The sequence below is a fragment of the Lentzea sp. NPDC055074 genome, assembly GCF_053608005.1.
On sequence record NZ_JBSGUQ010000011.1, the window covers coordinates 54,963 to 112,419 of the forward strand.

Genomic DNA, 57,457 nt, shown 5'->3' on the forward strand with positions numbered 1-57,457 from the left:
CTGCGCGGTGCTGGTGACGAGCAGGCGCGCGCTCGGTGAACTGGAAGGCGCCAGGCTGGTCCGGCTCGGGCTGCTCGACGCCGGCGACTCGGTCGAGCTGATCACCAGGATCGTCGGTGAGCCGCCGGGAGACGCGTTGGTCGCGCGCTGCGGCGGTCTGCCGCTGGCGTTGCGCATCGCGGGCGCCCTCCTCCTGAGCCGTCCACATTGGACCAGCGACGACCTGGCCGAGCGGCTGGCCGACCACCGCACCCGGCTCGACTGGCTCGAAGCAGGCGACTTGGACGTGAGGGCGTGCTTCGCCCTGTGCTACGACCGGCTGCCGCCCGAGCACCAGACGTTGTTCCGCCGCATCGGTCTGCTGCCCGCGACCTCGGTACCCGCGCAGGTGGCCGCCGCGCTCCTCGACACCCGGCGAGACCACGCGGAGCGGGTGCTGGAGGACCTCGTCAGCTGGCACCTGGTGGACGTGGTCGGGCGCAGCGCCGCCACCCACTACGGCATGCACGCCCTGTTGCGGTGTTTCGCCGCTGAACAACCGGAACCCGAACGGGACGCGGTCGTCACCCGCGCGCTGGACGCCTGGTGAGCGTGGAGGCGGGGCCGCCGCGCGCAGCGGCCCCGCCGTCAGCGATCAGCGTCGCCGTTCACCGCCGTGTCAGGGACACACGCGCAACGAGGTGACCTTGTTGCGCTTGGTGGGGTGCCAGTTGTACCGCTCGCCGGGCGCCATCGTGCCCAGCAGCGAGCTGTAGCTGGTCCCGTCGTAGAAGCACCACGTCTGGCTGGTGCGGTTCCAGCCGCTCTCCGTGGCGTTGTTGAGGCCACGAGGACCGGACGAGTCGCCGAGGTCGCCGTCACCCACCTGGAAGATGCCGATGCCGCCGTTGCCGTCGAGCCCGGTCCAGATGCACATCCGTGCCGCCGGACAGGCGCTCCACGCGGCGGTGCCGACCTCCGCCTGCTCCCCCATCGGCGCGGCGGGCGCGGCGGCATTCGCCGGCGACGTCACCAACGCCGCGGCGAACGCGGCACCCGCCAGAACCGTCATCGTTTTGCGGATCAAGAGAATTCCCCCTTCTCAGCGAGGCGATCTCACCTCGGCTCCCAGACTGGGGAGTCCCGCTACGCGAGCGCTAACCGGCGCTAACCGGCCGGGTGGCGAACGCGTGCCCGAAAGCCAGTGCGGCCACCGCGAACAGCACGATCGGCGGCGACGGCAACAACACCACCGACACCCCGAGCAGCACCAGGGACGTGGCGAACCCGAGCCCGGTGAGCGCTCGGGGCACCGGCCCCTCCTTCGCCGCGACCAGGCAGACCAGGCCTCCGAAGACGAGGGCGACCGACATCACGAGGTTGATCCCCAGGTCGACCTCGTGCAGCGTGCGGGACACCCCGCCCAGCGCGAACTCCACCTCCTCGGCCGCCGCGGCCGCGCGGGCGGCGGCCGGATCCGGGTCACCGAGCGCCATCACCCCCATGATCGCCAGATGACCCACCCCGGTCGCGATCCACGCCCACGCGCCGATCCTGAACGTACGCGGCATTGCACCTACCCCCTCGGTCAGCAGAACATACGCAGCCGTATGGTTTGCCCGCCGACAGGCCGTGTCAACTTCCGCTGAGGGAACAACGTCCTCTCCTCAGCCTCGCGTCCACTGGATTGGACCACCGGATCATCAGCCCAGATACTGGGAGCGTTCCCAGACAAACGAGCGTCCGCGACGCCACTGCCACGGTCGAAGGCGCTTGACACCTCGCTCGGACGCGATGACACTCCCTCGAAAACCTGGGAACGCTCCCAGCTCTACCGTCGCCGCTAGAGGGAGTTCCACGTGCGCCGCCGCCACTGGGTCAGAGTGGTGGTCTGTGTCGTCGTGTCCGTCACCGTCGCTTCGTGCGGCGGGGGTGGAGCGGCGAACCGGACCGCCGACGGCAGGACCGAACTGACCGTTGCCACGTTCAACGAGTTCGGTTACGAGGAGTTGTTCGCCGCCTACGAGGCCGAACACCCGAACATCAAGATCACGCAGCGCAAGACGGGGCAGGGCGCCCCGCACCACCAGAACCTCTTCACCAAGCTGGGCGCGGGGTCGGGACTCGCCGACGTCGAGGCCGTCGAGGAGGGCTACCTCAGCCAGGTCATGGCCAAGTCGGGCCAGTTCAACAACCTCCTGGAGATCGGCCCGAAGGACGTCACGGCGGACCGCTGGCTGAAGTGGAAGGCCGACGCCGCGACCACCAGGGACGGCAGGCTGATCGGCTACGGCACGGACATCGGCCCGCTCGCCCTGTGCTACCGCAAGGACCTCTTCGCCGAGGCGGGACTGCCCTCGGAGCCCGAGCAGGTCCGGCAGCTCTTCGCCACGTGGGACAGCTACTTCGCGGCGGGCGACAGGTTCGTCGCGAAGGTGTCCGGTGTCGCCTGGTTCGACAGCGCGGCGCAGATCTTCAACGCCATGCACAACCAGCACGAGGTCGGGTACTTCGACACGTCCGACAACCTGGTCGTCGAGTCCAACCCGGCCGTTCGCAACGACTGGAACGCCGTCACCGCCGCCGTCGCGAAAGGACAGTCGGCGAAGCTGGCCGCGTTCAGCAACGAGTGGAACACCGGTTTCAAGCTAGGCAGGTTCGCCACCAAGACGTGCCCGTCGTGGATGCTCGGCGTCATCGAGACCCAGGCGGGGCCGGAGAACGCCGGCAAGTGGGCCGTCGCCGACGCGTTCCCCAACGGCGGTGGCAACTGGGGCGGCTCCTACCTGACCGTGCCGAAGCAGAGCAAGAGTCCGGCCGAGGCCGCGGCGCTGGCGGCGTGGCTCACCGCCCCGGAGCAGCAGATCAAGGCGTTCCAGGCCAGGGGCACGTTCCCCAGCCAGGTCGAGGCCCTCGAGAACAGAGCGCTGGTGGAGCACGTCAACACCTACTTCGGCAACGTGAAGGCGGGTGCCCTGTTCGCCGCGCAGGTCCAGAAGGTCAGGGCCGCGCAGTACAAGGGCCCTGCCGACGGACAGATCCAGGAGAACGTGTTCGGCCCGGCGCTGCAGTCGGTCGAACAGGGCAAGCGCCCGGACGACGCGTGGCGCACGGCGGTGCAGGAAGCCAAGAAGGCCGCCGGATGACAGACCGCCGGGACGCGGAGGCACCCGCGTCCCGGCGGCACTCGGATCAGGCGGTCAGGAGCGTCAACCCGTACGTGCGAAGGATCTCGTTGACGGGCTGGAACCACGTGCGGCCACCGCTTCCGCAGTTGCCGTAGCCGCCGGACGTGACGCCCTGCGCCTGGTCACCGGTGATGAACGACCCGCCGGAGTCGCCACCCTCGGCGCACACCGACGTGCCGACCATCTCGTAGACCGCGCCCTGCTGGTAGTTCACGGTCTCGTTGCGGCCCTGGATCACGCCGCAGTGCCAGTGCGTGGTCGAGCCCGAACGGCACACCGAGGTGCCGGGCGGGGCCTCCCACGAACCGCGCACCAGGGCGTCGCTCGTCTGGCCCCAGCCGAGCACGACGGGCACGTTCCACCAGCCGCCGCCGGTGCGGACCCAGCCGTAGTCGTTGGTGGGGAACGAAGAGCCGACGAACTCGCCCTGCCACGACCGGTCCCAGCCGTAGACGTTCCAGGCACCGACGTTGCAGTGGCCCGCGGTGACGTAACCGCCGTGCACCGAGAAGCCGATCGAGCAGCGGACGTTGCCCGTGTAGAACGGGTCGCCGCCCACGGTGCCGGCCGCGAACGTCTGCGGCTTCTGGACGCCGGCGGTGTTCACGACGACGTCCTCGGGCAGAGCCGAGAGGTCGGCCCCCGGCAGGGCGTCGACCACCACGGCGCCGCGCTGGACGTCGACCCGCCACCCGGCGACGTCCTTCGACACCGATCCGGCCTTCGACAGTCTGTCGATGCCGGCCTTCACCGCGTTCAGGGACGCGAGGGACTTCGTGCGCAGCACCGGCTGGGCGCCGGCGGCCTTGACCGCGTCGACTCGGGCGGGGTCGGTGACGGCCACCTGGAGCTCGCCGTCGGCGTACCAGCTTCCGCCGTACGCCTCGGCGGCGGCCTGTTCGGCGGCCGGTGCGATCTTCAGAGCGGCCTTCTCGGCGCGGATGCGGGTCAGCGCCTGGGCCTGGGTGATCCCGAAGTCGCGGCTCATCGCGTCGACGACGTCGGCCGACGCCGTCACAGCAGGGACGGTGATCGCGCTCAGCACGATCGCGGACACGGAAACCATTCGTAGCAGCACGTTCTCTCCTACGGGGTCCAAGGTGAGCTGACGGCCCAGCTCACGTCCTGGTTGTACGAGGCAGGGTTGTCGTACGTGTGCGCGCCGCCGTTCGAGGCGACCCAGACCTCCTCCTGGTAGTGCCGGATGTTCGTGCCGAGCTCGTTGACCGACTCGAGCCGGACGCCTCCAGTGCCCTGTTGCGCGCAGAACGTCGCGTCCCGCCGGAACAGGTCGGTGTTGTCGTTGGTGCCGAGGCGGACGCGGAAGTCCGCGTGCCGCAGGAACTGGCCGGAGATGTTGCGGGACTCGAACGAGTAGCAGGTCGGGTCGGCGAGCCCGCGCCGCACGACGAACGTCGCGTCGGCCTTGGTCAGGGCGTCACTCGTGCTCGTCACGACGTCCGTGCGCGCCAACGACTCCCGGTGCCGCAGGTAGCGGTCCGTGAAGCCGGGCGTGGTGACGCGGAACGAGCGCGCCTGGTCCAGCGGCAGGTCCGCGCCGCTGCGCCACAGGCCGGTGCCGACGGCCCACGTGGTGTCCGCGGCGAACGAACTCGCGGTGTCCCAGGGGTTCGAGCCACCGGAGCGCGCCAGGTACACGCCCTCGTTGTAGTGACGGATGAACGACCCGCGCACGTTGTAGGACTCCAGCGCGGTGCCGCCGGACCCCTCACGGGCGCAGAACGTGGCGTCCGCCGCGATCGTGCCGTTGTTCGCGTCGATGCGGACGCGTCCGCTGCTGTGCCTGAGGAACTGACCGGGGAAGTTCCTCGACTCGAACGACAGGCAGGCCGCGTCGGCGAGTCCGGGACGGAGGGCGAACGTCGCGTCCAGCTTCGCCGGGTCCGTGCTGATCACGTCGGTCCGGGCCAGCGAGGACTGGTGGCGCAGGTACCGGTCCGTGTAGCCGGCCGTGGTGACGCGCAACGACACCACGTCGTCCGGACTCACGGCCGTGCCGCGGGCGACCGCGAGCACCCCGAGGTTGACGGCCCGCACCCGCGACTCGGTCATCTTCAGGATGCGCCGGTCGTAGGTGTAGAAGCCGTTGACCTCGTTCTCCACGTCGTACGGCTCGGTGTAGACCATCGCGGACAGCCCGCGGGTGTGCACGAGCCGCTGGACCTGCTTGATGACCTCCTCGTACCGCTTGGTCAGCGACGCCTCGTCCGGGTAGAGGGCCCCGTAGGCGAAACCGGCGCCCGGCTGGTACTCGTGACCGACGACCCGGCGGCCCAGACCGCCGAACTCACCGAGCATCGCGACCCGGTTGGCGTCGGGCTGACGGGTGGTGGCCGAGATCTGGTAGTGGTGGTCGTCGATGACGTCGCCGTTGCCCGGGTCGGGATCCGAGACGCAGCAGTTGGACCCCGAGTTGTGGTTGATCAGGCGGGTGTTGTCGATCGACCGGACGAGGTTCACGATGCGGCCGGCGTCGTACTCGCCCCAGCCCTCGTTGAACGGCACCCACTGCACGATCGACGTGATGCCCTTGAGCTGGTCGATCATCCGGCGCAGCTCGGACTCGTAGTTGGCGTGCGAGTTCGGCGCCTCGTCGATCGAGTCGACGGACGGCATGTCCTGCCAGACCATCAGCCCGAGCCGGTCCGCGTGGTAGAACCAGCGGGCCGGTTCGACCTTGATGTGCTTGCGGACCATGTTGAACCCCAGTGCTTTCTGGCGTTCGAGGTCGAAGCGCAGCGCCTCGTCGGTCGGCGCGGTGTAGACGCCGTCCGGCCAGTAGCCCTGGTCCAGGGTGCCGCTCTGGAAGACGAACTTCCCGTTCAGCAACGGCCGCATGACCCCGCCGACCATCGCCTTGCCGAGCGAGCGCATGCCGAAGTAGCCGGTGACGGAGTCGCCGCTGCCCAGCGTCACGCGCAGGTCGTAGAGGAACGGGTCGTCCGGCGACCACAGCCGGGCGTTCGGCACGGGCACCCGCAACGAGGTTCCGGTCGTGCCGGTCTGCCGGCCGACGACCTGCCCGCCGCTCAGCACCTCGGCCGTGACCGGCTGGCCCGCGGTGCCCTGCACGACCAGGTCGAGCGCGCCCGCGCCGAGGTTCGGCGTGGTGTCGAGACGCGTGATGTTCGCGGCCCGCACCGGTTCCAGCCACACGGTCTGCCAGATGCCGGACGCGGCGGTGTAGAAGATGCCGCTGGGGTTGCGGCGCTGCTTGCCGATCGGGTAGCGGCTGCCGTCCACCGTCGAGGTGACGCCGACGACGATCTCGTTCGTACCGGCCGTCAGGGCCGAGGTGATGTCGAACGAGAACGCGTCGAACCCGCCGGTGTGCGTACCGACCTGCCGGCCGTTGACCCAGACTCGTGTCTCCCAGGTCACCGCGCCGAAGTTGAGCCTGACCTGGCGACCGTTCCACGACGACGGAACGGTGAAGGTGCGGCGGTAGAACATGTTGTCCTCGTGCCGCTTGATCCCCGACAGCGCGGACTCGATCGGGTACGGCACGAGGACGCCCTCGGCCAGCGGACGGCCGATGGGCGGGTTGGTGAGGTTCGCCGCCCCCGCGAACTCCCAGACGCCGTTGAGGTTCTGCCATTCAGGGCGCTGGAGCTGCGGGCGCGGGTACTCGGGCAGGGCGTTCGTCGGCGACACCTGCGAGGTCCACGGCGTCGACAGCGGAGGGGTCTTGGGCACCCACTCCGCCGCCTGCGCCGCTGTCGGTGTCAGAAACGTCGCTGTGATGAGGATTCCGACCAATACGCCCAGGACGCGTCTGGTCATGGCTCTCCTATCTTCGCAATATCCTTTGGAGGACAACGACGACGAGCAGGAAGGCGCCGCTGACCACTGACTGGTAGTTGCTGTCGAGCGTGCCGATCTGGTTGATGACGTTCTGGATGACCTTGATCAGGCCCACGCCGATCACGGTCCCGAGGATCGTGCCCATGCCACCGGTCAGCAGGGTTCCGCCGATGACGACGACCGCGATGGCGTCCAGTTCGAGCCCGACGCCGATGACCGTGACGCCCGACTGCAGATAAGCGGCGGTCAGGGCGCCGGCGAGACCCGCCAGCGTGCCGCTCATCGTGTAGACGAGGACCTTGGTCTTCGCGACGGGGACGCCCAGGAGGATCGCCGACTGCTCGGCGCCTCCGGTGGCGAACACGTTCTGGCCGAAGTTCGTGCGGTTCAGGACCATGCCGCCGAGCACGGCGAGCACGGCCGCGATGAAGATCGGGTAGCCGAAGCCGAACACCGTGCCGCGGCCCAGTTCGACGAACGCGCTGTCCGACGCGATCTTGTAGGTGTTCGCGCCCTCGTCGGTGATCGCCAGCAGGAGCCCTCGGGCGAACAACAGCGACGCCAGCGTGACGATGAACGGCGCCATGTTCGTCTTCGCGATCAGCAGGCCGTTGATCAGGCCGATCAGCCCGCACACCACCAGCGGCAGTGCCAGCGCCGCCAGGAACCCGTACTGCGAGCCCCAGGCCGCGAGCACACCGCCGAGGGCGTAGAGCGAGCCGACGGACAGGTCGATGCCGCCCGTGATGATCACGAACGTCATGCCGATCGCGATCACCGCGAGGAACGAGCCCTGCAGGGCCAGGTCGCGCAGGTTGTCGAGGCTGCCGAAGCGCGGGAACACCAGCCACGACACCGCGACCATCAGCACGAGCGCGACGGCGGCGCCCTGGCGTTGCAGGACCTTCGTCCTCGCGGCGGCCTTCGGCACGGACGGGGTTGTCGTCGTGATCATCGGCGCTCCCGTGCCACGTACACGGCGGCGACGATGATCGCGGCCTGGATCATCTGCGCGATCGAGTCCGGCAGGTTGTGCTTGATCAGGGTGGCCCGGACGAGCTGCATGAGGATCACGCCGAACACCGTGCCGAGCACGCGGACCTTGCCGCCGGTGAGCGGGGTTCCGCCGACGACCACCGCGGTGATCGCGGACAGCTCCATGAGCAGGCCCATGTCGGCGGGGTCGCTGGCGGCGAGCCGGGAGGTCGCGAGGACCCCGGCGACGGCCGCCAGCACGCCGCAGATCGCGTAGACGCCGATCAACACCCGGTTGACCGGGAGCCCCGCGAGCGAGGCCGCCTTGCGGTTGCCGCCGATCGCGACGAGCTGGCGCCCGAACGTGGTGCGGTTCGTGAGTCCGGCGACGACGAGCGCGAGCAGCCCCGCGATCAGCACGCTGATCGGGACACCGAGCACGTCCCCGGTGCCGAGCTCGAGGAACGTGGGGTCGTGCAGCTGCACGAGCTGGCCGTTCGCGATCACCAGCGCCAGGCCGCGGCCGCCCACCAGCAACGCGAGGGTGGCGACGATCGGCTGGATGCCGATCTTGGCGACGAGGAACCCGTTGAACGCTCCCGCGAGCACGCCGACGACCAGCGACATAGTGATCGCCATCAGCGGACCGGCGCCGAGGTAGAGCGGGATGATCGCGGCGGCCAGCGCCATGACCGCGCCGACGCTCAGGTCGACGCCCTCGGTGCCGATCACCAGCGCCATGCCGAGCGCGACGATCAGCACGGGCGCGGCCTGCACGAGCTGGGTGGTGAAGTTGCCCACCGTCAGGAAGTTGGCCGTGAACAGGGCGTTGAACAGCAGCAGTGCGGCGACGGCGACGTAGACACCGTTGTCCTGCAACCACCGCGTCCTCGCGGCCGCGGCGCTAGCCCTGGTGGCTGGCCGCGTGGTCGTCTGAGTCATCCGTCACCTCCGCCGCGATCGCTTCGAGCACGTGCTCACGGGTGAGCCTGTCTCCTTCGAGTTCGCCCGCGACGGAACCGTCGCGCAGCACCACGAGCCGGTCGGCTCCGTCGAGCAGTTCGTCCAGCTCGGAGCTGATCAGCAGCACCGCCAGGCCTTCCCGGGCGAGCTCGTCGATCAGCGCCTGGACCTCCGCCTTGGCACCGACGTCGATGCCGCGCGTCGGTTCGTCGAGCAGCAGGATCCTCGGTTCGGTGCACAGCCACCGGGCCAGCAACACCTTCTGCTGGTTGCCACCGGACAGCTCCGCGACCTTCTGCTCCGGGCTGGACACCTTGATGCGCAGCCGTTTCACGAAGGTGTCGACGATCCGGTCCTGTCTGGACCTGCTGACGAGACCGAACCGGCCGAGCCTCGGCAGCGCGGCCAGCACGATGTTCTCGCGCACCGACAGGTTCGGGATGATCCCCTCGGTCTTGCGGTCCTCGGCGAGCATGCTGATGCCCGCCCTCATCGCCGCCTTCACGTTGTGCGCCACGGGCTTGCCCCCGACGAGGACCGTGCCGCCGCCGAGCGGGAACGCGCCGATGATCGCCTTCGCGGTCTCGGTGCGGCCCGAGCCGAGCAGGCCGGCGAGGCCGACGACCTCGCCGGGCCGGATCGCCAGGCTGACGCCGTTGATGCGCGGTCTGCTCGTCAGGTCGACCGCTTCCAGCACCGGTTGCGCGTCGGCCTGGTGTCCCTCGCCGAACGCCGTGGTGCCGTGCTTCTCGATCTCCTTGACCGACCTGCCGAGCATCAGCGAGACGAGCTCGATGCGCGGCAGCTCCTTCAGCGGACCGCTGTGCACGTTCTTCCCGTCCCGCAGCACCGTGACGGTGTCGCAGATCCGGTAGAGCTCGTCCATGCGGTGGCTGACGTAGATGATCGCGATGCCGGCCTCGTGCAGCTTCCGCACGACGCCGAGCAGCGTCTCGACCTCGCGCGGTTCGAGCGACGACGTGGGTTCGTCCATGATCACGACGTCCGCGTCGGCCGCGACCGCCCTGGCGAGGGCGACCATCTGCTGCTCCCCGACCGCGAGCGTCCCGAGCGGGCTGCTCACGTCCGCCGTGATGCCGTAGCCGCGCAACAGTTCCGCGGCGTCGGCGTCCCGGCGGGCCCGGTCGATCAGGCCGAACCTGTTCCGCGGCTCGCGGCCGAGGAACAGGTTCGCGGACACGCTCATCAACGGGACGAGGTTCACCTCCTGGTAGATCGTGGAGATGTGCCCGCCCCGGGTGATGGAACCGGCATCCGGGGTGTGGATGCCGGTCAGCACCTTGATCAGCGTCGACTTCCCGGCGCCGTTCTCCCCGACCAGCGCGTGGATCTCGCCGCGCTGGAGCGTGAAGTCCACGTCGCTGAGGGCGTGGACGCCGGCGAACGTCTTCGTCACGCCGGCGACCTCGATGACCGGATCAGTAGGCATTGCCGAGCTTCTGCGCCGCGTTCGTCGTGTCGTACTCGTCGTCGGAGATCACGATGGTGTTCGGGATCTCGTCGCCCTTGCCGAACTTCTCCAGCGTGTCGAACGCGAGCGGGCCGAAGCGCGGGTTGGACTCGACGACGGCGGTGTAGCTGCCGTCCGCGATGAGCTGCACGGCGTTGCGCGTGCCGTCGATGGAGACGACCTTGACGTCCTTGCCCGGCTGCTTGTTCGCGGCCTTGAGGGCGGTGACGGCGCCGACGCCCATCTCGTCGTTCTCGGCGTAGACGGCGGTGATGTCCGGGTTGCTCTGGATGAGCTGCTCCATCACGGCCTGGCCCTTGGACCGGTCGAACTCGCCGGTCTGCTCGGCGACGACGGTGAGGCCCGGGGTGCCCTTGATGCCGTCCTTGAAGCCCTTGGTGCGGTCGACCGTCACGTTGTTGCCCGACGCGCCGAGCAGGATCGCGACCTTGCCGGTGCCACCGGTAGCCTTGATCATCTGCTGGGCGGCGCGTTCGCCCTGCTTGACGAAGTCGGACCCGATGAAGGTCAGGTAGTCGGTGCAGGGCTGCGAGGTGACCTTGCGGTCGATCGTCACGACCGGCACCTGCTTGGCCTTGGCCGCGTCGAACGCGGGCTGCAGGCCGTCGGAGTTCAGCGGCGCCACGATCAGCAGCTTCGCGCCGCGGTCGATCAGCGACTTGATGTCGCTGATCTGCTTGTTCAGGTCGCTCTGCGCGTTCGTGTACAGCAGTTCGGCGCCGCGCTTCGCCGCCTCGTCCCTGATCGACTGGGTCTCGGCGGTGCGGAACGGGTTGGCCTCCTTCTCCGACTGGGAGAAGCCGACCAGCGCACCCTTCAGGTCGATCTGCGGGTACCCGGTCTTGCTCCGCGCACAGCCCGGACCTGCACTCTGGTTCTGCGCGGCGGACGCGGCGGGGCCTTCGCTGCTGGCTGTCGTGGGGGTTTCTCTGCTGGTGCACCCCGTCACGAGCAAGGCTGCGACGGCGATGAGCAACATGCGAGACATCGTTGGCTCCTACACGGCGGGCTATGCGTGGACGCGCTCTCAGGCGCTAGATTTGCATCGTTGTTCCAACGATGTAAAGACCCGGGTACTTCCCGGTTTTTTTCCCGGTACTTTTTCTGGAGGCTGTGTTGGCCACGCTGAAGGACGTCGCCCGCCTGGCGGGTGTCTCGGTGAAGACCGTGTCGAACGTGGTCAACGGCTACTCGTTCGTGAAACCGGACAACCGCCGCCGCGTCGAGGAGGCGCTGGAGGCGACCGGCTACCGCCCGAACCTGGGCGCCCGGAACCTGCGCCGCGGGCGCACCGGCTTCATCGCCCTGGTGCTGCCCGAACTCTCGATCCCCTACTTCGCGGAGCTCGCCGGCCTCGTCATCGCCGCCGCCCAGGAGCACGAGTGGAACGTGCTCATCGAGCAGACGTTCGGCACCCTCGCCGGTGAGCGCTCGGCGCTGGCCGCCCTCGGCCCGCACCTGGTCGACGCCGCGATCCTGAGCCCGGAGGCCCTCCAGGTCGACGACTTCCAGCTGCCCGTGCCCGCCGTCCTGCTGGGCGAGCACGCCGTCGACGTCCCGATCTCCCGGGTCGGCATCGACAACGTGGCCGCCGCCCAGGCCGCCGTCCGCCACCTGATCTCACTGGGCCACCAGCGCATCGCCGCCATCGGTGCCCACCCCCACCGAGGCACGGCCGCGCTGCGCCTCGAGGGCTACCGCCGGGCACTGGCCGAGGCGGGCCTGCCGTTCGTCGACGAGCTCGTCGTCCCGGCGCTGAACTACCACCGCGCGGACGGCGCCGCCGCGATGAGGTCGTTGCTGGACCTGCGAAACCCGCCGGACGCCGTGTTCTGCTTCAACGACCTGCTGGCCATCGGCGCCATGAGGGCGGCGGCCGAACGTTTCGTGCGCGTGCCGTCCGACCTCGCCGTGGTGGGCTTCGACAACAACGAGGAAAGCGTTTACAGCTCGCCGTCCCTGACGTCCATCGCCCCCGACAAGGCCGCCATCGCCCAGGCCGCCGTCGACCTGCTGCACCGCCGCGTCGAGTCCAGCGAGTCCCTCGAGAACGTCGAGACGCCGTTCTCCTTGCAGGTCAGGGAAAGCACCGTGGCACGGTGACGGTGCGGGACGTCTCGACGGCCCTGCGGCACGAGATCCGCACGGTGTCCGGTGAGACGTTGTTCCTGTCCTGGGAGGACGAGCCCGGGCTCGTCGAGTTCCGCGGGTGTCACGGGTTTCCGGACGTGGTGCGGTTCGACGTGTGGGGCAACCTGTTCGAGCCGTTCCTCGACACGTCGTTCACCGACTCGCAGCAGGCCGGTGCCCGCGTCGCTGCCCTCGACGCTGGGTGATCTCGCCGAGGTCTACCGGTGGGCGATGGAGATCGCGGACTACGGGCGCGCGAAGACGTCGTAGGTCCGCTGGTCGAACAGGACGAACCTGACCAGGTCGAGTTGCGCGTCCTCCACCGCGGCTCGGGCGAGGCGGGCGGCGTCCTCGACCGGCCAGCGGTAGATGCCGGTGGAGATCGCGGGGAACGCGATGGTGCGTGCTTCGAGGTCTGCGGCTGCCTGCAGCGCGTTGTGGTGGCAGGCGGTCAGGAGGTGGGAGCGGTCCTCGGTGGCCGACCAGACCGGGCCGACCGTGTGCACGACCCAGCGCGCCTTCAGCCTGCCGGCGGTGGTGGCAACGGCCTGGCCGGTCTTGAGACCGCCGCCTAGGTGACCCGCGCGGAGCCTGCGGCAGTCGGCGAGGATGTCCGGACCGCCCTTGCGGTGGATCGCGCCGTCCACTCCCCCGCCGCCCAGCAGGGAGGAGTTGGCGGCGTTGACGATCACGTCGACTTCCTGTTCGGTGATGTCGCCGAGGACGTACTCGATGGTGGCCACGTCCCCGATTGGATCACGCGAGCGGACAGGTGGCCACGTCATTTGGCCTGGGCAACGTCTTGGAGGCCGGCGGCTGCGCCCCGTCCAGCCACCGCTCCAACGCCACGAACGCCGCCCGGTGACAAGGCGCGAGAGGCCGCAACCGATCCGGATGGGCGTCCACGAGCCCGTCCACGTGCGTCCCCTGCTCCACCCGGTAGTACCGGTGCAACCGGTCAGGTGTCATGCCCGCGTACACGTCCGAGTCCTGCGAGATCGGCAGCAACACGTCGTACGTCCCGTGCACGGTCAGCAGAGGCCGCTTGATCTTCCCGGTCAACGCGACCCGCGACACCGACGGCCCGGCCACCTTCCGCCGCGCCGCGTACGAGTAGTCCGCGTCGCACGAGGGCGTTCCCGAGGCGCAGAACGGCACCCCGGCCTCCAGCTCACCGTCGAAGCCCGGGTCGAACTCCTCGCGGTAGATGCGTTGGGTCAGGTCCCAGTAGTAGCGGTAGTGGTAGTCCCACAGGAACTCCGTGCCCGCCGGGAAGCCCGCCGCGACCATCGCCTCGTGCGCGCCCGGCTTGCCGGCCAGGTGGTCGGGGTAGGCGCGCAGGACGGGTGGCAGGAACGTCAGCGGGTTCGGTCCGCCGACCGTCCACAACGTCCCCTCCCAGTCGACGCCGCCGTCGTAGAGGTGCGGGCGGTTCTCCAGCTGCCAGCGAACGAGGTAGCCGCCGTTGGAGATGCCGGTGGCGATGGTGCGGTGTGGTTTTCGGCCGTAGCGTTGGGAGACGACGGACTTCGCCGCGACGGTGAGCTGGGTGAAGCGGTGGTTCCACTCCTCCATCGCGCGGCCGTCGCGGTAGAACTGGGCTCCTGTGTTGCCCTTGTCGGTGGCGGCGAAGGCGTAGCCGCGGGAGAGGACCCAGTCGGAGATCGCCCTGTCGTTGGCGTACTGCTCGCGGACTCCCGGCGAGCCGGTGACGACGAGGCCGCCGTTCCAGCGGTCGGGCAGTCTGACCACGAACTGGGAGTCGTGCCCGCCGTGGTTGGTGTTGGTGCGTGAGGTGTCCGGGAAGTAGCCGTCGATCTGGATGCCGGAGACCGCGCCGGGGACGGGCAGGGCGGCGCTCGTGAGCCCCGCCCAGTCGGCCGGGTCGGTGTGGCCGGTGGCGACGAGGCCGGTCGTGGTGAGGTCGGTGAGGCGGGCGAGTCGCTGGTGTTCGGCGCCGGGGACCGTCATCGCGGACATCGGCGGGGTGAGCGCGAGTACCAGGACCAACGGGAGCAACATAGCTGGTCAAGCTATGTTGTGACGGCCTCCCGGCGACATGGTTGCCTCCCACACAAGGCCCGCTTTGAAGGTGGTGAAGCCGAACAGGTCCAGCACCCGGCGGACCTGAGGCTGGGTGTCGTGCAGCGAGAACGACTTGCCGTTGTGGTGCGCCGCGCACAGCAGGAGCAGCAGTGTGCGCAGACCACCCGCGGACAGGAACGTCACCTCCGCCAGGTCGATCGAGACGCGGTCGGTGGTGGTGTCGGTGATGCCGGGTATCACGGCGGCGAAGAAGACGTCGCAGGTCGTCATGTCCATCTCGCCCTGGCAGATGGCCACGAAGCGACTACCGGAGCGTTGCGTCCGCACGGCGAACGGGCTGGACTCACAGGCGGTCATGAACCACTTCACCGCACCTCGCGCCACCGGCGATAGCAGCGGAAACGAAGCGGTGACCGTGAAAACGAAGCGTCAGCCCGACCGCAGGGTCTTCGACGGCGAGACGCCGTAGACCGCGCGGTAGTGGGCCGCGAAGACGCTCGGACGGGCGTAGCCCCACCGGGCCGCGATCTCGGTGACGGAACCGTCAGCAACCCTCAGGTCGTCGTGCGCGCACGAGAGACGCACGCGCCGGAGGTAGGCCATCGGTGTCGTACCCAGGTGGTGGCGGAAGGCAAGCTGCAACGTACGGATGGACACGCGTGCGGCGAGCGCGACGTCGGCTGCGGAAACGTCCCTCGCGGCGTTGGCCTCGATGAACATCACCGCACGACGCAGGCTTTTCGGGTGCGCGTCCCGCCTGTCGGACGGGCTCGGCGCGGCGGACGTGGTGTTCGGGAACGTGGCGAGGGTGACGGCCACGAGCAGCCGGGTCGCGTTCGCCGTCACCAGCGCGTTGTCCCCGAAGCGGGGGAACACCTCGTCGCGCAGGTGCACGCACGTCGACCACCACGTCACCGCGGCCGCGGACGACACGGGCCGGAACCCGATGAACCGCGCACCGTCGGCCACCTCGTCGATCACCGCCTGCGGCAGCGTGACGGTCGACAGCCGCGGGTCGAGGATCGCGCCGACGAACGGGCTGTCGGGCGGGGCGCTCAGGAACACCTCTCCTGGCAGCCAGAAGCGGTCTTCGCCCCCGGACGCGTAGTAGACCATCCCGGCGCCCGAGTGCCCGAACACGTAGTTGTGCATGGGGTCCACGGTGACCTCGATGCCGATGCGCCCGTGCAGCTCGTCGAACCGAACCTGCCCGTTCACCTGCGACGACATCCACATGTGAGGGTTCTCGACGCCGGACTTGAGGCGCATCTGACCATAAGTCGCGTTGAGCACCTCGTGCGCCGCGTCCAACTCCGTCGCCTCGACGACCTGCTCCACGTGCTGCACGATCCTCGCCGCCACCCGGAATGTCCACCGGCCAAACGATCGATTCCCGCGTTCGCCCTAGCCGGCCGTCGCCAGCACGTCCGCGATCTCGTTCAGCAGCGACGTCTTGCGGCCGTTGGGCAGGAACGAGGCCAGCACGGCGTTCTCGGCCAGCTTCGCGACCTCCGCGCGGTCGAGGTCGAGCGCCTCGGCCACCGCCAGGTACTCGCCCTCCAGCGTCGCGCCGAAGAACGGCGGGTCGTCCGTGTTGAGCGTGACCACGACACCGGCGTCGAGCATCTGCCGCACGGGATGCGCCTCGATCGACGCCACCTGTCGCGTGCGGACGTTGGAGGTCGGGCACACCTCCAGCGGGATCCCCTTCAGCGCCAGGTGTTCCAGCAACGCCGGGTCCTCGTGGCAGCTCGTGCCGTGGCCGATGCGTTCGGCCCTCAGGTCCCGCAGCGCCGACCAGATGGTCTCCGGGCCGGTCGTCTCCCCCGCGTGCGGCACGCTGTGCAGGCCCGCTTCCCTCGCCGCGCCGAAGAAGGGCGCGAACGGGGCGCGGGCGACCTCGGGCCCGCCGAGCCCGAACGAGACCAGGCCGTCAGGACGGTCGGTCAGCGCGAACGCCAGCGTCTCCCTGGCGGCCACCAGGCCCTTCTCCCCCGGGACGTCGAAGCACCAGGCCAGCTCGACGCCCAGCGCCGACGCGGCCACCCGGCCGGACTCGAGGCCCGCCAGCAGCTCGTCGCCGGGCATGCCGTCCGTCAGGTGGTTGTACGGCGTCACGGTGACCTCGGCGTACCGGACGTTCTGGCGGGCGAGCTCGTGGGCCAGGCCGACGACGAGGGTGTGGACGTCGGCACGGCCCTTCAGCATCGACTGGACCGCCCAGTACACGTCGAGGAAGTGGTCGAAGTCCCGGAACGTGTAGAAGCGCTCCAGCTCGGCGCGCTCGGCCGGCACACCGGCCTCCGGGTGGCGCCGGGCGAGCTCCAGGACGGTGTCGAGGCCGGCCGAGCCCACGAGGTGGACGTGCAGCTCGACCTTGGGCAGGGCGTGGACGAACGAACGCATGGCGAAGCTCCCCGTGCGAGGTGAAGGTGAAGAGGGCGTGGCGGAAGGACGGGACGACTCAGGGAGCGAGGTCGCCGCGTTCGGTGTCGGCGCCGTAGAGCGGCAGCTTGAAGTCCGGCACGATCCCCAAGCTAGCAGCAGCGCGCGAAATGCGGTGGCGGCGTTTCCGGCGCGGTTGCACGATGGGGCACGTGACCGGTGAGGACGTGCTGGAGATCTTGGCCGCGTTGCGGGACTTCGACGTGTGCGTGGGCGGCGGCTGGGGCGTCGACGCGCTGGCGGGCGAGCAGACGCGCCCGCACGCCGACCTCGACCTCATGCACCGCGAGGAGCAGGAACCTCGGCTCCTCGCCGCACTCGCCGCGCTGGGGTTCGCGGAGACGCTGTCGTGGCGACCGGTGCGGTTCGTGCTCACCGATCCCGGCGGACGCGAGATCGACCTGCACCCGTTGCGGTACGCGGAGGACGGCAGCGCGGAGCAGTCCTCGCCGACGCCCGGCGAACCGTTCCGGTACCCCGCCTCGTGCTTCGTCACCGGCACGATCCTCGGCACGACCGTGCGGTGCCTGTCGGCCGAGCAGCAGTGGCACTTCCACCAGGGCTACGAGCCTCGGGAACGGGATCTGCACGACCTCGCGCTGCTGCGCGAGTTGAGTCGCCCACCGCTCCTGAAGCTCGCAGGAGAAGCCGGCTTCCGCAGCGTCTCAGCGACGGATCAGGCACCACACTCGCCGTAGTGCGTACTGTCGCAGAACTCCGTCTGTCTCCCACCGGGAAACTGAAGAACGGCGCCCGGTGCGATGACCTTGGCGGAGATCTGTGCCCCCTTCGGGGCCTCCGGATCATCAGACGCGGTGATCTCCATCGTCCGCGTCCCGTGTGCGGTAGCCCTGATGTGTTTGACCTTCACCGACCGGTAGGCGGCGATTCCGTCAACTCCCGCAACTTGATATCGAAGCTCGCCGTCCCCGTTGTCGTCCAGGTTGAAACTGCCGGCGTGCTGGCTCCAGGAACCCCCTTGCGGTGCCGGTTGGTTCTCGGTCGAACGCGGCGATGCCTCGCCTGTGCGCCAGAACCAGGTAGGACCAGATCGGTTGTGGTGCCCTGCGGTCAGCATCAGGCCGAGTCCGCCATCGGTCAGATATCTCATCCGCTGCACTTGGTCGAAGCCGTTCTCTCGGACAGGTGTCTTCTTCCACTTGGCACCATCTTCCGAAGTCCAGACGGCGAGGGCACCTGTCGCACCGAGCGCCATGAAACCCTGCTGCCAAGGCACCACCTGGTAGACGTCGCGCTCGACGCGCGGGACCACACCCGCGTCCGGCATCCTGCCTGGTTCAACAGAAGCTTCAGTCCAGGTCATGTCACCATCACGCCGGTAGTACGCGGCCAGACCTTCTCCGTCCACGGCCTGGTTCTCCACCGTGCTGAACAGCCGGCCGAACACGACGGTGACGGCACCGTTGTGCTGAGCCGCGTAGAGCGCCGAGAACCGGAGATTTGGAGGAGTGCGGATCTGGGCGCTGACGTCGGTCCAGGTCCGCCCGTCAGCTGACTCGAACAGGAGCACGCTGTTCGGATTGCCGGTACCACTGAAACGATGAATCAGGAACCCGCGATCGGTCGCGACCACCACGGGCCGCTCCGAGGTGTACAGACCTGGCACTGGTACCAGAACCGGTTTTCCGAAGGTCACACCATCGCTCGAGTGCCATACCCGCAGACCGTCCACCTGGGATCGTTTCCCGAACGCGACGACGACGACTCCGCGTGGGCCAGCGCTGATCGACGTCCCTTCCTCGGAGACCCGGGCATCGGGTAGCGGCATCCTCGACCAGACACCACCGTCCGACGTCAGAACCGTCGGGCCCTGGTTTCCGTTGCCCAGAACGTATCCGTGGTCGCCGTGTCCTGCAGCAGCGCCTCCCCACGCGAACTGCCGCACACCAGCGAGTGCCGTGACCTCACGCCAGTTCTCGCCGTCCGCGGAGGTGTGCAGCGCGGGAAAGATGTCGTTCTGGACGCCGCGACTGTTCGGCGCTGCGGGCCGCGTGTAGCTGCCGACCACGACGAATCCGGCTTTCCAGCCCGCACCTCCGTCGACTTGTTCGAGGCGTTCGTACGGCAGGCTCTCAGCGGTGTGACGAGTCCAGGTGGGCGCGCCGAACGCCGGTGCCGCCGAGGACTGAGCGGTGCCTGACGGCGCGGGAGGCGTTGGCACTGGCGATGTACAGGCGGCCAGGAGGAGAATCGCAAGACAACAGATCAGCCGCACGACGGCCTCCACACCAGCCTGTTGTCGTCGGAACTCGTGCACCACCGAGTGGCCTTCGTCGTGGCCGTGGTGCGAAACGGCTTGCCGTGGTCATCGACGCGGAACTCGCCTGTACGAGTTCCCGAACTCCACTGCACCAACAGGACCCACTCGACGTCCTCCGCCGGCGAGTTGACGGTGACGTAGAACTGCTCCACGTCGTTGGGACCGATCTTGAAAGGGAAGCTCTTCGCCTCCACGCGCTGGCCGCTGCTCTGGCCTGCTCTGGGAACCGCCGTCGGCGCAGCCGTGGACAGGTCCACGGCGAAGAACCGCGGCGTCATGTCACTACCGCATTGACCGGGTAGGTAGATCCCCTCCGCAGGCGGTTTGCGACTGATCACCTCCGCACGCATCGACTGCAGCACGACCGCCATGTCCTCGGTCAAGCCCTGCAACGTCACGGCGACGATCCCACCGGTGCCGAGTACTGCTCCCGGCGGCACGTCGACCACGTCGATCGATGACGCGCCTTCGTCCGGCGCCACCCATCCCGACGCGCACTTGTCAGGACCGAAGGACGTTTCGGCAGACAGCGGATCGGTGAGCGTGGCGCCGTTCGGCACGGTCGGCTGACCGGCTGTCCGAGGAGGGGCGTTCGTCGTCAGCCACGCGATGGTGACAGCCGAGATCAGCACGACAGCGAGGACCAGCACGAGAATCGGGACCGTGCGATGATCGCGGCTTTCTACCGTCAAGCTCTCGACATGACCGCTCTGCACGACGGTGCCGTTGTCCTGCACGGCCTGCACGGAGTTCGTCATCTGATGCTCGTCGGTGGCCACGTCACCGTAATCGAAGTGAGGCAGACGGCGTTACTCGGTTCACCCGATCAGGGTCACGAAAACTCGGTGGCCACGCGGGCTAGCGTGGGACGGGTGAAGGGATTCAACCCGAGTTTCGGCCCTGAAACAGCGAAGAACTACGACAACTCACCGCGCGGCGACGAAGCCGACACCGTGCGGTTCCTCAGAAACTTCGGCGAGAGCGCGCTGGAGTTCGCGGTCGGAACGGGCCGCATCGCGTTGCCGCTCAGGGAGTCCGGTGTCGAGGTGGACGGCGTCGAGCTCTCCCCCGACATGGTCGCGCGCATGCGGGAGAAACCCGGCGGCGACGACATCGACGTGGTCCTCGGCGACATGTCCAGAGCGGGCACCGGCCGCACGTACCCGTTGGTGTACCTGGTGTACAACACGATCACCAACCTGCTCACGCAGGACGACCAGGTGCGGTGCTTCGAGAACGCGGCACGCCACCTCACCGCGGACGGCGTGTTCGTGATCGAGTGCGGGGTGCCGAGCTGGGCTGCGCGGGAACGCCACCAGTTCATCGACGTGGAGGCCGTCGAGGTCGACCACGTCGACCTCGACGTCAACCGGTACGACCCCGTCACCCAGATGCTCGACGAGAACCACGTGCACATCGGCGTGGACGGCATCCGGTTCGGCGCGATCCGGCAGCGGCTGTCGTACCCGTCCGAGTTCGATCTCATGGCGCGGATCGCCGGGCTGCGGCTGCGCTCGCGGCACGGTGGCTGGAACGGCGAACCGTTCGTCGCGGACAGCGCGCGGCACGTGAGCGTGTACGAAAGAGCCGCGTAACGTTCTTGGACGACAACCGAGTTCCTCTGTGTCCACTCAGGCGGCACAGAGGAGGCGACGATGATCGCAGTCGTTCCGGTGCGGTACGCGGCCGCGGACAGCGTCTGGTCGCGCGAGCAGTTCGAGAACTGGATGCGGCCGGGCGTCGACCACGGCATGGGCGACTTCTGGTGGCGGTCCTCACGCGGGCTGTTCGACGTGAGCAGCCAGGTGTACGACCCGGTGCAGATTCCCGACCCGATCCCGGTGTCCGACAACGACAAGCGGGCGAAGCTGCACGAGGCCGTCGTGAAGGCCGCCACCGCGGTCGACTGGGTGCACACGGACGTCCTGCTGATCTGGCTCGCGCGGCCGACCGGCTGGTGGGGCGGCGGCGAGGTGCTGGTGCCGGGCCCTGGCGGGCAGCAGAAGAAGATCCTCGTGACGGTGGTCGACTCGATCACGCCGTTCGACGTGGCGTGTCAGGAGGTCGGGCACGGCTACGGCCTCGCCCACGAGCTCGACGCCACCGGCCGCGAGTACGCCTCGCCGTACTCCGTGATGAGCGCCCGCGGTTACGGGCCCACGGCGCCGGGCGACCAGAGCTGGGTCCGCACGTCCAAGCCGGCGCTGCCGGACGGCGGCCCGAACAAGCAGTTCCCGCACGTGGGCGTGCCGGCCAACCTCATCGTCGGGCCGCTGCTGCCGGGCGCGCACCTGTACGGCGATCCGAGGTTCCGCGACAGCTCGTCGGTGACGCACGTCCGCGTGCTTCCGGCGAGGACACGGCTGTACAAGCCCGACTACACCTCACCGGGCTCGGGCAAGCCGGTGCTGCTCGCCGTGCCGTCCCAGCGGCGCGACGGGCGGACGTTCCTCGTGGAGTTCCGCCGTGCCGCGCGTGGGACCTACGACCAGGGCATCGGGGTCGAGGGGCTGGTCGTGCACTCGCGCAACGCCGACGGCCGGGTGCGCTACGACGGCGTGGCCGATCTGCGGAACACCGACTGGGCCTGTCCCGCGGGCAACTTCGCGTTGCGGTTCACCGGGGTGAGCGAGGACTTCGCGGACGTCGAGGTCCGCGCGGAGTCGGTCGTCTCGTTCCCGATCCGCGGAGTCCTGCTGGCGGGCGGCTTCCGCACCCAGCACCAGCTCAACGGCATGACCCGCGACGACATGCGCAACACGCTGATCGTCGTCATGACGTCGCTGAGCAAGCAGAACGACTACCAGCGCTACGACAACGACACCCTGGCCGGCATGGGCGCGGTGATGGTCTTCCTGCGCCGCAACGGACTGCGCGACGACGCGGCGCTCAAGGCCATGACGTCCGACGACCAGCGCAACGTGGCGATCGTCGAGCTGCACGCGCAAACCGGTGCGGGACAGGCGTTGCAGGGCTTCACGAACCTGCAGCTGGCCGAGATCGCGCTGGGCGGCGACCTCGCCACCCGCGGCAGGCGGCCGGGCTCGACGCCGTTCTACGGACGCGGAGTGCTGCTGGCGGGCAGGTTCCGCACCCAGCACCAGCTCAACACCATGTCCCGCGACGACATGCGCAACACGCTGATCGTCGTCATGACCTCGCTGAGCAACCAGACCGACTACCAGGCCTACAACGACGCCGATCTCGCCGGCGTCGGCGCGGTCATGGTGTTCCTGCGGGAGACCGGGATCCGCGACGACAAGGCGTTGAAGAAGATGTCGGCCGACGACCAGCGCAACGTGGCGATCGTCGAGCTGCACGCGCAGACCGGGCGCAACCTGCAGGGGTTGAGCAACCTCGACCTGGCGTTGACCGCGTTAGGAGTTGAACGCTTCTAGCGCCTCGGCCTTGATCTGCTCGAACTGCGCAGCCATGGCCTCGGACAACGCCTGGGCGCCGGACAGCGGCCGCACCATGACGGTGAACTCGTCGATCAGCCCGTTCTCGTCGAGGTGCAGGAAGTCGCAGCCCTGGATCTCCTTGCCGTTCACCTCGGTCCGGAACACGAGCGCGAGGTTCTGCCCGTCGACGATCTCGCGCTCGTAGCGGAAGTTCTCGAACACCCGCATGACGCCGCGCAGGATCGCCGCGGTGATCGGCTTGCCGGGGTACGGCGAGAACGCGACGGGGCTCGTGAACACGACGTCGTCGGCCAGGCACGCCGCCATGGCGTCGGTGTCGCGTGCCTCGACGGCCTTGCGGAATGCGTGCACAGCCCACTCCCAATACTCAACTTGTTGACTAGGTCGATGCACCGTAACCTGCTGCTATGTCGCTGCGCAACGCCGTGATGGCCGCTCTGCTCGACGGTGAGTCGTCCGGCTACGACCTGGCCAAGGCGTTCGACGCCTCCGTGGCGAACTTCTGGATCTGCACCCCGCAGCAGCTCTACCGGGAGCTCGACCGGATGGAGGCGGACGGGCTGATCGTCGCCAGGACGGTCGAGCAGGAGCGGCGGCCGACCAAGCGCCTGTTCTCGTTGACCGAGCAGGGGCGCGAGGAGCTGACGAGGTTCACGGCCGCGCAGCACAAGCCGACCGCGATCCGGGACGAGCTGCTGGTGGCCGTGCTGGCGGCGGACTCGGGTGACGTGGAGGCGGTCAAGGCGTCGATCCGGGAACGCAAGCAGTGGGCCGAGGCGAAGATCGCGCGGTACGAACGGCTGCGGGCCAAGCTGCTCGGCGACCAGGCGGAGGAGGACTTCCTCGCCACCGCCGAGCGGGTCGGGCCGTACCTGACGTTGTTGCGAGGCTTGTCGTTCGAGCGGGACAACGTCCGGTGGTGTGCGCGGAGCCTCACCGTGCTGGAGCGGCGTGGTGCCCGGCTCGACACGGCCGGGTGAGGTTGAATCGGGTTCATGAACGGCATCTCGGCTTTGCAGGAGGCACTCGGCGCGCCGGCGGCGGAGGCGCGAAACCGGTTCGCGGGGCGGCTCAACGGCTACCTCGAGGGGTCCGACGTCGTGCACGCCGTCCGGTTGCAGGGCTGGCTCGGGCTGGAGGTGCCCGGCCCCGGCTGCCACGTCGGCACGGGCAGCTGGGACTTCACCCGGTTCAAGGCGACGACCTCACCGGTGACGTGCGGACGGTGCCGCAGCGCCGGGTTGCTCACCAGCTCGTTCACCGGCGGCCCGCACCAGCAGACGCTGGACCTGGAAGGGATCTAGAGAGCGGCGCGGTTGCGCAGCCCCATCCCGGTCAGCGCGGTCATGCCGAGGCGCTCGTAGTACGGCCGCAGTTCGTCGTCGCACGTGAGGTCCACCGAGTACAGGTTCGCCGCCTCGGCCACGACCCGGCGCACCAGCTCCGCGCCGATGCCCTGCCCCTGATGGGCGGGCAGCACCTCCAGCCACGGGATGAACGCGGTCAGCACGCCGTCGCTGATCATGTTCACGAAGCCGACGACGTCCCCGTCCGAGCGCGCGATCACCACGCGGTAGCTCCCGTGCAGCACGGCGAGGTGCTGGGCGGGCGACGGCGGCGTGGGCCAGCCGACGAAGAACCCGGCGAGATCGTTCTCGGTGAGACCGCTGAGGTCCGCGCTGTACGAAATCACCCGCGCATTGAACCAACTCCGCTCCACTTTCGTAGCGGTAGTTTCGGCCGAATCTGCGGTTAAGCTCCTGGTCATGCCCCTGCCGACCGCTCCGCTGCGCCGTGCGCGCTGCGCTGCCGTCGGTGTCGTCAACGGCAGTCTCGCGGTGCTCGCGCACTCCAGCGCGGATGGTCGGCTGCCGGACGCGGGACTGGTGTTCTCGCTGGTCGCGCTGCTCACGTGGGCGACGACCGGGTTCGCCCGGCGCGAGCTCACCTGGCAGCGGCTGCTCCTGCTGATCGGCGGCGGGCAGCTCGCGATGCACGTCCTGGTGTCGCTCGCCGCGTTCGGGCACGTGCACGAGGCCGAGCCGTCGCGGATGCTCGCCTCGCACGTCCTGGCGACCGCGCTCACGGTCGTCGTGCTCACCGTCGCCGAACGGACCGTCCTCGCGCTCGCCCGTGCCGTCGCGGCGGCACTCCCCCGCAGGCTCACCGTCCTGCCCGCCACCGCTCCCCTGGTCGTCGCCACGCCTTCGCTCGCGCCGGCCGCGATCGTGCTCCTGGACGTGCTGTCGTGGCGCGGTCCTCCGGCTGAACAGGTCTGAATCCCCCTTCACAGGGCCACTCGCCGAGTGGTCCTGCACCTGTTCACGCCCATCTGGAGCGCCATGACCACCACAGCCGCTCCGTCACGCACGTCGTTCGCGTGGCGGGGACTCTTCCTGCGCCTGCACTTCTACGCCGGCGTGCTCGTCGGCCCGTTCATCCTGATCGCTGCGCTGACCGGTGTCCTCTACGCCCTGACCCCGCAGCTCGAGTCGTGGGTCTACTCCGACCAGCTCCGCGTTCCCGCCACCGCACAACAACTTCCTCTGTCGACGCAGGTCGAGGCCGCGCTCTCGACCTCACCCCGGGGGTCGCTCGTCGCGGTCCGGCCGGCGCCGGAACCCGGTGCCACCACCCGAGTCCTGTTCTCCGAGGAGGGCCTGGGCGAGTCCGAACGCCGCGCGGTCTTCGTCGACCCCGGCACCGGACGCGTCACGGGGGATCTCGTCGTCTACGGGTCGAGCGGCGTGCTGCCCCTGCGCACGACGCTCGACCACCTGCACCGCAACCTGATGCTCGGCGAACCCGGCCGTCTCTACAGCGAACTGGCCGCGTCCTGGCTCTGGGTGGTCGCGCTGGGCGGCCTGGTGCTGTGGGTCTCGCGGGCCCGCAGGAGCAAGCGCGTCCGGACGCACGGGCTGATCGGTGTGTGGGTGCTCGCGGGCGCGTTGTTCCTGTCCGCCACGGGTCTCACGTGGTCGGCGTACGCCGGTGAGAACGTCGCGATGCTGCGCACCGCGGTCGGCTGGTCCACACCGACGTTGAAGATGTCCGGCACCGGCGAGGGCCACGGCGACCACGGGTCGGGCACCTCCTCCTCCACCCCCACCGGTGGGCCCGGCGAGATCGACGAGGTGTTCGGTGCCGCGAGGGGCGCGGGTCTCGACGCGAACGGCCTCGAGATCAGCCTGCCCGCCGAGGCCGGGAGCGCGTGGAAGGTCGCCGAGATCGAGAAGGGCCTGCCGTCGCAGGGTGATGCCGTCGCGGTCCACGGCGGGAACATCGTCGGCGAGCTCAGGTTCGACGACTTCCCGCTCGGCGCGAAGCTGACGCGGTGGGGCATCGACGCGCACATGGGCGTGCTCTTCGGCTGGCCCAACCAGTTGTTGCTGCTGCTCATCGGCGGCGGACTGGTTGCATCGGTCGTACTCGGCTACCGCATGTGGTGGAAGCGCAGGCCCACGGGCGGGTTCGGCCGGCCGACGCCGCGGGGTCAGTGGCGCAAGGCCCCGCGTGGCGCGCTGATCGGGCTCGGCGCCGGCGCGCTGCTCGCCGGGTGGTTCGCACCGCTGCTCGGGATCAGCCTCGTGGTCTTTCTCGTCGTCGACGTCCTGCTCGGCAGGCGCGCGAAAACGGCCTGACACAACGGATCGGTGGTGGCGTCCACTCCGGCGCCATCACCGTCCTTTATGGACAGGACTTGCCTGATCTGGACATTTACGGCATATTAACGGGCAGGTGAGCCGGGAAGTCTGGTCGGCCCGCTCGTCACACCACGGTGACGGCGGAGAGCTGACGAGGGGCGCCCTGATGACACTCATCCCCCACGCCATCCCCCTGATCAACGATCCCCAGGTCGTGCACGCGCTGGCCTCGCGCTGGCGGCGCACCCGGACGTTGCTGCTGCTCTCCGTCGGTGTCCTGCCCGTCGCGATCGGGATCGTGTGCGTCGTGCTCGCCGGGATGACGTCGGCCGGACAGCAGATCATGCCGTGGTGGTCGGCGATTCCGGCCGTCGCGGCGGCGGCGTGCGCGTGGGCGTTGCTGTCCTGGTTGCGGCGCAACGGGTTGAGCGACCCGCACTCGTGGCTGCCCGCCACCACCCTGATGACCACGGCGCAGCTCGTGCTCGGTGTGCTGCCGGGTTCCGGCATCGCCCTGAGGCTCAGTCCCGGCGCGGCGATCGCGGTGAAGGCGTTGTGCGCGGCCGGAGTTCTCGGCGCGGGCTCCGCGAGCGCGCTCGCCCGGCTGGCCCACCGCTCGTTGCTCTCCTCCCCCGTGCTCGAGCTCGGTTCGACGGCGTTCCCGCTCGTGCTGGTGCACCGCGGCACGCGCCTGGTGATCGGCACCGAACGCGCCGACTGGACCACGCGGGAGGGATCCCGGGTCGACTCCGGGGTCTCGTTCGCCCGCGTCCTCCGCGTGACGGCGCAGTCGCACGCGATCGTGCTGCACACCTCGTCCGGCTCGTGGACGGTGCCCGTCGCCGACCCGGCGACCGTGCAGGCCTTGCTGCGCCGCCGGATCGAGTGGTGGGCGGAGCGCCGCGACGCCGCCGCCGAACGCGAGCAGCGCCGGTACCTCGACCTGGTCACGCTGCTCGCGGCCGTCAGCGGTGAGGCCACGCGCGGCGGCATCAGCGTCACGGTCGACTCGAACGGCCTCACGACGGGCATCACGCTGAGCCCCGAGGTGCGTGCTCTCGAACCGGAAGTGCTCGCGGCACAGCTGATGGCGTGCGTGCAGAAGGCACGGGCCGACGCGCGCAGACAGGTCGAGGACCTCGTCCTGGACCACGCCGACGACCAGATGGTGAAAGCCAGCCACTAGTCGCTTGTCGCGCGCCGGTCGTCCTGCCTACGTTCGCCCTGAGAACTTCGGGAGATGGGGGACGACTTGCGCAGACGTGACTTCTTCGCAGCGGCGGCCGGGGTGGCCGCTGTCGTGGCCGATCCCGCGAGCGCGCTCGCGGCCACCGAACAACGGCCGGGCGCCTCGCACCCGCCGGACCTGCACCTCGGCGACTTCCCCGTGGTGGCCAGGGTTCGGGCGCGCAACGCGCTGGAACACCTCAGGGTCCTGAGCGACAAGATCGGGCCGCGCATCGGCGGCACCGCGTCCGAGCACCGGGCGCGCGACTACCTCGTCCGCGAGCTCAAGGCGTTGCGGTACCAGGTGACGACGCAGCCGTTCACCGTGCCGGACAAGTACCTCGCCGAGGTCAACGGCCAGTGGCAGGCGGGAGCCTCACGCTTCGGCACCCTCGGCGTCACGGTCAAGGCCCCGTTCGTCGAGGTCGTCGACGGCGCGCTGCCGGACCTCACCGGCAAGATCGCGTTCTACGTCAACGCCCCCGCCGGCTCCGCTCCGACGCACGCGGCGATCGAACGCGGCGCGGTGGCCGTCGTCCTCGGCCGGATCTCCGCGACGGCGAGCAAGTCCAGCGCCTTCTCCCCCGCGCTCGACCGCGACGTCGCGGTGCCGGTGATCGGTCTCGCCCAGGTGCACACCGAGAAGCTGCGCGCGCAGGGCTCCGGCGAGCTGACGATCAGCACCGTCCACCACCCGAACCTGACGTCCTACAACGTGATCGCGGACCGCCCGGCGACGTTCCCGTGGCGCGACAACGGGGTCGTGATGGTCACCGCGCACTACGACACCGTGCCGGGCTCACCGGGCGCCAACGACGACGGCAGCGGCACGGTCCTCTGCCTCGAACTGGCCCGCGTCCTGCGGCACCTGCCCACGAACAAGGCGCTGCGGTTCGCGTTGTGGGGCTCGGAGGAACAGGGCCTGCTCGGCTCGCGGCACTACGTCTCGCAGCTGCCGCCCGAGGAGATCGCTCGGATCAAGGGCGTGTTCCAGAACGACATGGTCGCCACCAGCCACGACCCGGCCACGGCGTACTGGCTGCTGTCCGTGGACGGCGCCGACAACGCGACGACGGCCGCGGTCCGCGCCGCGGCCGGACGGCTCGGCTACGACCCGCGGGTGCACGGACCGGTGGCGCGCGGGTCGAGCGACCACGTGCCGTTCCACGAGAAGGGCATGGCGTCGGCGAACTTCAGCTGGCGCGGTGAGGGCGGACCTGCCCAGCTGGAGCCGATCTACCACACGCCGGAGGACACGATCCGCGACAACATCAGCCCCGAACGGCTGCAGGTGTCGCTGGAGCTGATCGGGGCGGCCGCGTACCGGCTCGCCAGTCAGCGCTAGGGCGTGTCCCGGAAGTTCGTCTGGTGGCACGCGCGGGCGGGAGGCCTGGAGACGGCACCGCCGCGACGCCCGAATACGCCCGATGAGGACGTCGCGGCGATGCCGTCTCCGTGGCCCTCGGCCGCCACTGCCGCCCGACGGGACTTCCGGGACACGCCTTAGGGCGCCGGTGCGATCAGCTCGTTGAGCATCCGGTCCCGCAGCCACACGGCGAACTCGTCCGCGGGCAGCGGTTTGCTCAGGCAGTACCCCTGCACGATGTCGCAGCCCAGGGCGGCGAGGGCGGTCCACGTCTCCTCGTCCTCGACGCCCTCGGCCACGACCTCCAGCTCCAGGTTGTGCGCGAGCCCGAGCAACGAGCGGGTGATGGCGCCGCTGGACGAGTCCGAGCGCATGTTCGTGGTGAACGAACGGTCGATCTTCATCTCGTGCACCGGCATCGTGCGCAAGTAGGCGATGGACGAGTAGCCGGTGCCGAAGTCGTCGATCGACAGGCGCACGCCCAGCTCCCGCAGCCGCGTCAGCACGTCGGTCGCGCGGTGCGGGTCGGCGATGATCGCGCTTTCGGTGATCTCCAGGGTCAGCACGCCCGGCGGGCGGCCGTGGCGTTCCAGCGAGGCGGCGACCTGCTCGGGGAACGTCCTGTCCTGCAGGCACTGCGCGCCGACGTTGACCGAGATCGGGACGTCCCAGCCGGTGAGGTGCCAGGTGTGGCACTGGGCCAGGGCGTGGTCGAGCACGTACCGCGTGAGCGGCTCGATGAGGCCGGTCTCCTCGGCCGCCGGGATGAACCGGTCCGGGCCGAGCAGGCCGAGGCGCGGGTGCTGCCAGCGGCACAGGACCTCGGCGCCGCAGACCGTGCCGGTGCGCAGGTCGGCCTTCGGCTGGTAGTGCAGGACGAGCTCGGCCTGGTCGATGGCGCGGCGCAGGTCGCTGATCACGGTGAGCTGGGCCGCGTTGTGCTGGTCGAGGCCCGGCTCGTAGACCGACGTGCCCTGACGGGCGCGCTTGGCCGTGTACATCGCGATGTCCGCGTGCTGGAGCAGCTCGTGCGCGTCAGCGGAGTCCGTCGGGTACAGCGCGACGCCGATGCTGCAGCCGACGTCGACCGAGAGCCCGTCGAGGTCGACGGCCTCGTCCAGCGCGCGGTGCACGCGTTCGGCGACGATCAGGGCGTTCGCGGGCGTGCTCACGGACGGCAGCAGGACGGCGAACTCGTCACCGCCGAGCCTCGCCACGGTGTCGACCTCGCGGACGGCGCCGGTCAGGCGGGTGGCGACGAGCTGCAGGAGCCGGTCGCCGAACGCGTGGCCGAGGGTGTCGTTGATCGGCTTGAAGCGGTTGAGGTCGATCAGGAACAGGCCGAGCGGGTCACCGGTCTGGTTGCTGCGGCGGATGGCCTGCGTGGTGCGCTGGGTCAGCAACGTGCGGTTGGCGAGGCCGGTCAGCGCGTCGTGCATCGCCTCGTGCTCGCTCCTGGCCGCCTGGCGCAGGATCTTGCGGCGGTGGCCGAGCAGCACGACGCCGCACAGCCCGACGAGGCCGAGGTCGACGACGAACGCGATGATCGCGGCGATCCGGAGGTTGCCGTTGCGCAGCTCCGCGGCGCGCAGGTAGTCGGTGGTCTCCAGGCGTTTGAGCTGCACGGCCGTGGAGAGCTGCTTGCGCAACGACACCAGCGTCAGCTCGGCCTCGTACCCCTTCCGCAGCGCCGCGGCGGCGTCGCCCCGGTCGCCTGCCGCGACCGTCTCGCGCAGCAGACCGGTGTAGTCGCCGTAGAGGTCACCGACGATCGTGGCCGCGCGGACGTCGGCGGGAGCACCGCGGGCGCGCAGCCAGCGCAGGCTCTCGTCGGCGGCACCGGCGGCGTTGGAGACGGGCTGGCGCATCACCGGCGTGCCGGACCGGACGTAGTCGGTGAGGGCGTGGTCGGCGACGTCGACGTTCTGGACGACCAGACCCCAGTGGTCACTGGCCTCGTTCAGCTCGTGCAGGTGGGTGGCGGCCTGCTGCATGCTCAGGCTCGTCCACAACGCGAGGCCCGCCAGCGCGGCGAGGCCGACCGTCAGGCTGATGACGGTCGTCTGCACGGTGGTGCGAGCCTCGACCCAGTTGGACAGCATCTATTGGCGCCTCACGTGGACATCGCTTTCCGGCGAAGGTGCTATTGGTACGCAGCCAAAGGATTCCACGCAAGCCGACACAACGAGTATCCGTGCACTAACCTTGCGTGCTTTCCACGACCAACTGATGGAGCTTTTCCATGGTCCGCGCTGTCCGTGCCGTCCTGCCTGCGGTTTTGCTCGCGGTGACGGGGGTGAGCGGATGCACGGCGGCGGAGACGTCCGATGACCCGCCCACAATCGGGTTCCTCGCCCAGAACAACAGTCGCGACTTCTCCCGGGAGATGGCCGAGGGTTTCCAGGCGGGTGTGGCGATCGCGGGCGGTGCCCGGGCCGAGGTGACGGGACCGGACACGCACGACGGCCTCGAGCAGGTCGAACTGCTGAGGGACCTCGCCACGCGCGCCAAGGGCGGCATCGGGGTGTCCGCGGTGGCGCCGGAGCTCGTGGCCGAGCCGATGGCCGAGGTGGTCGGGCAGGGCATCCCGGTGATGGCCGTGGCCGGCGGCCAGGTCGCGCCGGGCAGCGGGGTCAAGCTCATGATCGAGAACGACGGCTTCGAGCTGGGCACGATGCTCGCGGACGCGACAGCCGACCGGTTGCCCCCGGACGCGGCGGGCAAGATCGTGATCGGCAGCAACTCCCCCGCCATGCCCGCGCTGGACCAGCGGGCGCTCGGGATGCGGGCCCGGCTCGCCGAACGGCTGCCGAAGGTGCAGGTCATCGGCCCGCTCGACACCGGCCGCGACCAGACCACGAACCTCGCGACGTGGCAGCGGCTGGCCGACGCGAACCAGGACGCCCTCGCGTTGCTGGGCGCCGGTGACGTCGACGCGATCAACCTCGCGGCCGTGCACGCGGAGAAGAACGCGAAGTGGCTGGCCGCGGCGTTCAGCATCGACCCGAAGGCGTTGCAGGGCGTCAAGGAGGGTCATCTGTTCGCGACGATCTCGGCCGAGCACTTCCTCAAGGGCGCGGTGGCCGGGTGGATGCTCGCCCAGCACGCGAAGAGCGGCCGGAGCCTGCCCGAGGGCTGGTTCGTCGCACCCGGACTGCTGGTGCAGGCGTCCACCGTGGACGAGATCATCCGGCGTCAGTCGAGTGAGGCCACCCGGCTGGAGGCCGCGCGGCCGCGGATCGAGGACCTCACGACGCACTCGCTGAAGTACCTCCGTCCACTGGACCAGGCGCGCTGAGCCAGGCGGCGCAGCGGCTCCCGCACGCGGTGACAGGCGGCTGACCGGTCGGCGAGCATGGCGGCCACCCGTCTCCTGGAGGTCGCATGATCACCCGCCGGACGCTCACGAAATCCCTCGGCGTGGCACTGGCCGCGTCCGCCACCACCGGCGTCGCGAGCGCGGACACCGAGCACTCGCGCCACGGCCGCTACCTGATCCGCGGTGGTGCCGTCGTCACCGTCGACAGGACGCTCGGGGTGTTGCCCCGCGCGGACGTCCTGATCGACGACGGCAGGATCGCCGGCGTCGGGCCCGACCTGGACGCGCGGGGCGCGAAGGTCGTCGACGCGACCGGCATGATCGTCATGCCCGGCTTCGTCAACACCCACCACCACATGTGGAGCTCGCTGGGCCGCAACTTCGTGGCCGACGGCTTCCCGTACTTCGCGGCGAAACGGGCGACCTCCACGTTGTACGAACCAGCGGACGTCTACCGCAGCGTCCTGCTCGGACTCGCCGAACTGGCGAACGCGGGCGTGACCACCGTCCACAACTGGTCCAACAACACCCGGTCCCCCGCGCACGCCGACGCCGAGCTGCGCGCGCACCGTGATGGCCTGCTGCGCGCCAGGTTCTCGTACGGCCACGTCGACCAGATGCCGCGGGACGTGCCGATGGACCTGACGGACGTGGATCGTGTGCGACAGCAGTACTTCACGGGCGGCACCGCGTTCGACGGCCTGGTGCACCTGGGTGTGTGCGTGCGCGGGCTGTCGCAGAGCGACCAGCCGGCGTTCTTCGCGGACATGGAGGGCGTGGTGGGACGCGGTCTGCCGGTGGCGATCCACGCGGGCCAGTCGCCGCCCCGGATCGTGGACGCCGCCGACTACGAACGACGCGGCTGGCTCGGCCCCAAGACGTTGCTGTGTCACTACGTCACGGCGCTGGACAGCGACATGGAGATCATGGCGCGGACCGGGACACCGCTGTCGTGGTCGCCGCACTCGGAGTTCCGGCTCGGGGCCGCGGGCGACCCCCGGGACGCGCTGCTGCGGTTCCGCCGGGCCGGGGTGCCGGTGTCGCTGTCGTCGGACGCCTCGTCCATCGCGCCGTCGGACCTGTTCGAGGCGATGCGCCTCGTCTGGACCACCGGCATCCCCTGGGCCGGAACACCTTCCGCCGGTCTGCCCGAGGTCGGGTTCCGCGACGTCCTGGAGATGGCGACGCTCAACGGCGCCCGCGCGCTGGGACTCGGCGACGTCACCGGGTCGATCACCGTCGGCAAGCGCGCGGACGTGGTCCTGTTGCGCGCCAACGACATCAACCTCGCACCCGGCGGGTTGTTCGAGACGACGCTGGTGCAGGCGGCGACCGCGGCCAACGTGGACACGGTGTTCTCGGACGGCCGCATCGTCAAGCGCGACGGCCGTCTCGTGGCCTACGACGTCGACCGGATCGTGCGGGACGCGCGGACCTCCTCGTTGCGCATCCGCACGACCGCGGGCGGGATCCTCACGCCCCCGAGCTGATGTCGAGCACGGCCTTGGTGAACGCCTCCGGGGCCTCCTGCGGCACGTTGTGCCCGATGCCGTCGAGGATCCGGTGCTCGTAGCGGCCGCTGAACTGCTTGCGGTAGGCCATGCCGTCCTTGTTCGGCCCGTCGAAGTCGCTGGCGATCGTGATGGTCGGGACGCTGATCACCGGCTTGGCCTGCAGCTTGCGCTCGAGCCCGTCGTAGCGGTGCTCGCCCTGTGCGAGCTGCAGGCGCCAGCGGTAGTTGTGGATGACGATGGCGACGTGGTCGGGGTTCTTCCAGGCCGTCGCGCTCTGGGCGTAGGTCGCCTCGTCGAAGTTCCACTGAGGTGAGGCGAGCTTCCAGATGAGCTTGTTGAACTCGTAGGAGTTCTGCTCGTAGCCCTTCACGCCCCGGTCGGTCGCGAAGTAGTACTGGTACCACCAGCCGAGCTCCGCCTGCGGGGACAACGGTTCCTGGTTCTGCTGGAGGTTGACGACGAGGTAGCCGCTGACCGACACGAGCGCCTTCACCCGGTCCGGCCAGAGCGCCGCGGTGATGCACGCGGTCCGCGCGCCCCAGTCGAACCCGGCGACGGTCGCCTTGCGGATCTTCAGGGCGTCCATGAACGCGATGACGTCGGCGGCGAGGGCGGACTGCTGGCCGTTGCGCACCGTGCGCGCGTGCAGGAAGCGGGTGGGGCCGTAGCCGCGCAGGTACGGGATGAGGACGCGCTGGCCCCGTGCGGCCAGGGCCGGTGCCACGTCGACGTAGCTGTGCACGTCGTAGGGCCAGCCGTGCAGCAGGATCGTGACGGGACCGTCCGCCGGGCCCATCTCCACGTAGCCGATGTCGAGCAGGCCGGCCCGGACCTGCTCGACCGGACCCCAGGACGGTGCGGAGGCGTGCGCGGTCGCGGTCGTCACGAGGGGTGCCGCGAGGCCGGCCACGGCCACTGCCTGGGAGAACTGTCGCCTGCTGATCATGGGATCGACCGTAGGGGCGGAGGCCGGGGCGTCGCGAGCGTCAGGTGACGGTCATCGGGTACGTCAGTCCGCCAGGGCCTCGCGCAGTTCGGCTCTGGCCGTGACCCCGAGCTTCGGGAAGATCCGGTGCAGATGCGTGCTGACCGTGCGGTGCGACAGGTGCAGCCGCTCCCCGATCTCCTTGTTCGTCAGCCCGTCGGCCGCCATCCGCGCGATGGTCAGCTCGTGCTCGGTCAGCTCGCCGTTGCCGCCCCGCGACTCGCCGGACGCCCGCAGCTCCTCGCGGGCCCGTTGCGCCCAGTCCTTCGTGCCGAACGCCTCGAACGCCTCCGCGGCGGCCTTGAGGTGCGGCCGGGCCTGAGCCGCCCGCCGTTGCCTGCGCAGCCACGCGCCGAACGCCAGCCGCACGCGGGCGCGGTCCCACGGCGAGCTGTCCGCGTCGAGTGCCGTCTCGAACAGTGCCTCGGCGTGCTCGTCCGCCGCGAGGAGGGCGCGCGCGTACCTCAGGCCTGATGCCAGCGCGGGTGAGCTGGTGGCGGTGTCCAGTTCCTCGACGATCTTGCGGGCCTCGTCGGCGTGGCCGCCGCGGGTCGCGGCCTCGGCCAGTTCGGGCAGCACGTAGCGGCGCAGGGCCAGCTGGTGGGCGGGGTCGGCCGGGTCGTGGACGCGACGGACGGCGGCGAACGCGTCGGCGTAGCGGCCCTCGCCCAGCGCGGCGAGGCTCCTGGCCAGTTGCACGGTGGCGAGCACGGGGCGCGCGTCCGCCGCGAGCCCGATCCGTTCGGCTTCGGCGGCGAGCTCGGCGGACCGGTCGTACTCGCCGTGCAGTGCGGCGATCTCGGCCTGCACGGCCGTGGCCAGGCCGTGCATGTACGGCTGGCCGGTCTCCTCGGCGAGGCGGGCGGCTTCCCCGGCCACCGGTTCGGCGGCGGCGACGTCGCCCAGGCGGGTGCGGCTCCAGGCCTCGACGGCGAGGGCGCGGGCGAGGAGCGCGAACTGGCCCTGTGCCCGGAAACCCCGTTGCGCGGCAAGGGAGAAGCGGACGGAGTCGGTGAACGCGCCCACCTGGAGGGCGGCGCTGCCGAGCAACCGGAGGATGGCTGGGTCGTCGTCGCACTCGCCGCGGACCGCGCGCAGCCCGGCGACCACCGCGTCCCCCTGCTGGACCGGGCACACGTAGGCCGTCATCGCGAGCATGCGCGGGTCGCGGGGGTCGATCGGCAGCCGGCGCGCCACGGCCGCGATCCGTTCGCGGGCCTCGGCTCCCGGCTCCACCCAGAAGCACCGCATCGCGACGCTCCAGAAGATCCGCAGCCCCAGGTCGACGTCGCCGTCGGCCACCACGGACTCGGCGAGTCCGACGAGCTCGCCCGGCTCCCCCACGCCGACGCCGTCGTCGAACGCCGTGGGCAGCCACGTCACGAGCGCGCGCTCCCGTGGCGTGAGGTCCAGGCCCCGCACGTCCAGCAGGATGCGTTCGACGTCGTCCCGCCGCCCCGCCTCCGTCGCCAGCTCGGCCGCCCGCAACAGCCTCCGGGCGCGCTGCGCGCGGTCTCCCAGCTCGGCCGCCCGTTCCAGCGCGCTCACCGCACTGGCCGCGCCGCCCCGCCGCAACGCCCGGTCGGCGGTCTTCTCCAGCAGGCAGGCCACGTTCTCGTCGGCACCGGCCGTGGCGCCGGCCAGGTGCCACGCGCGCCGGTCCGGCTCCCCGGTCGCGAAGGCGAGGCGGCGGTGGGTGTCGCGCAGCTCCGAGGCGCTGGCCGCCCGCACGACCGCGGACCTGATCAACGGGTGCCGGAACGCGCCGCCGGGGTCCACCAGCCTGGCCTCGACCGCGGGCGCGAGATCGACAGAGCACTCACCGCCGAGGGCCAGCACGAGCAACGCCGACCGCACCTCGGCGGGCAGGGCCGAGGCACGCGCGGCGAACGTCTCCTCCAGGGAGTCGCCGCCGAACGGGAGCTCGGTGAGCGCCAGCGGGTTACCAGCCGCCTGCGCGAGCACCCACGACCGGCGCTCGCCGTCCAGGTCCGGCGCGACGGTGTCGAGCACCGCCAGCGCCTCCGCGGCCGCCAGCGGTTCGAGCGAGAGCACGGGCACCCCGGCGAACACCGGCATCCTCGCGGCCACCACCAGCGCGGAGCCGGACAGGCGGCGCGCCACGAACCCGAGGACGTCCCGGCTCGCCTGGTCCAGCCAGTGCGCGTCGTCGACCAGCACGACGGACCGCGCCGCGCCGAGGACGTCCAGCGCGGCGAGGCCGACGAGGTGCACGGGCGGCACGGGCCCCTCGGAGAGTCCGAAGACGACCTCCAGCGCGGCCCTCCGCACGCCGGGCAGCGCCGTCAGGTCGAGGAACGGGTGCAGGACCTGGTGCAGTCCGGCGTAGGGCAGGTCCTGCTCGGCCTCGACGCCGACGACCCGGTGGCCGTCGAGCGAGGCGAGCAACGCCGACTTGCCCACGCCGGGCTCGCCGACGACCAGCAACGACCCGCCCGAGTCCGCCAGCGCGGCCAGCCGCTCCCGTTCCCGATCCCGCCCGACCAGCGACACCCGCCGACACCCCGTTCGTTGATCCGTTCGGACCAGGGTGTCAGAAAGTCCAGACCGCGCGCTTGCCCGGACCCACGACCAGCGTGGACGTGCCCAGCTTCTCGACGTGCCGCCCGACCGCGCAGTTCAGCTCGAACTCGACCCGCTTCAGCCCGGTCTGCCCGAGTGGCGCCTCGTCGAACCGCATCGTGGTGCCGCCGCGGGTGGCCACGACCGAGCCGTCCCCGGTCCGCAGCGAGAACCCGCCCGCCCGCAGCAGCGGCAGGGTGTCCTCCAGGTCCGAGGGGGTGACGGCGATGTGCAGCAGCGTGATGTCGCGCATCAGCCTGTCCTCGTACGTGTCCGGCAGGTACCGCTCCCGGGACACGTCGCCGGGGAACTTCGCGGGCCCGACCTTGCTGCGCGGGTCGTTCATGTACTCGTCGCGGTACTCCATGGCCCAGGCGCCGAAACGCTCGTACTTCTCGGCCAGGAACAGCGAGTCGAACCACGGCACGGGCTTGCCGTCGCCGAAGTCGCGGGTCTGCAGGAACTCGGTCGGCTTCTCCCCCGCGGCCCGCAGCCGGGCCCCGAGCTTCTCGACGTCCCCGTCGCGCTCGGTGGAGAGCCCGAGCCCCGCGGCGCCCAGCTCACCGTCCTGGCCCGGCACGTCGCCCAGCCCGAAGACCTCCAGGTAGGTCTCCCTGCCGCGCAGGTAGCGGCCCGTCCAGACCCTGCCGTCGGCGCCGGTGGTGGTGCGCACCTCGAAGTCCGCGAACTCCTTGAGGTAGCGCGAGTGCTCGACCGCGTCGGCCGTGGCCCGGTCGAACGTTCCCCAGGCGTGGTTGTAGAACAGCAACTGCCGCTCTCCCGCTTGTGCCGGTCCCGCTGCCGACACGACCAGGACTACGGCCAAGATCATGCAGAACACCCGTCGGATCCCCATAGGGTCGATCGTAAGACGCACGGGCTCAAGCCAGACTCGAGCCGGACGAAGGGGACCCCGTGTTCGACACCTCCAGGTGGACGGTTCTCGCTCCGCTGCTGCAGGCCGCCACCGCGGGCCGTGACCTGCTGACCGAGGTGATCCGCGGGCTGACCCCCGAGGCCGTCGCCGCCGAGGTCCTCCGCGAGATCGGTGAGCACGACGTCCGCCTGGACCTCTGCTTCACCGGCCGGACCACCTCCCACCTGCGCACCGACGCCGACGTGGTGGTCGCGCTCGACCTGGCCGACGCCGTCCGGGGCCTCTACGGCACCGACGAGCGCCCGTGGCCGAGCCTCGCCGTCACCACCCCGAACCCCGACCTGGACGACACCGGCATGGCCGGCTGGTTCCACAGCCGCAAGGGCCTCGCGCAGTCCGTCCAGGAGCTCCTGTCCGCGTTGAGGCCCGTCCGCCGCGACCTGGGCGAGCTGGCCGTCGAGTTCGGCTCGGACAAGTGGGGCGACCTGCACTGGTACACGCAGCACTACGAACGCCACTTCGCCCGCCTGCGCACCGAACCGGTCCGGGTGCTGGAGATCGGCATCGGCGGCTACGACGACCCGGACAGCGGCGGCGCCTCGTTGCGCATGTGGCAGCGCTACTTCCAGCGCGGCCTGATCCACGGCCTGGACATCGCGCGCAAGAACGTCAGCGGCCCGCGCATCACGGCCGTGCGGGGCGACCAGTCCGACGCCGCGTTCCTCGACCGGCTGGGCCGCGAGCTCGGCCCGTTCGACGTGGTCATCGACGACGGCAGCCACCTCAACGACCACGTGCGGACCTCCTTCCACGCGCTGTTCCCGCACGTCCGCGCGGGCGGCCTCTACGTCGTCGAGGACCTGCAGACCTCGTACTGGCCGAGCTGGGGCGGCCACCCCGACGCGACCCCGCCCACGTCGATGGGCCTGCTCAAGTCCTTCGTGGACGGCCTGAACCGGGCCGAGGTGGGCGATCCGCGCGGTGAGGGCACGTACCTGGAGCGCAACATCAGCGGGATCTCGTTCCACCACAACATCGCGTTCGTGGAGAAGGGACTGAACGCCGAGGAGGGCGGTCCGGCGTTCCTGCGCACCCTGTAGTGGGATCATGCCGGGGTGATCACGATCGGCCAGGTCGCCCGGTACGCGGGCGTGACGGTCAAGGCGGTGCGGCACTACCACAAGGTGGGCCTGCTGCCCGAGCCCGAGCGCGACCACTCCGGCTACCGCCGCTACACCGCCCAGGACGCGGTCGCCCTGGTCAAGATCCGCACGCTCGCCGAGGCCGGCGTCCCCCTCGCCCGCGTGAAGGACCTGCTCTTCGCGGACGAGGAGGAGTTCGCCGCGGCGATCGAGGAGATCGACGAGGCACTGCGCCGCCGTGAGGAGGAGATCCGGCTGGCCCGCGAACGGGTGGTGCGGCTGCGTTCCGGCAACGCGCTGCTCGTCTCGCGCGAGGCCGCCGCGATGCTGGACCTGTTGCGGGACATGGGGGTCAGCGAGCGGGGCGTCCGGATGGAACGGGAGGTCTGGGTGCTGATGCAGGCCGTGGCACCGCACGAGGCGGCGGTCTGGCTCGCGGACAAGGCCGAGTCGCTCGCCGATCCCGAGTTCCGGCGGATCTACCTGGACCACGACGAGGCGTTCGACCTCCCCGCCGACGACCCTCGGTTGCCCGACCTGGCGCGGCGGACGGCGGACTGGTTGTCCCGCAGGCCCGCCGTACCGATGGCCGATCCGGAGGTCACCGCGCTGGCCCTGTCCGCCGCCGGCGCCACCTCTCCCGCGTGGGAACGGATGGCAGGGTTCTAGGCCCTGTCCTGCACATCTCGTCCGCGACAGTCGCGGCTGAGGGCCGCGGAGGCGGCACCGCCACAACGCTCGAACACCTCCAGGACGAGGACGTCGCGGCGGTGCCACCTCCGAGTCTCTCGACCGTGACTCTCATCGAGCAGACTTGCAGGACACGCCCTAGGCCCGACCGAACATCCGTCCGGCGAGGTCGACGCCGACGATCACGCCCTCGGCGTCACGGGTGAAGAACCCGCGCTGCCCGGCGAAAGCCCCAGCGGTGATCATGTACTCGTCACGCGGCAGCAGCCCCATCGGGAACGGCGCGTGGTCGGCCGGCAGATCCGTCTCCGCGGCCTCGCGGATCTCCGGCCGGATCAGCACCTCCAGCACCAGCCCGGCCCCGGTGTCGTCGATGGTCATGACCATCGCGTCGTTGTCGTACGCACCGGCCACCTCGGCAGCGGCGGAGGCGTTGTACGGCAACGGTTCCGGGTCACGATCGACCAGCCCGGCGAAGTGCGCCAGCGCCTGCCGCACCACCGCCTGGTTGAACGGGATCCCGTCCGGCCCCTGGTTCGCGACCGACACCACCGCGAACCCGAGCGACGGCACGATCAGCAGCTCCGCGAACTGCCCGTTGGACGACCCGCCGTGCCCGATGGCCGGCACCCCGTCGATCGTGCGCAGGAACCACCCGACCCCGATGGCGTCCCCGAGGTTGCTGCCGCGCAACACCGCCGTGGGCCGCCGCATCTCCGCGAAGTCGATGCCGTCCCCGTCCCCGAGGTGAAAACGTGCCCATGCAAGGAGATCCGTGATGGACGCGGCGATCCCGCCACCGGGATTGTTGGCACGCCAATGCCTCCACGGCCGTGCGACCTCGCCCTTCTCGTGCCCGACGGCGAACCGCCGCGTCATCACCGCGTCCCGGTCGAAGTGCGTGCCGCCGAGCCCGAGCGGCTCCAGCAGCAACGCCGCCATCGCCTGCTCGTAGGTCTGCCCGGTGACGTTCTCGATGATCCGCCCGGCGAGGTTGAACCCCGACTGGCTGTACGACGGCCGCTCCCCCACCACCCCGATGAGCTTCAGTCCGGCGAGCTCGTCGACGTGCCGCCGCAACGCGTCGTCGCCCTCCCCGGTGTCCACGAGCGTGCCCCAGTCAAGCCCGGACGTGTGGTTCAGCAACTGCCGGACGGTGAACGACCGCCCGTCCCGCAACTGGAGCTCCGGCACGTACTCGTGGACGGACGCGTCCAGCGACACCCGGCCCTGGGCGACCAGCCGCATGATCGCGGTGGCGGTGTAGGTCTTGGTGATCGACCCGAGCAGGAAGAGCGTGTCCTCGGTGACCGGCAAGGGGTTCTCGACGCTGGTGACGCCATGGGTGAAGTGGTGGGTCCGGCCGGCGTGGAGGACGCCGGCGGCGGCGCCGGGGATGTCGAAGCGGGTGGCGGTCCGGGCGAGCAAGTCGTTGTCCATGCCCACACCCTCGAACCCTGACCCAGGGTCAAGGTCAAGCCCGCGATGGAGTTGGTTTCGCCAGGGGCTGTGACGACGGTTCCGGCCCGAGCCTCGGGCCGGAACCGTCGCTAGGCCTACGGGATCCAGTGGTTACCGGACACCGTGATCATCACCTGCAGCTGGATGCTCGCGCCGAAGTACGTGTTCGTGTCCACCGGAGTGGCCACCATCTTGTCCCACAACGCGTCCAGCCACGCCTGGCTGCCGGCGTCCGTGGTGGCCGCCACCGCGAACGGCGCGAAGAACGCCGCGTCGCTGCCGCTGTCGATCTGCGTGCCGTTGAGCGAGTAGCCGATCGCGATCTTGTTCGGGTCGCCGCCGGTCTTGCTCTTGATCCACGAGTTCATCTTGCGGGCGGCCGCGAGCGACTTGGTGTCGCCGGTCAGGGCGGCGTCCGCGCCGATGCGCCACGGGTCGCGGCACGCGTTGTACCAGTACTTGCCGTCGGTGGCCGCCTCCTCCAGCATCTCGCCGACCGCGGGCTTCACCGTGGAGTTGGTGTCCTGCACGAAGTCCGGCAGCAGGCCGGTGCTCGACGCGTACTTCGACTGCAGGGTCGCGACGAGGTCCTGGTGCTTGGCGCGGATCGTGTCCCACGCTGCGTCGCCGGTGGCCTTGCGGAACGCGCGGAAGTGGTCCGACATCCAGTCCGAGGACCGGGAGCCGTAGTACTTCCTGCTGTCGCTGGAGGTCGACCAGTCGCCCATCAGCAGCAGGTTGGTGTTCGGGTTGATGAGGCTCTTCTTGATGGCGTTGACGTTCTTCACCGCGAGCTGCTTGTAGTTGTACGTGCCGGTGCTGCCCCACTGGCGGTCGGCCAGCAGCAGGCCGTAGGCGGTGTCCATGTCGCCGTCGGTCGCGCTGTCGCTGCCGCTGACGCTCTTGCAGGTGTCGTCCTGCTCGGCGGCCAGCAGGTCGGGGTTGTTGACCGACGGGTGGGCGAGCTTGTACTTCAGCAGGCCGTCGAAGATCTTCTTCGCGTCCGGGTCGGCGCCCGCCATCTGTGCAGTGATCACCATGCCGTAGCCCTGCGCCTCGGCGACGTACGGGTGGTCGGCGTCCGGCGAGATGATCTCGTACCAGCCGTTGCCGCAGTTCTGCTTCACGAACGCGGCCTTCCACTTCTTGTAGTACTCGACGATCTTCGCGTCCAGGGTGGCCGTGCTGCCCGACGGCCGCAGGATGCCGGAGGCGTAGGGGGTCTGCCTGCTGCCGAACGGATAGCCGAGTCCACTGGAGGGCGGGGTGGTCGTCGTGGTCGTGGTCGGCGGAGTTCCACCGACGGCGCCGTAGACCTCCAGCTCCCACAGCGAGTACCCGTACGCGGTGCCGCGAGCGGTGCCGTAGACCCGGACATATCGTCCCGAACCGGACACCGTCAAGTCGTCGACACCACCGTCACCGGCGCTGGTCGAGTAGACGTCGGTCCAGGTGGACCCGTCGGAGGAGGTCTGCACGCGGTACGACTTGGCGTACGCGGCCTCCCAGTCGAGCTTCACCCGGCTGATCGAGTGCGCCGCGCCGAGGTCGACGCGCAGCCACTCCGGGTCGTGCCCCTCGGCCGAGGCCCAGCGGGTCGAGGTGCTGCCGTCGACCGCCTTGCCCGCCTCGAGACCGGACCCCTCCACCGAGGAGGCCGTCACGGCCTTGCCGCGGGAGACCAGGGGGTCCGCCGCCGATGCGATGGTCGTTCCTGCCACGAGGAGGCCGAGCACGAGCCCGGCCGCCCCGATAGCCACTTCTCTGCCGCCCACGACCGCCTCCAGCAATTAGTTAACAAAGCTGTCAATGCGAGTGGTTGGCGACGGTATGCAGGTCAGACCACATGGACAAGAGGTACCGACCAGTTGTTGCGCGTTCGGACAGTGCAGGTCAGGGCACCCAGTGGTTGCCCGTGACCGTGATCATCACCTGCAGCTGGATGCTCGCGGAGAAGTAGCTGCCGCCGTCGACCGGCGTTCGCAGCATCTTGTTCCACAGCGCGTCGAGCCACGCCTGGCTGCCCGGATCGGTCGCGGCCACCACCGCGAACGGCGCGAAGAACGCGGCGGCGCTGCCACCGGAGATCTGCGTGCCGTTGAGCTGGTAGCCCATCGCGATGCCGTCCGGGTTGCCGCCCGTCTTGGACTTCACCCACGTGTTGAGCTTGCGGGCCGCCGTCACGGACGCCGAGTCACCGCTGGTCACCGCGTCCGCACCGATGCGCCACGGCACGCGGCAGGCGTTCCAGTAGTACTTGCCGTCGTTGACGCTCTCCAGCACCTGCCCGGCGGGCGGGCGCGCGGAGGAGTTCGTGTTCTCCACGAAGTCCGGCAGCAGACCGGTGTTCGGCGCGTAGTTCTGCTGCAGCGACGAGATCACGTTCTGGTGCGCGGTGCGGATCGTGTCCCACGCCCCGTCCCCCGTCGCCTTCCGGAACGCCCGGAAGTGGTCGACCATCCAGTCCGACGACCGCGACAGGTAGTAGTACTGGTCGCCCGCGCTGGACCAGTCGCCCAGCTTGAGCAGGTTGGTCTGCGGGTTGACCTCGCTGGCCTTGATCGCGTTGATGTGCCGGATCGCCAGCTGCCTGTAGTTGTGCGTGCCGGTGCTGCCCCACTGCCGGTCGGCGAGCAGCAGCCCGTAGGCCACGTCCATGTCGCCGTCCGTGGCGCCGTCACCGCCGTTGACGCTGCGGCAGTTCACGTCCTGCTCCGCCGCGAGGAGGTCGCGGTTGATCGAGGACGGGTGGTCGATCTTCCACTTGACGAGCCCGTCGAAGATCTTGCGGGCGTCCGGGTCCGCGCCGGCCATCTGCGCGACGACGACCATGCCGTAGCCCTGCGCCTCGGCGACGTAAGGATGGTCGGCGTCCGGTGAGATCACCTGGTACCAGCCGTTGCCGCAGTTCTGCCGCACGAACGCGGACTTCCAGCGCTGGTAGTAGTCCACCACCGCGGCGTCCAGGCTCGACGTCGTGCCGGACGGGCGCAACGTGCCCGCCGCGTAGGAGGTCTTGCGGCTGCCGAACGCGTAACCGAGGCCGTCCGAGGGCGGGGTGGTCGTCGTGGTCGTGGTCGGCGGGGTGCCACCGGCGACGCCGAAGACCTCCAGCTCCCACAGCGAGTAGCCCCACTCCGTACCGCGGGCCGTGCCGAGCACCCGCACGTACCGGCCGGAACCCGACACGGTGAGGTCGTCGACCCCGCCGTCACCGGCACCGGTCGAGAACACGTCCGCCCAGGCCGAGTCGTCGGGAGAGGTCTGCACGCGGTAACCCCTCGCGTACGCGGCCTCCCAGTTGAGCCGCACCCGGCTGACCGAGTGGGCCGAGCCGAGGTCGACCCGGATCCACTCCTGGTCGCTGCCCTCGGCCGAGGCCCACCGCGTCGTCGTGCTGCCGTCCACGGCCTTCGCGGCCTCGAGCCCGGCACCCTCGACAGAGGACGCCGTGACCGCCTTGCCCTGCGAGACCAGGGGGTCCGCGGCCGTCGCGCTGGTCGTCCCCGCCACCAGGAGACCCGCCACGAGACCGCAGGCACTGATCGCCGCCACCGCCGATCGTCTGTCCACACTCACCTCCCAGCCAATTGGTTAACAAACCTTCCTGAGGTCTGGATGGCGGCGACCCTAGGCGGGTGCGTCGGCTCGGGACAAGAGGTGTGGACCAGTCATCGAGACAGGAACAAGACAGAAATCTCGCGGTGGACTACCGCCAGACCTTCCCGACGTCCCCGGCGATCGAGACGGCCTGCGCGAACCCGGCCTCCGCGGCGGGTTTGCGCCTCGCCGGGTCCAGCAGGTTCGAGCCGATCGCCGTCAGCGCGGTGGCGTCCGGACTGATCACGATCGACGGCACCCCGAGCTTCGCCGCCTGCGCACCGGGTGCCGCGGCAGGACTGGCCGACCGCGTCAACGGCGCGATGACCACGACCCGCTCGTACCCGGCCGCGAGGTCGACGTTGGCCACGGACCGCATGCCGCCGTCCATGTACCTGTTGCCGTTGATGCTGACCGGCGGCCACACCAGCGGCACCGCACAGCTCGACGCCACCGCCTTCACCAGCGGCACCCCGCTGTCCCGGTCGAACGCCACGAACCTCCCGTCCGCGGTGTCCACGGCCGTGACCTTGAGCGGACGCTCCGGCCAGTCCTTCGTGGACAGACGGCTGTCGAACACCTCCAGCCGCGACTCCTCCGACGGCGTGCGGGCCTTGAGCGCGGCACGTCCGAGCCGGGCCCGCTTCTGCGCAGGCGACCCCGGCATCACGTAGGAAAGCGCGTACCTGACGACCATCCACGAAGTGAGACGAGCCGGGATCTCCCCGTCGGGTGGCGCCAGCTGGCCCGCGTAGAGGTCCGCGAGCGGCGCGCCTCCCGCCAGTTCGGTGGCCACCACCGATCCCGCGGACGTCCCGACGAACAGGTCGGCGTCGGTGAGATCGACGCCCTGTTCGGCCAGTCCGTGCAGAATCCCGGTCTCCCAGGCGATTCCGGTGACACCACCGCCACCCAGCACCAACGCGCGTTTTCCGGTCACGACGACCATCCTATGGAGTGGGACGGGTTCCTGGTCCATGGTCGATGTTGGTAGCCTTGACCGCGAAACCGAGAAGCGCTGCAACGGGCTCGCACGCCTGCCACGCTCGGCTTCGTTCCACCACGAACAAAGGGCGCTTCCGACTTTTCGGGAGCGCGCGTGAGTGGACTCAAGTCCCTGCTGGACCAGCGGATCGCTGTGCTGGACGGCGCCTGGGGCACGATGTTCCAGCAGGCCAAGCTCTCCCCCGCGGACTACTACGGCACCGAGTACGAGGGCCACGTCCCGGACGTGGCGGGCGACCCGGACCTGCTCAACCTCACCCGCCCCGACCTGGTGCTCGACGTGCACCGGCAGTACCTCGCGGCGGGCGCGGACATCACGACCACCAACACGTTCACCGCCACCTCGATCGGCCAGGCCGACTACGGGCTCGAGAGCCGCGTCCGCGAGATGAACATCGCCGGCGCGCGCCTCGCCCGGCAGGCCGCGGACGAGTTCGGCGGCCGGTTCGTCGCGGGCTCGGTCGGCCCGCTCAACGTCACCCTCAGCCTGTCGCCCAAGGTCGAGGACCCGGCGTTCCGCGCCGTCACGTTCGAGCAGGTCAAGGCCTCCTACGCGGAGCAGATCTCGGCACTGCACGAGGGTGGCGTCGACCTGCTGCTGATCGAGACGATCTTCGACACCCTGAACTGCAAGGCCGCCATCGCCGCGGCCCGCGAGGTCGCGCCCGACCTGCCGCTGTGGATCTCGGTGACGATCGTCGACCTGTCGGGCCGCACGCTGTCGGGCCAGACCGTCGAGGCGTTCTGGGACTCGATCGCGCACGCCGAGCCGCTGGTCGTCGGCGTGAACTGCTCGCTGGGCGCCGAGGAGATGCGCCCGCACGTCACGGACCTGGCGCGCCTCGCGAACACCTACGTCGCGTGCCACCCGAACGCCGGCCTGCCCAACGCGTTCGGCGGCTACGACGAGACCCCGGACGAGACCGCCGCCCTGCTGAAGGACTTCGCGGGCAAGGGCATCGTCAACGTCGTCGGCGGCTGCTGCGGCACCTCCCCCGCGCACATCAAGGCCATCGCGGACGCCGTGCGCGGGATCGACGCCCGCGAGGTCGTCCCGCCGCGCCACACCACCCGCTACAGCGGCCTGGAGACGTTCGAGATCGGCCCCGACACCGGGTTCGTGATGATCGGCGAGCGCACCAACGTCACCGGCTCGGCGAAGTTCCGCAGGCTGATCGAGAGCGACGACCACAACGCCGCGCTCACCGTGGCACTCGACCAGGTGCGCGGCGGCGCGAACCTGCTCGACGTCAACATGGACGCCGACCTGCTCGACGGCGAGCAGGCGATGACGACGTTCCTGAACCTCATCGCCACGGAACCCGAGATCGCCCGCATCCCGGTGATGATCGACAGCTCCCGCTGGACCGTGCTCGAGGCCGGGCTGCGGTGCGTGCAGGGCAAGGGCGTGGTCAACTCGATCAGCCTCAAGGAGGGCGAGGAGCCGTTCCTGCGGCAGGCCCGCACGATCCGCGACTACGGCGCCGGTGTCGTCGTGATGGCGTTCGACGAGCAGGGCCAGGCCGACACGACCGACCGCAAGGTCGAGATCTGCGCCCGCGCCTACGACCTGCTCACGCAGAAGGTCGGCTTCCCGGCCGAGGACATCATCTTCGACCCGAACGTGCTCGCCGTCGCGACCGGCATCGAGGAGCACAACGGCTACGCGAAGGCGTTCATCGACGCCCTGCCGCGCATCAAGGAGCGATGTCCGGGAGTCCGCATCAGCGGCGGCATCTCGAACCTGTCGTTCTCGTTCCGCGGCAACGACGTGGTCCGCGAGGCCATGCACTCGGCGTTCCTGTTCCACGCCGTCAAGGCCGGACTGGACATGGGCATCGTCAACGCCGGTCAGCTCGTCGTCTACCAGGACATCAAGGCCGACCTGCTGGAACTGGTCGAGGACGTCATCTTCAACCGGCGCGAGGACGCGACCGACCGGCTCGTCACGCACGCCGAGACCGTCAAGGGCCCCGGCCAGAAGCGCGTGGTCGACCTGTCGTGGCGCGAGGCCCCGGTCGGCAAGCGCCTGGAGCACGCGATCCTGCACGGTGTCGTCGACTTCATCGAGGACGACACCGAGGAGGCCCGCCAGGCCCTCCCCCGCCCCCTCGACGTCATCGAGGGCCCGCTGATGGACGGCATGAAGGTCGTCGGCGACCTGTTCGGCGCGGGCAAGATGTTCCTGCCCCAGGTCGTGAAGAGCGCCCGCGTGATGAAGCGCGCCGTCGCGTACCTGGAGCCGTTCATGGACGCCGAGCCGAAGGCCACGGCCGGCGGCAACGGCAAGGTCGTGCTGGCCACGGTCAAGGGCGACGTCCACGACATCGGTAAGAACATCGTCGGCGTCGTGCTGGGCTGCAACAACTACGAGGTGATCGACCTCGGCGTGATGGTGCCGGCCGCGAAGATCCTCGACACGGCCATCAAGGAGCACGCCGACGTCATCGGCCTGTCCGGGCTGATCACGCCGTCCCTGGACGAGATGGTCTCGGTCGCCGAGGAGATGCAGCGGCGCGGCATGAAGCTGCCGCTGCTGATCGGCGGCGCGACGACCTCGAAGCAGCACAACGCCGTGAAGATCGCCCCGGTCTACGACGAGCCGGTGATCCACGTGCTCGACGCGTCGCGGGTCGTCGGAGTGGTCTCCGACCTGCTCGACGACCGCCGGGCCCACGAGCTGAACATCTCGAACCGCGCCGAACAGGCCCGCTTGCGAGAACAGCACGAAAACCGCAAGTCGGTGCCGTTGCTCAAGCTCGACGCCGCTCGCGCGAACGCGGAGAAGGTCGATTTCTCCGAATTGCCGACGCCTGAATTCACCGGCACCCGCGTGCTGACGCCCACTCTGGGCGAATTGCGCGAGTTCATCGACTGGACTTTCCTGTTCCTCGCCTGGGAGCTCAAAGGCAAGTTCCCCGCGATCCTGGAACAGCCGGTCGCGCGTGAACTCTACGAGGACGCGACGACGTTGCTGGACGAAATCGTCGCGGGCGAATTGTTCGAGGCGAAGGGCGTCTACGGCTACTGGCCCGCGCATTCCGAAGGCGACGACATCCTGCTCGAGAACGGCGTGCGGATCCCGATGCTGCGCCAGCAGACGCAGAAGCCGCTTTCCCGCCCGAACCGCTGCCTGTCCGACTACGTCGCGCCGGAGGGCGACCACCTCGGCGGGTTCGCGGTGACGATCCTCGGCGCGGAGAAGCTGGCCGCGAAGTACGAGGCCCAGAACGACGACTACCGCGCGATCATGGTGAAGGCACTGGCGGACCGGCTCGCCGAGGCGTTCGCCGAGTGGATCCACCTGCGGGCGCGGCGCGACTGGTTCGAGCCGGACGCCCAGCCGGAACTGGCCGAGCTGCACGCCGAGAAGTTCCGCGGCATCCGCCCGGCGCTCGGTTACCCGGCCTGCCCGGACCACACCGTCAAGCGCGAACTGTTCGACCTGCTGGGCGCCGAGGAGGAAATCGGGGTCTCGCTCACCGAATCGTTCGCGATGAACCCGGCGGCGAGCGTGAGCGGCCTGATCTTCCAGCACCCCGAGGCGAAGTACTTCACGGTCGGACGGCTCGGGCGCGACCAGGTGCAGGACTACGCGACGCGGTACGGCAAGCCTCTCGCGGAAGTCGAGCAGTGGCTGCGCCCGAACCTCGGGTACGAACCGGCCTGATCGATTCGGGGCGTGAAAGCGCTTCCCGTCGAGACGGGCGTTGTCCCGGTTTGGCATCAACCGATGTAGGCTCGGCCGCTCTGGAGATCAGTCACCCGTAGGTCGAACGAGCCCGAGGTCATCCATGCGAGCGGCGGCGCTGGTGCTGGGTCTGGTGCTGTTCGCGGGCTGTGGTGCCGCCGCGGATTCCGAGGCGTTGCCGCACGTGGGTTTCGTCGTGAAGCGCACGGGCGGGTCCTTCGCCCAGGAGATGACCAGCGGATTCCACGAGGGCGTCGGCCGGATCGGCGGGGTCAGCGCGACGGTGACCGGACCTCCCGGCCAGGACGGGCACAAGGAAGTCGAGTTGTTCCGGGATTTGACGCTGGCGGCACAAGGCGGAATCGCCGTGGCCACGTCGGAGCCCGCACTGATGGCGCCGTCCATCGGTGAAGCGCTGTCGCAGCACGTCGCGGTGGTCGGAGTGGACATGCGGCTCACCGCGAGTTCCGGGGTGAAACTGCACATCGGTAACGACAACTACGAACTCGGCGAAAAGCTGGCTGACGAGTTGATGCGCCGATTGCCCTCGGACGCGACCGGAACAGTGGTGCTGGGAAACACCGCTCCGGGACTCGCCGGGTTCGACGACCGGGCCGACGGAATCCGGGGTCGATTCGCCGAAAAGCTACCGGGGGTAGTGGTGCTGGGCCCGTTCGACACACAACGTGACGACGCCGCGAATCGCGACGCGTGGAAACGTCTGGTGGCGGCGAATCCGAACGCCCTCGCGTTCGTTGGTACGGGCGACTGCGACGGCGTGAACCTCGCCGCGCTCAAGACCGAGAAGTCGGCGAGGTGGCTGGTGGGCGGGTTCGGGGTCGACCCGAGAACGTTGCAGGCGGTGAGGGACGGCGCGATGGTCGCGTCCGTCTCACCCGAGCACTACCTCAAGGGCGCTGTGGCAGGCTGGCTCCTCGCACGGCACGCGAAGGGCGGCGCCGCGCTGCCGGAGGGCTGGGTCGAGACGCCGGGGCTCACGGTGACCACCGGGAACCTGGACCAGATCCTGCACCGGCAGGAGTCGGAGAAGGCGCGCAGGGAGTTCTTCCAGCCTCAGATCGACAGCTTCGTCGAGGATCCGGCGAGCTGGGTGCGACCGTTGGAGCAGGCACGGTGAGCTTTTGGGAAGGCCGCGCCACCGCACGGGTGGCGACGGTGGGGCTGACGTTCGGGCTGCTGGTCCTCGCGGGACTGGCGCTGTGGAGCAGCATCGACGCACGGGCCACGACCGCGCACGTGCGGGAGCTCAACGACTCCAGCGAGCGGTGGGCCCGCGTGCTGGAGCACATCAACGTCGCCGACAACGCGTTGCGGGACCTGCAGGTCGCGCGGACCCAGCAGACCGTCGAGCCGCTGGAGAACTCCGTCGGCTCGGCCCGCGCCGAGCTGGAGTGGCTGCGCGCCAACGGCACGTCGTCCGACGCGGACGAGGCCGGCAAGCTGCTGGCGCTGTACGACCAGACCTCGGACATGCTGCGCAAGGTCATCGCCGGCACCGACCCGGTGCAGGCGGACCAGGCGGGCCTCGCGCACTCCTCGTTGCGGCGCCAGATCTCCTCGACCATCGGGACCCTGCGCCTCGACACCACCGAGTACCTGCGCGCGGCCGACGAGAAGAACGCGCGGCTACGGATCGCGCAGATCGTGGTGTTCGTGTTCGACGCGGCCCTCGTGGGCCTGTTCGGCATGGTGCTGCTCGGGCAGCGCCGCATGATCCTGCGCCAGGCCGCGAAGAACGAGCACGAGGCGCACCACGACACCCTGACGGGCCTGGCGAACCGCGCGTTGCTCGCGCGGCGGATGGAGCTGGCCGTCGAGAAGGCGCGCAAGAAGGACGAGCCGCTGGCGTTGCTGATCGTGGACCTCGACAGGTTCAAGGAGGTCAACGACTCCCTCGGCCACCACACCGGTGACCTGTTGCTGCGCCAGGTGGCGAACCGCCTGTCGTGGGCGGTGCGCGACACGGACCTGGTGGCACGGCTGGGCGGCGACGAGTTCGCCGTGCTGCTGCCCGGGGTCGGCTCGGCGGAGAACGCGAGCATGGTCGCGGAGAAGATCCTGCAGGCGCTGGCGATGCCGGTGACACTGGAGGGCCTGGAGCTGGAGATCGCGGGCAGCGTCGGTGTGGCGCTGTGCCCGGCGGACTCGGGCGACGGCCACGAGCTGCTGCGGCACGCGGACATCGCGATGTACGCGGCGAAGCGCGAGAAGTCCGGTGTCGCCGTCTACGACGCCCGCCTGCACGAACGCGGTGCGGCCCACCTCACGGCCGTCACGGAGCTGCGGCACGCGATCGACCGGGGCGAGCTGTTCCTGCACTACCAGCCCAAGGCCCTGGCCGACACGGGCGCGGTGTGCGGCGTCGAGGCCCTGGCCCGCTGGCAGCACCCGACGCGCGGGCTCGTGCGTCCGGACGAGTTCATCCCGATCGCCGAGGAGAACGGCCTCATTGAGCCGCTGACCCGGTACGTGATCGACGCTGCTCTGAGGCAGTGCCGGTCGTGGTCGGACGCGGGCTGGGAGGTGCCGGTCTCGGTGAACGTGGGCGCGGCGTGCCTGCACCACACCGAGTTCCCCGGCGACGTGGCGGACCTGATCAAGCGCCACGGCCTGCCCGCGCGCCTGCTGACGCTGGAGATCACCGAGTCCGCGATCATCTCGGACCCGGACCGCGCGGTGGAGGTGTTGCGCGGCCTCACCGAACTGGGTGTGCGGCTGTCGATCGACGACTTCGGCACCGGCTACTCGTCCATCTCGTACCTGCGCAGCATGCGGGTGCACGAGATGAAGCTCGACCGCTCGTTCGTCACGCACATGTGCACCGACGCGGGCGATTCGGCGATCGTGCACGCCCTGGTGGCGCTGGCCCGGAACTTCGGGCTGCAGGCCGTCGCGGAGGGTGTGGAGGACCAGGACACCTGGACGGCGCTGGCCGAGGCCGGGTGCGACGTGGTGCAGGGGTACTTCCTCAGCGAGCCGTTGCCCGCCGAGGAAGTCGTCGCCTGGCTCGGGGATCGGGCCGCGGCTCACGCGTAGCGCGGTGACCGCTGGCCTTCGCGGTTACCGCGTGTACACGTCGGTGTCCCGCCACTGGTTGATGAACGGCTGCATGAAGTCGACCATGGCGGGCAACTGGTCCGCGACGGACAGGTACGCGATCACCCGGATCGCGCCGACCGCGTTCACGAACCGGAGCACCTCCTTGTCGAGCTCGCGCAACCCGTTCTTCAGGGCTCCCCGGTTGTAGGCGGCCTCGTACTCCAGGCCGAGACCGGCCAGGTCCCACTCGACCGGGCCGTACGTGATCAGCTCGAAGTCGGAGAACAACGGGCCGCCGGTGCTCGCGAAGATGTTCGCGGGCGGTGAGTCGCCGTGGATCGGCTGCAGGTCGATGCCGGGGAACCTCTTGCGGAACTCGGCCTCGGAGCTGACGAGCGGCTCCAGCACCTCCCACTCCGCCCGTGCGCGCTGGAGGTCCTCCGCGGTGACGACGTCCAGTCCCGCGAGCCTGTCGAGGCCTTCCCGGACGAACCGGGGTTCGGCCGACGACAGGAAGTCCAGCTCGCCGGGATAGTCCCGCAGCGCCTTGTGCAGGTCGGCGGAGAGCTCGGAGTTCTTGACGTAGTCCGGTTCCTGGGACTTGTCCTCGTCGGTGAACGGCCAGAACGTGATGGAGAAACCGTCGCGCTGCACGGGTACGCGCTCGACGAGCGGGCTCGGCGGGATCACCGGCGTGCCCTGGTCGTGCAGCCACTGCGCGACGTCGAGCTCCTGTTGCTGGCGCCGCGCCAGCGACTCGAGGGTCGTCGTGTGCGGCAGGACGGTCGGGATGCGGGCGACGACCGGGGCCGGCGCGAGGTGCACGACCACGGAGAACAGTTCGTAGAGGACCTTGCCCTCGGTGATCTCCAGGCCGAGTTCGCGACCGGCCGCCACCGCGGCGTCCCGTGCGGCGTTGGTGCGGTGGGCGATGTCTTCGGGGGTCGCGAAGGCTGTCATGGCACGATCGTGTCACGACACCGGCGCCGAACGCAGATCATTTACGGTGACCCCATGGCCGACCGTCACCTGATCGACGTCCACGTGCTGCTCGTGCGCGACGGCGAGGTGCTGCTGTCCCGCCGCCGTGACACCGATCCCCGGTTCGACGGTCTCTGGCACCTGCCGTCCGGCAAGCTCGACGCGGGCGAGTCGGTGCTCGGCGGTGCCGCGCGGGAGGCCGCGGAGGAGATCGGCGTGGTGATCGAGGCCGGCGACCTCAGGCACGTGCACACGGTGCACGCCACCGGCACCGGCGTGGAGCCGCGGCTCGGGTTGTTCTTCGAGGTCCTGCGGTGGAGCGGGGAGCCGGTGAACCTCGAGCCGGCGAAGTGTTCGGAGCTGCGGTGGTTCGGGCTCCGCGCGCTGCCCGAGGACACCATGACGTACCCGGCCGCCGGGATCGCCGGTTACCTGGCCGGGCAGTCGTTCGGGCTGCTCGGCTGGGACCGCTGAACGAGCCCGTCCAGCACGAGGGTGATCACTCCGTCCGCCTCCGCCCGCCAGTCCGGCCTCTCGTGGGCCGCGCCGATGCCGTGCAGCGCCATCATGACCGGCCCCGCTCCCACGTCGGCTCGGACCGCACCGGCCTGAGCCGCGGCGTCGACCAGGCCGGTGACGGCCTCCTCCAGCGCCCTGCTGCCCTCTGCCAGTGAGTCCGCGGCCATGAGCGTCGCCAGCGTGCGGGCCAGGCCCTGTTTGGCGTGCAGGTAGCCGACCATCTCGCGCAGGAACGTCGTCAGGGCGTCCAGCGCGGGTGCCGTGGCCCGCAGGTGGCGGGCGCGCTCGCACAACGCGACGACTTCCTCGTGGTAGACCGCCTCGGCCAGTGCCTCCCTGGTCGGGAAGTGGCGGTACAGCGTGCCCGTGCCGACTCCGGCGAGGCGCGCGAAGTCGTCGAAGCGCAGGTCGAAGAACTCCCCTGCCTCGAAGACCTCCCTGGCCTTGGCCAGCAGTGCCTGGCGGTTGCGCTGGGCGTCGGCGCGCAGCGGCTTCCCTGACGTTGACAAACGGAATCCGTCTCCATATTTTCGGAAGTGGAGATTGTCTCCACTTTCATCGTAACCCATGAGGTGAGACCGTGAAGATCCTGATGTTCGGCCGCGGCGTGATCGCCACCGTGTACGGCTGGGCGCTGGAACGGGCCGGGCACGAGGTCGAGTTCTACGTCCGGCCCGGCCGTGCGGCGGAGTACGGGGACACGACGCGTCTCGACCTGCGCGACCTGCGGCAGCGCCTGTGGGGACAGCGCGTCGAGCAGGAGTGGCCGGTGCGCCTGCGCGAGGAGCTGGAGCCGGACCACGACTTCGATCTGATCGTGCTGAGCGTGGGGCACCACCGGTTGACGGAGGCGGCGAACTTCCTGGCACCCCGCGTCGGCAGGGCCACGGTGCTGGTGTTCGGCAACATCTGGGCCGAGCCGCTGGACGCGATCGGGGATCTTCCCGCCGACCGGGTCGCGTGGGGCTTTCCCCAGGGAGGCGGCGGTTTCGGCGAGGACGGCGTGCTGCGGGGGGCGATGCTGCCGTCCGTCCTCTTCGGAACCGTGGGGCCGCGGACGGAACGCGAGCGGGCCGTGCGGCAGGTGTTCCGCGAGGCGGGGTTCCGGATCAAGGAGGAACCGGACTTCCGCGGCTGGCTGCTGATCCACTTCGTGTCGGACGCCGGGCTGTTCTCGCAGGGGCTGCGGCTGGGCGCGCTGGCCGACCTGGCCGGACGCCGGCGCGACGTCCGCGAGGCGTTGCTGGCCGGGCGTGAGCTGCTGCCGCTGGTCGAGGCGCGGGGCGTCGTCGTGGGACGCCGTGCGCTGCTGTTCCGCATGCCGACCTGGCTGTCGGCTCCCTTGTTCGCCTGGCTGACCGCGTACTTCCCACCGGTGCGCGACAACTTCGCGACGCACTCCGACCCCGGGGCGGAGGAGCCGCGGATGATCTGCCGCGACACCCTGGCGGAGGCACGCCGGCTGGGCGTCCCCGCACCGCGGCTGGCCGCGGCGGAACCGAGCTTCGCGACGCACGCCTGAAGCCGGGTTACCGTGAACGGATGGCACTCGTGCACCCGCCCGGCCTCACCAGGTTCCGGACGCACGACCTGCCCGGCGCGCGCAGGCTGACCGGGTGGGAGGAGCACAACGCCCGCGCCCTGGTCGGGCTGCGGGTCACGGCCGAGGGGCCGTTCGACGGCACCGAGGTGAACCTGACGCTCCCCCGCCTGCAGGTGGCGCGGGTCAGCGGGTCGCCGCACGCCGTCGAACGCGGCCTCCGGCAGATCGCCGAGCACCCGGCGGACGGCGTGGTCGTCTACTTCTCGCTGGCCGGCGAGAGCCGCTTCGAGCACCGCGGCGGCAGTGAGCTGGTCCTGCCCGGTCAAGCGCTCGTGCTGGACGGCGACCAGCCGTTCCGCCGCGAGTTCTCCGACGGGCTCACCGAACTGGTGCTGAAGGCGCCCCGGCGCGGACCCGTGCGGCCACGGCTGTTCGGCTTCCGCGAGGACGTGCACGCGCGGGCGTTGGTGAGCGCGCTCACCGGCGCGTTGCGCGGCCCTGCGGACTGGGAGGAGCTGCAGCGCACCGCGTCCGGCCTGCTCGACAGCGTGCTGGGCCACCGGACCCCGGAGGCGGACCTGGCGGCGGCGCACGCGTTCATCGCGGCGCACCTGCACCAGCAGGACCTGTGCGCGCACCGGATCGCCGATGCCATCGGGTACTCCGAACGGCACCTGTCGCGCCTGTTCGCCCGGTCCGGGCAGAGCGTGCCGCAGGCTGTCCTCACCGCGCGGCTGGACGCGGCCCGGAGCATGCTCGGCGAACCGGTCCCGCTCGCCGAAGTGGCCGCACGCACGGGTTTCGCGTCGCAGGCGCACTTCTCCCGCACCTACCGGGCCCGGTTCGGCGTCACGCCCCGGCAGGACCGGGCGGCCCTGCGGACCTGAGTTTTTGCCTGTTTCCGCCACGTGCGGCCCGACCGTCCCCGGCCAAGAAGTTGACCTGTCACCGTTCTCGCCATGGTGACCTCCGTCGAGACCGATGTGGTGATCGTGGGGTCCGGCCCCGCCGGAGCCTCCGCGGCGCTGTTCCTGTCCACCCTGGGCGTTCCGAACATCATGATCACCAAGTACCGGTGGACCGCGAACACCCCTCGCGCGCACATCACCAACCAGCGCACGATGGAGATCCTCCGCGACGTCGGCGTCGAGGACCAGGTGCTCGCCGAGGCCACGCCGCACCACCTGATCGGCGACACGGTGTTCTGCACGTCGATCACCGGCGAGGAGATCGGCCGCATCCTCACCTGGGGCAACCACCCGGCACGGCACGCCGACCACGTGCTCGCGTCGCCGTCGCTCAACTGCGACATCCCGCAGACGTACCTGGAGCCGATCCTGGTCCGCAACGCCACGGCGCGCGGGACGCGGACCCAGTTCAGCACCGAGTACCTGGGCCACGAGCAGGACGCCGACGGCGTGACCGTGAGGGTGCTCGACCGCGTGACCGGGCATGAGTACGAGATCCGGGCGAAGTACCTGATCGGCGCGGACGGCGCTCGGTC

51 protein-coding genes (2 of these 51 only partly in view) are annotated in these 57,457 nt (G+C 70.0%); 24 read left to right on the forward strand and 27 right to left on the reverse strand.

The features are described from left to right. Positions 1 to 589, forward strand: the final stretch of a protein-coding gene (locus ACWF7A_RS24500) for a BTAD domain-containing putative transcriptional regulator (protein ID WP_452252805.1). 1,163 nt of this gene lie to the left of the window's left edge; the window shows 589 of its 1,752 coding nt (coding positions 1,164-1,752); the start codon falls outside the window, past its left edge; its stop codon occupies positions 587 to 589. Positions 590 to 658: 69 nt separating this feature from the next. On the opposite strand, the gene ACWF7A_RS24505 is transcribed toward ACWF7A_RS24500, so the two are convergent. Both ACWF7A_RS24505 and ACWF7A_RS24510 read right to left on the reverse strand, forming a co-directional pair. Beyond that, a complete protein-coding gene (locus ACWF7A_RS24505) occupies positions 659 to 1,066 on the reverse strand; it encodes a peptidase inhibitor family I36 protein (protein WP_452252806.1) in 408 nt (135 codons plus the stop codon). A gap of 70 nt (positions 1,067 to 1,136) precedes the next feature. Beyond that, the gene (locus tag ACWF7A_RS24510) at positions 1,137 to 1,550 is read right to left on the reverse strand and encodes an LIC_13387 family protein (RefSeq protein ID WP_452252807.1); all 414 of its coding nucleotides are present in this window, start codon (positions 1,548 to 1,550) and stop codon (positions 1,137 to 1,139) included. Positions 1,551 to 1,838: 288 nt separating this feature from the next. Between ACWF7A_RS24510 and ACWF7A_RS24515 the strand changes: the two genes are divergently transcribed. Next, positions 1,839 to 3,125, forward strand: a complete 1,287-nt coding sequence (locus ACWF7A_RS24515; RefSeq protein WP_452252808.1) for an ABC transporter substrate-binding protein — start codon at positions 1,839 to 1,841, stop codon at positions 3,123 to 3,125. A gap of 46 nt (positions 3,126 to 3,171) precedes the next feature. Here the strand turns inward: ACWF7A_RS24515 and ACWF7A_RS24520 are convergent, their stop codons facing one another. Genes ACWF7A_RS24520 through ACWF7A_RS24545 form a run of 6 tightly spaced genes read right to left on the reverse strand, consistent with a single transcriptional unit; the run spans position 3,172 to position 11,410 of the window. After that, the gene (locus tag ACWF7A_RS24520; protein WP_452252809.1) at positions 3,172 to 4,245 is read right to left on the reverse strand and encodes a S1 family peptidase; all 1,074 of its coding nucleotides are present in this window, start codon (positions 4,243 to 4,245) and stop codon (positions 3,172 to 3,174) included. Between the two features lie 8 nt (positions 4,246 to 4,253). Beyond that, positions 4,254 to 6,971: an AbfB domain-containing protein gene (locus ACWF7A_RS24525; protein ID WP_452252810.1), complete on the reverse strand. Its 2,718-nt coding sequence runs from the start codon at positions 6,969 to 6,971 to the stop codon at positions 4,254 to 4,256. Positions 6,972 to 6,978: 7 nt separating this feature from the next. Then, complete coding sequence (locus ACWF7A_RS24530; protein ID WP_452252811.1) at positions 6,979 to 7,947, reverse strand: ABC transporter permease; 969 nt, start codon at positions 7,945 to 7,947, stop codon at positions 6,979 to 6,981. Next, the gene (locus ACWF7A_RS24535) at positions 7,944 to 8,909 is read right to left on the reverse strand and encodes an ABC transporter permease (protein WP_452252812.1); all 966 of its coding nucleotides are present in this window, start codon (positions 8,907 to 8,909) and stop codon (positions 7,944 to 7,946) included. Before ACWF7A_RS24535 ends, ACWF7A_RS24530 begins: the two co-directional genes overlap by 4 nt. After that, a complete protein-coding gene (locus tag ACWF7A_RS24540) occupies positions 8,872 to 10,380 on the reverse strand; it encodes a sugar ABC transporter ATP-binding protein (RefSeq protein WP_452252813.1) in 1,509 nt (502 codons plus the stop codon). Before ACWF7A_RS24540 ends, ACWF7A_RS24535 begins: the two co-directional genes overlap by 38 nt. Then, complete coding sequence (locus ACWF7A_RS24545) at positions 10,370 to 11,410, reverse strand: ABC transporter substrate-binding protein (RefSeq protein ID WP_452252814.1); 1,041 nt, start codon at positions 11,408 to 11,410, stop codon at positions 10,370 to 10,372. The genes ACWF7A_RS24540 and ACWF7A_RS24545 overlap by 11 nt, the downstream gene beginning before the upstream one ends. 125 nt (positions 11,411 to 11,535) lie before the next feature. Between ACWF7A_RS24545 and ACWF7A_RS24550 the strand changes: the two genes are divergently transcribed. Then, on the forward strand, positions 11,536 to 12,525 hold the full coding sequence (locus tag ACWF7A_RS24550) for a LacI family DNA-binding transcriptional regulator (RefSeq protein ID WP_452252815.1): 990 nt from the start codon (positions 11,536 to 11,538) through the stop codon (positions 12,523 to 12,525). Then, positions 12,522 to 12,758, forward strand: a complete 237-nt coding sequence (locus ACWF7A_RS24555; RefSeq protein ID WP_452252816.1) for a hypothetical protein — start codon at positions 12,522 to 12,524, stop codon at positions 12,756 to 12,758. Before ACWF7A_RS24550 ends, ACWF7A_RS24555 begins: the two co-directional genes overlap by 4 nt. Positions 12,759 to 12,797: 39 nt before the next feature. Here the strand turns inward: ACWF7A_RS24555 and ACWF7A_RS24560 are convergent, their stop codons facing one another. From ACWF7A_RS24560 to add, 5 genes are read right to left on the reverse strand one after another with little or no spacing between them, the layout of a single operon-like run. Next, positions 12,798 to 13,337, reverse strand: coding sequence for an O-acetyl-ADP-ribose deacetylase (locus ACWF7A_RS24560; RefSeq protein ID WP_452252817.1), 540 nt, complete (start codon positions 13,335 to 13,337; stop codon positions 12,798 to 12,800). Continuing rightward, the gene (locus ACWF7A_RS24565; RefSeq protein ID WP_452252818.1) at positions 13,309 to 14,574 is read right to left on the reverse strand and encodes a tannase/feruloyl esterase family alpha/beta hydrolase; all 1,266 of its coding nucleotides are present in this window, start codon (positions 14,572 to 14,574) and stop codon (positions 13,309 to 13,311) included. The genes ACWF7A_RS24560 and ACWF7A_RS24565 overlap by 29 nt, the downstream gene beginning before the upstream one ends. 6 nt (positions 14,575 to 14,580) lie before the next feature. Then, positions 14,581 to 14,967: an STAS domain-containing protein gene (locus ACWF7A_RS24570; protein WP_452252819.1), complete on the reverse strand. Its 387-nt coding sequence runs from the start codon at positions 14,965 to 14,967 to the stop codon at positions 14,581 to 14,583. A gap of 60 nt (positions 14,968 to 15,027) precedes the next feature. After that, on the reverse strand, positions 15,028 to 15,960 hold the full coding sequence (locus ACWF7A_RS24575; protein ID WP_452252820.1) for a helix-turn-helix transcriptional regulator: 933 nt from the start codon (positions 15,958 to 15,960) through the stop codon (positions 15,028 to 15,030). 42 nt (positions 15,961 to 16,002) lie between these two features. After that, the gene (add, locus tag ACWF7A_RS24580) at positions 16,003 to 17,004 is read right to left on the reverse strand and encodes an adenosine deaminase (protein ID WP_452252821.1); all 1,002 of its coding nucleotides are present in this window, start codon (positions 17,002 to 17,004) and stop codon (positions 16,003 to 16,005) included. Positions 17,005 to 17,195: 191 nt separating this feature from the next. Between add and ACWF7A_RS24585 the strand changes: the two genes are divergently transcribed. Further along, on the forward strand, positions 17,196 to 17,741 hold the full coding sequence (locus ACWF7A_RS24585; protein WP_452252822.1) for a nucleotidyltransferase domain-containing protein: 546 nt from the start codon (positions 17,196 to 17,198) through the stop codon (positions 17,739 to 17,741). Here ACWF7A_RS24585 and ACWF7A_RS24590 read toward each other — a convergent pair. Further along, complete coding sequence (locus tag ACWF7A_RS24590; protein WP_452252823.1) at positions 17,720 to 19,324, reverse strand: hypothetical protein; 1,605 nt, start codon at positions 19,322 to 19,324, stop codon at positions 17,720 to 17,722. The genes ACWF7A_RS24585 and ACWF7A_RS24590 overlap by 22 nt on opposite strands. Further along, complete coding sequence (locus ACWF7A_RS24595) at positions 19,270 to 20,082, reverse strand: hypothetical protein (RefSeq protein WP_452252824.1); 813 nt, start codon at positions 20,080 to 20,082, stop codon at positions 19,270 to 19,272. Before ACWF7A_RS24595 ends, ACWF7A_RS24590 begins: the two co-directional genes overlap by 55 nt. Positions 20,083 to 20,196: 114 nt before the next feature. On the opposite strand from ACWF7A_RS24595, the gene ACWF7A_RS24600 reads away from it, so the two are divergent. Then, positions 20,197 to 20,919 carry a class I SAM-dependent DNA methyltransferase gene (locus tag ACWF7A_RS24600; protein ID WP_452252825.1) on the forward strand — a complete coding sequence of 241 codons (723 nt, stop codon included), beginning with the start codon at positions 20,197 to 20,199 and terminating at the stop codon, positions 20,917 to 20,919. Between the two features lie 60 nt (positions 20,920 to 20,979). After that, positions 20,980 to 22,722, forward strand: a complete 1,743-nt coding sequence (locus ACWF7A_RS24605) for a hypothetical protein (protein WP_452252826.1) — start codon at positions 20,980 to 20,982, stop codon at positions 22,720 to 22,722. Here ACWF7A_RS24605 and ACWF7A_RS24610 read toward each other — a convergent pair. Next, positions 22,702 to 23,097 carry a nuclear transport factor 2 family protein gene (locus ACWF7A_RS24610; protein ID WP_452252827.1) on the reverse strand — a complete coding sequence of 132 codons (396 nt, stop codon included), beginning with the start codon at positions 23,095 to 23,097 and terminating at the stop codon, positions 22,702 to 22,704. The genes ACWF7A_RS24605 and ACWF7A_RS24610 overlap by 21 nt on opposite strands. A 56-nt stretch (positions 23,098 to 23,153) precedes the next feature. Here ACWF7A_RS24610 and ACWF7A_RS24615 point away from each other — a divergent pair, with 56 nt between their 5' ends. Beyond that, positions 23,154 to 23,726: a PadR family transcriptional regulator gene (locus ACWF7A_RS24615; RefSeq protein ID WP_452252828.1), complete on the forward strand. Its 573-nt coding sequence runs from the start codon at positions 23,154 to 23,156 to the stop codon at positions 23,724 to 23,726. A 15-nt stretch (positions 23,727 to 23,741) separates the two neighbouring features. After that, a complete protein-coding gene (locus ACWF7A_RS24620; RefSeq protein WP_452252829.1) occupies positions 23,742 to 24,050 on the forward strand; it encodes a hypothetical protein in 309 nt (102 codons plus the stop codon). On the opposite strand, the gene ACWF7A_RS24625 is transcribed toward ACWF7A_RS24620, so the two are convergent. Then, positions 24,047 to 24,439, reverse strand: a complete 393-nt coding sequence (locus ACWF7A_RS24625; RefSeq protein ID WP_452252830.1) for a GNAT family N-acetyltransferase — start codon at positions 24,437 to 24,439, stop codon at positions 24,047 to 24,049. The genes ACWF7A_RS24620 and ACWF7A_RS24625 overlap by 4 nt on opposite strands. Before the next feature lie 73 nt (positions 24,440 to 24,512). Between ACWF7A_RS24625 and ACWF7A_RS24630 the strand changes: the two genes are divergently transcribed. From ACWF7A_RS24630 to ACWF7A_RS24645, 4 genes are all read left to right on the forward strand, one after another. Next, positions 24,513 to 25,025, forward strand: a complete 513-nt coding sequence (locus ACWF7A_RS24630) for a hypothetical protein (RefSeq protein WP_452252831.1) — start codon at positions 24,513 to 24,515, stop codon at positions 25,023 to 25,025. 63 nt (positions 25,026 to 25,088) lie between these two features. After that, positions 25,089 to 26,387, forward strand: a complete 1,299-nt coding sequence (locus ACWF7A_RS24635) for a PepSY-associated TM helix domain-containing protein (RefSeq protein WP_452252832.1) — start codon at positions 25,089 to 25,091, stop codon at positions 26,385 to 26,387. Between the two features lie 169 nt (positions 26,388 to 26,556). Further along, complete coding sequence (locus ACWF7A_RS24640) at positions 26,557 to 27,576, forward strand: YbaB/EbfC family nucleoid-associated protein (RefSeq protein WP_452252833.1); 1,020 nt, start codon at positions 26,557 to 26,559, stop codon at positions 27,574 to 27,576. 54 nt (positions 27,577 to 27,630) lie between these two features. Continuing rightward, positions 27,631 to 28,962, forward strand: coding sequence for a M28 family peptidase (locus tag ACWF7A_RS24645; RefSeq protein ID WP_452252834.1), 1,332 nt, complete (start codon positions 27,631 to 27,633; stop codon positions 28,960 to 28,962). Positions 28,963 to 29,120: 158 nt separating this feature from the next. Here the strand turns inward: ACWF7A_RS24645 and ACWF7A_RS24650 are convergent, their stop codons facing one another. Beyond that, positions 29,121 to 31,085 (reverse strand): putative bifunctional diguanylate cyclase/phosphodiesterase, encoded by a 1,965-nt coding sequence (locus ACWF7A_RS24650; protein ID WP_452252835.1) that lies wholly within the window; start codon positions 31,083 to 31,085, stop codon positions 29,121 to 29,123. Positions 31,086 to 31,225: 140 nt separating this feature from the next. On the opposite strand from ACWF7A_RS24650, the gene ACWF7A_RS24655 reads away from it, so the two are divergent. Then, positions 31,226 to 32,281 (forward strand): sugar ABC transporter substrate-binding protein, encoded by a 1,056-nt coding sequence (locus ACWF7A_RS24655; RefSeq protein WP_452252836.1) that lies wholly within the window; start codon positions 31,226 to 31,228, stop codon positions 32,279 to 32,281. An 86-nt stretch (positions 32,282 to 32,367) separates the two neighbouring features. Continuing rightward, positions 32,368 to 33,792, forward strand: coding sequence for an amidohydrolase family protein (locus ACWF7A_RS24660; protein ID WP_452252837.1), 1,425 nt, complete (start codon positions 32,368 to 32,370; stop codon positions 33,790 to 33,792). Here ACWF7A_RS24660 and ACWF7A_RS24665 read toward each other — a convergent pair. From ACWF7A_RS24665 to ACWF7A_RS24675, 3 genes are all read right to left on the reverse strand, one after another. Continuing rightward, on the reverse strand, positions 33,776 to 34,762 hold the full coding sequence (locus ACWF7A_RS24665) for an alpha/beta fold hydrolase (RefSeq protein ID WP_452252838.1): 987 nt from the start codon (positions 34,760 to 34,762) through the stop codon (positions 33,776 to 33,778). The two genes, ACWF7A_RS24660 and ACWF7A_RS24665, sit on opposite strands and share 17 nt — an antisense overlap. A 63-nt stretch (positions 34,763 to 34,825) precedes the next feature. Continuing rightward, positions 34,826 to 37,315: a LuxR C-terminal-related transcriptional regulator gene (locus ACWF7A_RS24670; protein ID WP_452252839.1), complete on the reverse strand. Its 2,490-nt coding sequence runs from the start codon at positions 37,313 to 37,315 to the stop codon at positions 34,826 to 34,828. A gap of 40 nt (positions 37,316 to 37,355) precedes the next feature. Continuing rightward, positions 37,356 to 38,240: a DUF5829 family protein gene (locus ACWF7A_RS24675; protein WP_452252840.1), complete on the reverse strand. Its 885-nt coding sequence runs from the start codon at positions 38,238 to 38,240 to the stop codon at positions 37,356 to 37,358. Between the two features lie 59 nt (positions 38,241 to 38,299). On the opposite strand from ACWF7A_RS24675, the gene ACWF7A_RS24680 reads away from it, so the two are divergent. Both ACWF7A_RS24680 and ACWF7A_RS24685 read left to right on the forward strand, forming a co-directional pair. After that, positions 38,300 to 39,361, forward strand: coding sequence for a class I SAM-dependent methyltransferase (locus ACWF7A_RS24680; protein ID WP_452252841.1), 1,062 nt, complete (start codon positions 38,300 to 38,302; stop codon positions 39,359 to 39,361). Positions 39,362 to 39,376: 15 nt separating this feature from the next. After that, positions 39,377 to 40,072: a MerR family transcriptional regulator gene (locus ACWF7A_RS24685; protein WP_452252842.1), complete on the forward strand. Its 696-nt coding sequence runs from the start codon at positions 39,377 to 39,379 to the stop codon at positions 40,070 to 40,072. Between the two features lie 159 nt (positions 40,073 to 40,231). On the opposite strand, the gene ACWF7A_RS24690 is transcribed toward ACWF7A_RS24685, so the two are convergent. The 4 genes from ACWF7A_RS24690 to ACWF7A_RS24705 form a co-directional block, all read right to left on the reverse strand. After that, complete coding sequence (locus ACWF7A_RS24690; RefSeq protein ID WP_452252843.1) at positions 40,232 to 41,533, reverse strand: serine hydrolase domain-containing protein; 1,302 nt, start codon at positions 41,531 to 41,533, stop codon at positions 40,232 to 40,234. Between the two features lie 116 nt (positions 41,534 to 41,649). Further along, complete coding sequence (locus ACWF7A_RS24695) at positions 41,650 to 43,329, reverse strand: glycosyl hydrolase family 8 (RefSeq protein ID WP_452252844.1); 1,680 nt, start codon at positions 43,327 to 43,329, stop codon at positions 41,650 to 41,652. Between the two features lie 118 nt (positions 43,330 to 43,447). Beyond that, a complete protein-coding gene (locus tag ACWF7A_RS24700) occupies positions 43,448 to 45,127 on the reverse strand; it encodes a glycosyl hydrolase family 8 (protein ID WP_452252845.1) in 1,680 nt (559 codons plus the stop codon). A gap of 136 nt (positions 45,128 to 45,263) precedes the next feature. After that, positions 45,264 to 46,094 carry a patatin-like phospholipase family protein gene (locus ACWF7A_RS24705; protein ID WP_452252846.1) on the reverse strand — a complete coding sequence of 277 codons (831 nt, stop codon included), beginning with the start codon at positions 46,092 to 46,094 and terminating at the stop codon, positions 45,264 to 45,266. 159 nt (positions 46,095 to 46,253) lie between these two features. Here ACWF7A_RS24705 and metH point away from each other — a divergent pair, with 159 nt between their 5' ends. The 3 genes from metH to ACWF7A_RS24720 all read left to right on the forward strand — a co-directional run bounded on the left by metH (position 46,254) and on the right by ACWF7A_RS24720 (position 52,907). Continuing rightward, positions 46,254 to 49,829: a methionine synthase gene (gene metH / locus ACWF7A_RS24710; protein ID WP_452252847.1), complete on the forward strand. Its 3,576-nt coding sequence runs from the start codon at positions 46,254 to 46,256 to the stop codon at positions 49,827 to 49,829. Between the two features lie 124 nt (positions 49,830 to 49,953). After that, complete coding sequence (locus tag ACWF7A_RS24715; protein ID WP_452252848.1) at positions 49,954 to 50,988, forward strand: sugar ABC transporter substrate-binding protein; 1,035 nt, start codon at positions 49,954 to 49,956, stop codon at positions 50,986 to 50,988. After that, entirely contained in the window at positions 50,985 to 52,907 is a 1,923-nt protein-coding gene (locus ACWF7A_RS24720; protein ID WP_452252849.1) for a putative bifunctional diguanylate cyclase/phosphodiesterase, read from the forward strand. The genes ACWF7A_RS24715 and ACWF7A_RS24720 overlap by 4 nt, the downstream gene beginning before the upstream one ends. A 24-nt stretch (positions 52,908 to 52,931) precedes the next feature. On the opposite strand, the gene ACWF7A_RS24725 is transcribed toward ACWF7A_RS24720, so the two are convergent. Further along, positions 52,932 to 53,870, reverse strand: a complete 939-nt coding sequence (locus tag ACWF7A_RS24725; RefSeq protein ID WP_452252850.1) for a phosphotransferase — start codon at positions 53,868 to 53,870, stop codon at positions 52,932 to 52,934. Positions 53,871 to 53,924: 54 nt separating this feature from the next. On the opposite strand from ACWF7A_RS24725, the gene ACWF7A_RS24730 reads away from it, so the two are divergent. Next, a complete protein-coding gene (locus tag ACWF7A_RS24730) occupies positions 53,925 to 54,365 on the forward strand; it encodes an NUDIX hydrolase (RefSeq protein ID WP_452252851.1) in 441 nt (146 codons plus the stop codon). On the opposite strand, the gene ACWF7A_RS24735 is transcribed toward ACWF7A_RS24730, so the two are convergent. Then, positions 54,320 to 54,919, reverse strand: a complete 600-nt coding sequence (locus tag ACWF7A_RS24735; protein ID WP_452252852.1) for a TetR/AcrR family transcriptional regulator — start codon at positions 54,917 to 54,919, stop codon at positions 54,320 to 54,322. The genes ACWF7A_RS24730 and ACWF7A_RS24735 overlap by 46 nt on opposite strands. Before the next feature lie 71 nt (positions 54,920 to 54,990). On the opposite strand from ACWF7A_RS24735, the gene ACWF7A_RS24740 reads away from it, so the two are divergent. The 3 genes from ACWF7A_RS24740 to ACWF7A_RS24750 all read left to right on the forward strand — a co-directional run. Continuing rightward, a complete protein-coding gene (locus ACWF7A_RS24740; RefSeq protein WP_452252853.1) occupies positions 54,991 to 55,932 on the forward strand; it encodes a ketopantoate reductase family protein in 942 nt (313 codons plus the stop codon). A gap of 20 nt (positions 55,933 to 55,952) precedes the next feature. Then, complete coding sequence (locus ACWF7A_RS24745; protein ID WP_452252854.1) at positions 55,953 to 56,840, forward strand: AraC family transcriptional regulator; 888 nt, start codon at positions 55,953 to 55,955, stop codon at positions 56,838 to 56,840. Between the two features lie 72 nt (positions 56,841 to 56,912). Beyond that, a protein-coding gene (locus ACWF7A_RS24750; protein WP_452252855.1) for an FAD-dependent oxidoreductase crosses the window boundary here: on the forward strand, positions 56,913 to 57,457 show its 5' end (the start). The gene runs 1,216 nt beyond the window's last position; the window shows 545 of its 1,761 coding nt (coding positions 1-545); its start codon is at positions 56,913 to 56,915; the stop codon falls past the right edge of the window.

Coding starts and splice junctions, on each gene's coding strand:
- ACWF7A_RS24510 (WP_452252807.1), bottom strand. CDS start 1,550: ATGCCGCGTACGTTCAGGATCGGCGCGTGGGCGTGGATCGCGACCGGG.
- ACWF7A_RS24525 (WP_452252810.1), bottom strand. CDS start 6,971: ATGACCAGACGCGTCCTGGGCGTATTGGTCGGAATCCTCATCACAGCG.
- ACWF7A_RS24530 (WP_452252811.1), bottom strand. CDS start 7,947: ATGATCACGACGACAACCCCGTCCGTGCCGAAGGCCGCCGCGAGGACG.
- ACWF7A_RS24535 (WP_452252812.1), bottom strand. CDS start 8,909: ATGACTCAGACGACCACGCGGCCAGCCACCAGGGCTAGCGCCGCGGCC.
- ACWF7A_RS24540 (WP_452252813.1), bottom strand. CDS start 10,380: ATGCCTACTGATCCGGTCATCGAGGTCGCCGGCGTGACGAAGACGTTC.
- ACWF7A_RS24545 (WP_452252814.1), bottom strand. CDS start 11,410: ATGTCTCGCATGTTGCTCATCGCCGTCGCAGCCTTGCTCGTGACGGGG.
- ACWF7A_RS24560 (WP_452252817.1), bottom strand. CDS start 13,337: ATGACGTGGCCACCTGTCCGCTCGCGTGATCCAATCGGGGACGTGGCC.
- ACWF7A_RS24565 (WP_452252818.1), bottom strand. CDS start 14,574: ATGTTGCTCCCGTTGGTCCTGGTACTCGCGCTCACCCCGCCGATGTCC.
- add (WP_452252821.1), bottom strand. CDS start 17,004: ATGCGTTCGTTCGTCCACGCCCTGCCCAAGGTCGAGCTGCACGTCCAC.
- ACWF7A_RS24595 (WP_452252824.1), bottom strand. CDS start 20,082: ATGACGAACTCCGTGCAGGCCGTGCAGGACAACGGCACCGTCGTGCAG.
- ACWF7A_RS24605 (WP_452252826.1), top strand. CDS start 20,980: ATGATCGCAGTCGTTCCGGTGCGGTACGCGGCCGCGGACAGCGTCTGG.
- ACWF7A_RS24615 (WP_452252828.1), top strand. CDS start 23,154: ATGTCGCTGCGCAACGCCGTGATGGCCGCTCTGCTCGACGGTGAGTCG.
- ACWF7A_RS24620 (WP_452252829.1), top strand. CDS start 23,742: ATGAACGGCATCTCGGCTTTGCAGGAGGCACTCGGCGCGCCGGCGGCG.
- ACWF7A_RS24630 (WP_452252831.1), top strand. CDS start 24,513: ATGCCCCTGCCGACCGCTCCGCTGCGCCGTGCGCGCTGCGCTGCCGTC.
- ACWF7A_RS24635 (WP_452252832.1), top strand. CDS start 25,089: ATGACCACCACAGCCGCTCCGTCACGCACGTCGTTCGCGTGGCGGGGA.
- ACWF7A_RS24640 (WP_452252833.1), top strand. CDS start 26,557: ATGACACTCATCCCCCACGCCATCCCCCTGATCAACGATCCCCAGGTC.
- ACWF7A_RS24645 (WP_452252834.1), top strand. CDS start 27,631: ATGGGGGACGACTTGCGCAGACGTGACTTCTTCGCAGCGGCGGCCGGG.
- ACWF7A_RS24650 (WP_452252835.1), bottom strand. CDS start 31,085: ATGCTGTCCAACTGGGTCGAGGCTCGCACCACCGTGCAGACGACCGTC.
- ACWF7A_RS24655 (WP_452252836.1), top strand. CDS start 31,226: ATGGTCCGCGCTGTCCGTGCCGTCCTGCCTGCGGTTTTGCTCGCGGTG.
- ACWF7A_RS24660 (WP_452252837.1), top strand. CDS start 32,368: ATGATCACCCGCCGGACGCTCACGAAATCCCTCGGCGTGGCACTGGCC.
- ACWF7A_RS24665 (WP_452252838.1), bottom strand. CDS start 34,762: ATGATCAGCAGGCGACAGTTCTCCCAGGCAGTGGCCGTGGCCGGCCTC.
- ACWF7A_RS24675 (WP_452252840.1), bottom strand. CDS start 38,240: ATGGGGATCCGACGGGTGTTCTGCATGATCTTGGCCGTAGTCCTGGTC.
- ACWF7A_RS24690 (WP_452252843.1), bottom strand. CDS start 41,533: ATGGACAACGACTTGCTCGCCCGGACCGCCACCCGCTTCGACATCCCC.
- ACWF7A_RS24715 (WP_452252848.1), top strand. CDS start 49,954: ATGCGAGCGGCGGCGCTGGTGCTGGGTCTGGTGCTGTTCGCGGGCTGT.
- ACWF7A_RS24725 (WP_452252850.1), bottom strand. CDS start 53,870: ATGACAGCCTTCGCGACCCCCGAAGACATCGCCCACCGCACCAACGCC.
- ACWF7A_RS24730 (WP_452252851.1), top strand. CDS start 53,925: ATGGCCGACCGTCACCTGATCGACGTCCACGTGCTGCTCGTGCGCGAC.
- ACWF7A_RS24745 (WP_452252854.1), top strand. CDS start 55,953: ATGGCACTCGTGCACCCGCCCGGCCTCACCAGGTTCCGGACGCACGAC.